Source organism: Streptomyces sp. M-16 (assembly GCF_052114405.1).
Lineage (GTDB): Bacteria > Actinomycetota > Actinomycetes > Streptomycetales > Streptomycetaceae > Streptomyces.
In genome coordinates, this window is record NZ_JBFRER010000028.1 from 55,601 (window position 1) to 110,780 (window position 55,180).

The 55,180-nt window shown below is 73.1% G+C and carries 55 protein-coding genes and 1 pseudogene (2 of these 56 cut by a window edge); 31 read left to right on the forward strand and 25 right to left on the reverse strand.

Annotation, left to right across the window (positions count from 1 at the left end; all coding sequences use genetic code 11):
- Positions 1 to 414 carry the 3' portion of a DUF2267 domain-containing protein gene (locus tag AB4039_RS15425; RefSeq protein WP_442270964.1) on the forward strand. 30 nt of this gene lie to the left of the window's left edge, so the window shows 414 of its 444 coding nt (coding positions 31-444); its start codon lies beyond the left edge, outside the window; the stop codon is at positions 412 to 414.
- A gap of 198 nt (positions 415 to 612) precedes the next feature.
- On the opposite strand, the gene AB4039_RS15430 is transcribed toward AB4039_RS15425, so the two are convergent.
- The 7 genes from AB4039_RS15430 to AB4039_RS15460 form a co-directional block, all read right to left on the reverse strand.
- Entirely contained in the window at positions 613 to 828 is a 216-nt protein-coding gene (locus AB4039_RS15430) for a DUF6243 family protein (RefSeq protein ID WP_266840114.1), read from the reverse strand.
- A gap of 236 nt (positions 829 to 1,064) precedes the next feature.
- Positions 1,065 to 1,682, reverse strand: a complete 618-nt coding sequence (locus AB4039_RS15435; RefSeq protein ID WP_442270965.1) for a histidine phosphatase family protein — start codon at positions 1,680 to 1,682, stop codon at positions 1,065 to 1,067.
- A 5-nt stretch (positions 1,683 to 1,687) separates the two neighbouring features.
- Positions 1,688 to 2,176 (reverse strand): SRPBCC family protein, encoded by a 489-nt coding sequence (locus tag AB4039_RS15440; protein ID WP_266840116.1) that lies wholly within the window; start codon positions 2,174 to 2,176, stop codon positions 1,688 to 1,690.
- A 14-nt stretch (positions 2,177 to 2,190) separates the two neighbouring features.
- A complete protein-coding gene (locus AB4039_RS15445) occupies positions 2,191 to 3,996 on the reverse strand; it encodes a carbamoyltransferase family protein (RefSeq protein WP_442270966.1) in 1,806 nt (601 codons plus the stop codon).
- Between the two features lie 27 nt (positions 3,997 to 4,023).
- Positions 4,024 to 5,070, reverse strand: a complete 1,047-nt coding sequence (locus AB4039_RS15450; RefSeq protein ID WP_442270967.1) for an NAD(P)/FAD-dependent oxidoreductase — start codon at positions 5,068 to 5,070, stop codon at positions 4,024 to 4,026.
- A 96-nt stretch (positions 5,071 to 5,166) separates the two neighbouring features.
- Complete coding sequence (locus AB4039_RS15455) at positions 5,167 to 6,117, reverse strand: hypothetical protein (protein ID WP_266840122.1); 951 nt, start codon at positions 6,115 to 6,117, stop codon at positions 5,167 to 5,169.
- Between the two features lie 164 nt (positions 6,118 to 6,281).
- The gene (locus AB4039_RS15460) at positions 6,282 to 6,935 is read right to left on the reverse strand and encodes a TetR/AcrR family transcriptional regulator (protein WP_266840123.1); all 654 of its coding nucleotides are present in this window, start codon (positions 6,933 to 6,935) and stop codon (positions 6,282 to 6,284) included.
- A gap of 131 nt (positions 6,936 to 7,066) precedes the next feature.
- Here AB4039_RS15460 and AB4039_RS15465 point away from each other — a divergent pair, with 131 nt between their 5' ends.
- Together AB4039_RS15465 and AB4039_RS15470 are read left to right on the forward strand one after the other, a co-directional pair.
- Positions 7,067 to 7,990, forward strand: coding sequence for an alpha/beta fold hydrolase (locus tag AB4039_RS15465; RefSeq protein ID WP_266840124.1), 924 nt, complete (start codon positions 7,067 to 7,069; stop codon positions 7,988 to 7,990).
- A gap of 209 nt (positions 7,991 to 8,199) precedes the next feature.
- Entirely contained in the window at positions 8,200 to 9,999 is a 1,800-nt protein-coding gene (locus tag AB4039_RS15470) for a GmrSD restriction endonuclease domain-containing protein (protein WP_266840125.1), read from the forward strand.
- A gap of 63 nt (positions 10,000 to 10,062) precedes the next feature.
- On the opposite strand, the gene helR is transcribed toward AB4039_RS15470, so the two are convergent.
- Positions 10,063 to 12,246: an RNA polymerase recycling motor ATPase HelR gene (helR, locus tag AB4039_RS15475; RefSeq protein WP_442270968.1), complete on the reverse strand. Its 2,184-nt coding sequence runs from the start codon at positions 12,244 to 12,246 to the stop codon at positions 10,063 to 10,065.
- A gap of 327 nt (positions 12,247 to 12,573) precedes the next feature.
- Here helR and AB4039_RS15480 point away from each other — a divergent pair, with 327 nt between their 5' ends.
- A complete protein-coding gene (locus AB4039_RS15480) occupies positions 12,574 to 13,995 on the forward strand; it encodes a serine hydrolase domain-containing protein (protein WP_442270969.1) in 1,422 nt (473 codons plus the stop codon).
- Here the strand turns inward: AB4039_RS15480 and AB4039_RS15485 are convergent.
- On the reverse strand, positions 13,980 to 14,348 hold the full coding sequence (locus tag AB4039_RS15485; RefSeq protein WP_442270970.1) for a hypothetical protein: 369 nt from the start codon (positions 14,346 to 14,348) through the stop codon (positions 13,980 to 13,982). The two genes, AB4039_RS15480 and AB4039_RS15485, sit on opposite strands and share 16 nt — an antisense overlap.
- Positions 14,349 to 14,617: 269 nt before the next feature.
- Here AB4039_RS15485 and AB4039_RS15490 point away from each other — a divergent pair, with 269 nt between their 5' ends.
- Positions 14,618 to 15,844, forward strand: a complete 1,227-nt coding sequence (locus tag AB4039_RS15490) for a hypothetical protein (protein ID WP_442270971.1) — start codon at positions 14,618 to 14,620, stop codon at positions 15,842 to 15,844.
- A gap of 10 nt (positions 15,845 to 15,854) precedes the next feature.
- On the opposite strand, the gene AB4039_RS15495 is transcribed toward AB4039_RS15490, so the two are convergent.
- The gene (locus AB4039_RS15495) at positions 15,855 to 16,754 is read right to left on the reverse strand and encodes a YhjD/YihY/BrkB family envelope integrity protein (RefSeq protein WP_442270972.1); all 900 of its coding nucleotides are present in this window, start codon (positions 16,752 to 16,754) and stop codon (positions 15,855 to 15,857) included.
- Positions 16,755 to 16,936: 182 nt separating this feature from the next.
- Positions 16,937 to 17,365, reverse strand: a complete 429-nt coding sequence (locus AB4039_RS15500; protein ID WP_266840133.1) for a hypothetical protein — start codon at positions 17,363 to 17,365, stop codon at positions 16,937 to 16,939.
- Between the two features lie 198 nt (positions 17,366 to 17,563).
- Here AB4039_RS15500 and AB4039_RS15505 point away from each other — a divergent pair, with 198 nt between their 5' ends.
- Positions 17,564 to 18,463, forward strand: coding sequence for a sigma-70 family RNA polymerase sigma factor (locus AB4039_RS15505; protein WP_266840135.1), 900 nt, complete (start codon positions 17,564 to 17,566; stop codon positions 18,461 to 18,463).
- A 68-nt stretch (positions 18,464 to 18,531) separates the two neighbouring features.
- Here the strand turns inward: AB4039_RS15505 and AB4039_RS15510 are convergent, their stop codons facing one another.
- Positions 18,532 to 19,575 (reverse strand): aldo/keto reductase, encoded by a 1,044-nt coding sequence (locus tag AB4039_RS15510; RefSeq protein WP_266840137.1) that lies wholly within the window; start codon positions 19,573 to 19,575, stop codon positions 18,532 to 18,534.
- A gap of 99 nt (positions 19,576 to 19,674) precedes the next feature.
- On the opposite strand from AB4039_RS15510, the gene AB4039_RS15515 reads away from it, so the two are divergent.
- A complete protein-coding gene (locus tag AB4039_RS15515; RefSeq protein ID WP_266840139.1) occupies positions 19,675 to 20,328 on the forward strand; it encodes a TetR/AcrR family transcriptional regulator in 654 nt (217 codons plus the stop codon).
- Positions 20,329 to 20,383: 55 nt separating this feature from the next.
- Here AB4039_RS15515 and AB4039_RS15520 read toward each other — a convergent pair whose 3' ends face one another.
- Positions 20,384 to 20,776: a TOBE domain-containing protein gene (locus tag AB4039_RS15520; RefSeq protein WP_266840141.1), complete on the reverse strand. Its 393-nt coding sequence runs from the start codon at positions 20,774 to 20,776 to the stop codon at positions 20,384 to 20,386.
- Positions 20,777 to 20,973: 197 nt separating this feature from the next.
- Here AB4039_RS15520 and AB4039_RS15525 point away from each other — a divergent pair, with 197 nt between their 5' ends.
- Positions 20,974 to 21,870 carry a SigB/SigF/SigG family RNA polymerase sigma factor gene (locus AB4039_RS15525; RefSeq protein WP_266840142.1) on the forward strand — a complete coding sequence of 299 codons (897 nt, stop codon included), beginning with the start codon at positions 20,974 to 20,976 and terminating at the stop codon, positions 21,868 to 21,870.
- Between the two features lie 17 nt (positions 21,871 to 21,887).
- Here the strand turns inward: AB4039_RS15525 and AB4039_RS15530 are convergent, their stop codons facing one another.
- Entirely contained in the window at positions 21,888 to 22,325 is a 438-nt protein-coding gene (locus tag AB4039_RS15530) for an ATP-binding protein (RefSeq protein ID WP_266840143.1), read from the reverse strand.
- A gap of 221 nt (positions 22,326 to 22,546) precedes the next feature.
- Here AB4039_RS15530 and AB4039_RS15535 point away from each other — a divergent pair, with 221 nt between their 5' ends.
- Together AB4039_RS15535 and pucL are read left to right on the forward strand one after the other, a co-directional pair.
- On the forward strand, positions 22,547 to 23,899 hold the full coding sequence (locus AB4039_RS15535) for an aspartate aminotransferase family protein (protein WP_442270973.1): 1,353 nt from the start codon (positions 22,547 to 22,549) through the stop codon (positions 23,897 to 23,899).
- Positions 23,900 to 24,162: 263 nt separating this feature from the next.
- Complete coding sequence (gene pucL, locus AB4039_RS15540; protein ID WP_442270974.1) at positions 24,163 to 25,080, forward strand: factor-independent urate hydroxylase; 918 nt, start codon at positions 24,163 to 24,165, stop codon at positions 25,078 to 25,080.
- Positions 25,081 to 25,143: 63 nt separating this feature from the next.
- On the opposite strand, the gene AB4039_RS15545 is transcribed toward pucL, so the two are convergent.
- The gene (locus AB4039_RS15545) at positions 25,144 to 25,623 is read right to left on the reverse strand and encodes a histidine phosphatase family protein (protein ID WP_266840146.1); all 480 of its coding nucleotides are present in this window, start codon (positions 25,621 to 25,623) and stop codon (positions 25,144 to 25,146) included.
- A gap of 243 nt (positions 25,624 to 25,866) precedes the next feature.
- Here AB4039_RS15545 and AB4039_RS15550 point away from each other — a divergent pair, with 243 nt between their 5' ends.
- The 7 genes from AB4039_RS15550 to AB4039_RS15580 all read left to right on the forward strand — a co-directional run bounded on the left by AB4039_RS15550 (position 25,867) and on the right by AB4039_RS15580 (position 30,117).
- The gene (locus AB4039_RS15550; RefSeq protein WP_266840147.1) at positions 25,867 to 26,082 is read left to right on the forward strand and encodes a CbtB domain-containing protein; all 216 of its coding nucleotides are present in this window, start codon (positions 25,867 to 25,869) and stop codon (positions 26,080 to 26,082) included.
- Between the two features lie 203 nt (positions 26,083 to 26,285).
- Positions 26,286 to 27,038 (forward strand): CbtA family protein, encoded by a 753-nt coding sequence (locus tag AB4039_RS15555; protein WP_442270975.1) that lies wholly within the window; start codon positions 26,286 to 26,288, stop codon positions 27,036 to 27,038.
- A gap of 43 nt (positions 27,039 to 27,081) precedes the next feature.
- Positions 27,082 to 27,327: a hypothetical protein gene (locus AB4039_RS15560; protein ID WP_266840149.1), complete on the forward strand. Its 246-nt coding sequence runs from the start codon at positions 27,082 to 27,084 to the stop codon at positions 27,325 to 27,327.
- Between the two features lie 77 nt (positions 27,328 to 27,404).
- Positions 27,405 to 28,508 carry a PucR family transcriptional regulator gene (locus AB4039_RS15565; protein ID WP_442270976.1) on the forward strand — a complete coding sequence of 368 codons (1,104 nt, stop codon included), beginning with the start codon at positions 27,405 to 27,407 and terminating at the stop codon, positions 28,506 to 28,508.
- Between the two features lie 256 nt (positions 28,509 to 28,764).
- Entirely contained in the window at positions 28,765 to 29,349 is a 585-nt protein-coding gene (locus tag AB4039_RS15570; protein WP_442270977.1) for a hypothetical protein, read from the forward strand.
- Positions 29,350 to 29,470: 121 nt separating this feature from the next.
- Positions 29,471 to 29,842, forward strand: a complete 372-nt coding sequence (locus tag AB4039_RS15575) for a hypothetical protein (RefSeq protein WP_266840152.1) — start codon at positions 29,471 to 29,473, stop codon at positions 29,840 to 29,842.
- Positions 29,843 to 29,898: 56 nt separating this feature from the next.
- Positions 29,899 to 30,117 (forward strand): hypothetical protein, encoded by a 219-nt coding sequence (locus AB4039_RS15580; protein ID WP_266840154.1) that lies wholly within the window; start codon positions 29,899 to 29,901, stop codon positions 30,115 to 30,117.
- 85 nt (positions 30,118 to 30,202) lie between these two features.
- On the opposite strand, the gene AB4039_RS15585 is transcribed toward AB4039_RS15580, so the two are convergent.
- The gene (locus AB4039_RS15585) at positions 30,203 to 30,556 is read right to left on the reverse strand and encodes a hypothetical protein (protein ID WP_266840155.1); all 354 of its coding nucleotides are present in this window, start codon (positions 30,554 to 30,556) and stop codon (positions 30,203 to 30,205) included.
- A 287-nt stretch (positions 30,557 to 30,843) separates the two neighbouring features.
- Here AB4039_RS15585 and AB4039_RS15590 point away from each other — a divergent pair, with 287 nt between their 5' ends.
- From AB4039_RS15590 to AB4039_RS15605, 4 genes are all read left to right on the forward strand, one after another.
- On the forward strand, positions 30,844 to 31,671 hold the full coding sequence (locus AB4039_RS15590) for a hypothetical protein (protein ID WP_266840156.1): 828 nt from the start codon (positions 30,844 to 30,846) through the stop codon (positions 31,669 to 31,671).
- A gap of 75 nt (positions 31,672 to 31,746) precedes the next feature.
- Positions 31,747 to 33,744 carry an FUSC family protein gene (locus tag AB4039_RS15595; protein ID WP_266840157.1) on the forward strand — a complete coding sequence of 666 codons (1,998 nt, stop codon included), beginning with the start codon at positions 31,747 to 31,749 and terminating at the stop codon, positions 33,742 to 33,744.
- A gap of 129 nt (positions 33,745 to 33,873) precedes the next feature.
- Positions 33,874 to 34,563, forward strand: coding sequence for a hypothetical protein (locus AB4039_RS15600; protein WP_442270987.1), 690 nt, complete (start codon positions 33,874 to 33,876; stop codon positions 34,561 to 34,563).
- Positions 34,551 to 35,852 (forward strand): sensor histidine kinase, encoded by a 1,302-nt coding sequence (locus tag AB4039_RS15605; RefSeq protein WP_266840159.1) that lies wholly within the window; start codon positions 34,551 to 34,553, stop codon positions 35,850 to 35,852. Before AB4039_RS15600 ends, AB4039_RS15605 begins: the two co-directional genes overlap by 13 nt.
- Positions 35,853 to 35,902: 50 nt before the next feature.
- On the opposite strand, the pseudogene AB4039_RS15610 reads toward AB4039_RS15605, so the two are convergent.
- Positions 35,903 to 36,267 (reverse strand): annotated as a pseudogene (locus AB4039_RS15610) (alkaline phosphatase PhoX); the annotation flags it as partial.
- A 293-nt stretch (positions 36,268 to 36,560) separates the two neighbouring features.
- Between AB4039_RS15610 and AB4039_RS15615 the strand changes: the two are divergent.
- Entirely contained in the window at positions 36,561 to 38,306 is a 1,746-nt protein-coding gene (locus tag AB4039_RS15615; protein ID WP_442270978.1) for a VWA domain-containing protein, read from the forward strand.
- Positions 38,307 to 38,412: 106 nt separating this feature from the next.
- On the opposite strand, the gene aspS is transcribed toward AB4039_RS15615, so the two are convergent.
- Positions 38,413 to 40,242, reverse strand: coding sequence for an aspartate--tRNA ligase (gene aspS / locus AB4039_RS15620; protein WP_266840161.1), 1,830 nt, complete (start codon positions 40,240 to 40,242; stop codon positions 38,413 to 38,415).
- A gap of 148 nt (positions 40,243 to 40,390) precedes the next feature.
- Here aspS and AB4039_RS15625 point away from each other — a divergent pair, with 148 nt between their 5' ends.
- Complete coding sequence (locus tag AB4039_RS15625; protein WP_442270988.1) at positions 40,391 to 42,610, forward strand: SpoIIE family protein phosphatase; 2,220 nt, start codon at positions 40,391 to 40,393, stop codon at positions 42,608 to 42,610.
- Between the two features lie 36 nt (positions 42,611 to 42,646).
- Positions 42,647 to 43,705, forward strand: a complete 1,059-nt coding sequence (locus AB4039_RS15630; RefSeq protein WP_266840162.1) for an AI-2E family transporter — start codon at positions 42,647 to 42,649, stop codon at positions 43,703 to 43,705.
- Positions 43,706 to 43,715: 10 nt separating this feature from the next.
- Here the strand turns inward: AB4039_RS15630 and AB4039_RS15635 are convergent, their stop codons facing one another.
- A complete protein-coding gene (locus tag AB4039_RS15635) occupies positions 43,716 to 44,675 on the reverse strand; it encodes a pirin family protein (RefSeq protein ID WP_442270979.1) in 960 nt (319 codons plus the stop codon).
- Positions 44,676 to 44,865: 190 nt separating this feature from the next.
- Between AB4039_RS15635 and AB4039_RS15640 the strand changes: the two genes are divergently transcribed.
- The gene (locus tag AB4039_RS15640; protein WP_266840165.1) at positions 44,866 to 45,306 is read left to right on the forward strand and encodes a hypothetical protein; all 441 of its coding nucleotides are present in this window, start codon (positions 44,866 to 44,868) and stop codon (positions 45,304 to 45,306) included.
- Positions 45,307 to 45,327: 21 nt separating this feature from the next.
- On the opposite strand, the gene AB4039_RS15645 is transcribed toward AB4039_RS15640, so the two are convergent.
- From AB4039_RS15645 to AB4039_RS15655, 3 genes are read right to left on the reverse strand one after another with little or no spacing between them, the layout of a single operon-like run.
- Positions 45,328 to 45,792 (reverse strand): hypothetical protein, encoded by a 465-nt coding sequence (locus tag AB4039_RS15645; protein WP_442270980.1) that lies wholly within the window; start codon positions 45,790 to 45,792, stop codon positions 45,328 to 45,330.
- Between the two features lie 10 nt (positions 45,793 to 45,802).
- A complete protein-coding gene (locus AB4039_RS15650; RefSeq protein ID WP_266840167.1) occupies positions 45,803 to 46,033 on the reverse strand; it encodes a DUF397 domain-containing protein in 231 nt (76 codons plus the stop codon).
- Entirely contained in the window at positions 45,984 to 46,871 is an 888-nt protein-coding gene (locus tag AB4039_RS15655; protein WP_442270989.1) for a helix-turn-helix domain-containing protein, read from the reverse strand. The genes AB4039_RS15650 and AB4039_RS15655 overlap by 50 nt, the downstream gene beginning before the upstream one ends.
- Before the next feature lie 115 nt (positions 46,872 to 46,986).
- Between AB4039_RS15655 and AB4039_RS15660 the strand changes: the two genes are divergently transcribed.
- On the forward strand, positions 46,987 to 47,193 hold the full coding sequence (locus AB4039_RS15660; RefSeq protein ID WP_442270981.1) for a hypothetical protein: 207 nt from the start codon (positions 46,987 to 46,989) through the stop codon (positions 47,191 to 47,193).
- Positions 47,190 to 47,567, forward strand: coding sequence for an ATP-binding protein (locus tag AB4039_RS15665; protein WP_442270982.1), 378 nt, complete (start codon positions 47,190 to 47,192; stop codon positions 47,565 to 47,567). The genes AB4039_RS15660 and AB4039_RS15665 overlap by 4 nt, the downstream gene beginning before the upstream one ends.
- Here AB4039_RS15665 and AB4039_RS15670 read toward each other — a convergent pair.
- Complete coding sequence (locus AB4039_RS15670; RefSeq protein WP_266840172.1) at positions 47,564 to 47,959, reverse strand: winged helix-turn-helix transcriptional regulator; 396 nt, start codon at positions 47,957 to 47,959, stop codon at positions 47,564 to 47,566. The two genes, AB4039_RS15665 and AB4039_RS15670, sit on opposite strands and share 4 nt — an antisense overlap.
- Before the next feature lie 87 nt (positions 47,960 to 48,046).
- On the opposite strand from AB4039_RS15670, the gene AB4039_RS15675 reads away from it, so the two are divergent.
- The 4 genes from AB4039_RS15675 (at position 48,047) to AB4039_RS15690 (ending at position 53,025) form a co-directional block, all read left to right on the forward strand.
- Positions 48,047 to 48,691: an NADPH-dependent F420 reductase gene (locus AB4039_RS15675; protein ID WP_442270983.1), complete on the forward strand. Its 645-nt coding sequence runs from the start codon at positions 48,047 to 48,049 to the stop codon at positions 48,689 to 48,691.
- 173 nt (positions 48,692 to 48,864) lie between these two features.
- On the forward strand, positions 48,865 to 50,691 hold the full coding sequence (locus AB4039_RS15680; protein WP_266840174.1) for an acyl-CoA dehydrogenase: 1,827 nt from the start codon (positions 48,865 to 48,867) through the stop codon (positions 50,689 to 50,691).
- Between the two features lie 206 nt (positions 50,692 to 50,897).
- Positions 50,898 to 51,632, forward strand: a complete 735-nt coding sequence (locus AB4039_RS15685) for a hypothetical protein (protein WP_266840175.1) — start codon at positions 50,898 to 50,900, stop codon at positions 51,630 to 51,632.
- 100 nt (positions 51,633 to 51,732) lie between these two features.
- Positions 51,733 to 53,025, forward strand: a complete 1,293-nt coding sequence (locus tag AB4039_RS15690) for a M18 family aminopeptidase (RefSeq protein ID WP_442270984.1) — start codon at positions 51,733 to 51,735, stop codon at positions 53,023 to 53,025.
- Between the two features lie 121 nt (positions 53,026 to 53,146).
- Here the strand turns inward: AB4039_RS15690 and AB4039_RS15695 are convergent, their stop codons facing one another.
- Complete coding sequence (locus AB4039_RS15695; RefSeq protein WP_442270985.1) at positions 53,147 to 54,988, reverse strand: NHL domain-containing thioredoxin family protein; 1,842 nt, start codon at positions 54,986 to 54,988, stop codon at positions 53,147 to 53,149.
- Positions 54,989 to 55,045: 57 nt separating this feature from the next.
- Positions 55,046 to 55,180, reverse strand: partial view of a response regulator transcription factor gene (locus AB4039_RS15700; RefSeq protein ID WP_266840178.1) — the final stretch only. Its footprint extends 540 nt past the window's final position; the window shows 135 of its 675 coding nt (coding positions 541-675); its start codon lies beyond the right edge, outside the window; it ends in the stop codon at positions 55,046 to 55,048.

The following is a 55,180-nucleotide window of genomic DNA, read 5'->3' on the forward strand; positions in this document are numbered from 1 at the left end:
CGGCCCGCGATGACGTTCGACCAGATGCTGGAACGCGTGCGCTACGAAGGCGCCTACCCCACCCGCGAACGCGCGTCGGAAGCCGTGCACGACGTCCTCGCCGCCCTCGGCCGGCAGGTCACCGGGGACGAACGCGTCGACCTCGCACAGTGCCTGCCGGTCGAAGCCGCCCTCACCCTGACCGCCCAGATCCCGGACACCGAGCCGCTCACCGGCTGGGGCTTCGTCAAGGACCTGGCCGCCCGAACCGGCGGCACACCGGCCACCGCCCGATGGGACACCGGCGCCGTGTTCGCCATGGTCGCGCGCCTCGCCGGGCCCGACCTGCTCGCCCGGATCCTCCACCGCCTTCCCGGCGGCTACGCGCTCCTCTTCGGCCAGGCGGAGCTGCGGCAGCCCCAGCTGGCCGCCTGACGGCAGACCCGTCGCCCTCCCCGCCACGCCGAAGGACCCCGCCGGAGGTCCACGAAGAACGGTGTCGCCGCCCTGACCAGGTGGTCTTCGCCCGGGAAGCACCGGGTGTTGCGGCCCCCGATACCGCGGCAGGGCCCGGACCGCGCGTCGCGGTCCGGGCCCTGCCCCCGTGCGCTGCCGCCCTGCGGCGGCGGCGCGTCAGCTCCGTGCGGTGTCGTCGCCCGTCTGCCCGGCGCCCTCGGCCGCGCCCGCCTTCTCGCGCATCTTGCGCACCAGCTCCGCCTTCTGGTCGGCGGCACCCTGGCGGTCGCGGTTGCGGTGCGGACCGTTGTTCTGCCGTTCGGCGCGGGACAGCTTCTTGCGCTGGCCGCCGCCCTGGCCCACGGGGTTGTTGATGTTCTTGCTCACGGTCATGGGTTCTCCCGGTAACGGTGTGAAGTGATCTACGGATGCGTCGGTGGGGGGACGGGCGCGGCGACGCCGAAGGGCGTCAGCAGGGGCCCGTCACGCCCTCACTCGTAAATCGGGGTCTGGAAGAACATGACAATGACGTTACCCGGTCCCGCCGGCCCCGCACACCAGGCTTTTCGCCGCCCAGTGGAGCGACGCGGACCGCGAGTCGTTCCGCAACGGGCACCTCGGTTCGCGGTTCAGTCCAGGTGATGGGTGTCGTTGAGGGCCCGCACCGTGGCGGTGCCGTCCTCCTCGTACGTCACCGTCGACAGCGAGGCTGCCGCGACCTCCATGCGGAACAGGCTGTGTGGCGGTGCCTGGAGGGCGAGGCGGAGCAGGGTCCTTACCGGTACGACGTGGGAGACGACCAGAACCGTCGCGCCGGCGTACCGGGCCCGGAGGCCGTCCCGTACGGCGGCGACCCGGCGGGTGACCTGTTGCACGGTCTCGCCCGCGCCCGAGGGTGGACTCTCGGGCGAGGCGAACCACGCGCTCAGGTCGTCCGGGTAGCGTTCGCGTACTTCGGCGAAGGTCAGGCCCTCCCAGGCACCGAAGTCCGCTTCCCGCAGGTCCCGGTCGACCTGGACGCTCAGGCCGAGGCGCGCGGCCGCGGACCGGGCGGTCTCCTGGCAGCGCCGCATCGGTGACGTGACGACCGCCTCGATGCCGCCGCGGCGGGCGAGGGCGTCCGCTGTCGCCCGGGCCTGGCGGCGTCCGGCCGGTGAGAGTCCCGGATCGGACCCTCCGCTGCCGGAGATCCGCCGTTGCGGGGTGAGCAGGGTCTCGCCGTGCCGCAGCAGTACGAGCGTCGTCACCTCGCTCACTTCGCGGTCTGCGCCGCGAAGTGGTCCCGGACGGCGTCGGTCTGCTTCTCCATGACGTCGATGATGGCCTCGACCACCTTCAGGTCGGCGTCCTCGGCGATCTCCAGGATCCGCGACCACTCGAAGAAGCTGCGGGCCGGGTCGTTGGTGATGGGGCGCACCCGGATGGTGGCCTCGTAGCTCTGGACCCCGCTGGTGGGGGCGATGGCCCGGTAGGACTGGGTCTTGTTGATCTCGTCGCGGGCGGCGATCTCCTGCTGGACGAGGCCGCCGTTGAGCGTGAGCTTGAAGTCGTAGCGGGCCGGGACCGTCTCGACCGAGCCGCCCTCCGTCCAGGTGACGTCGGTGTGGATGTCCAGGTCGCCCGGGGACACGATCGCCAGGATCTGCATGGCGTCGCGGACGGTGGCCCACACGGTGTCCGGGTCGGACTCCAGGATGGTGGAGTGGTACATGGTGTGCTTGCGCTGGATCTGGATCGGCACGGAGTGCTCCTTGGTCAGTTGGCGTCGTCGGTCTTGGCGACCAGGTGGTTGCCGAGGATCAGGTAGTCGATCTCGGTGCCCATGAAGCAGTTCAGGGCGTCGGCGGGGGTGCAGACGATGGGTTCGCCGGCGACGTTGAACGAGGTGTTGATCAGGCACGGGGTGCCGGTGAGTTCGATGAACCTCCGCAGCAGGGCCGTGAGCCGCGGGGTTCCCTCGTCCGTCAGGGTCTGGATGCGGGAGGTGCCGTCCACGTGCACGGCACCGGGGATGCGGTCCTTGTACGCGTCGCGGACGGGGAAGACGAACGTCATGTACGGGGAACTGGTCTTGCGCCCCATCTCGAAGATCTCCGGCGCCTGCTCCTCCAGGACGAGGGGAGCGAACGGGCGGAAGGGTTCGCGGTGCTTGACCCGGGTGTTGATGATGTCCTTGATGTCGTCGAAGCCGGGGTTGGCGAGGATGCTGCGGTGCCCCAGCGCGCGCGGCCCGTGTTCGACGCGCCCGTCGAACCAGCCGATGACGACCTTCTCCGTCAGCAGCTTCGCCACGTGCTCGACGACCTCGTCGTCGTCCAGGCGCGTGACGACGACGCGGCCGGCGAAGCCGGCGAGGGCCTCCTCGATCGCGCCTTCGCCGTAGGACGGACCCAGGTAGGGGCTGACGGGTGCCGAGGCGGCGAGGATGTCCGCGGGGCCGGTGCCGGGATGGCCGAGCCAGGCGTGGGCCGCGGCCCCGATGGTGATGCCGGTGTCGGAGGCGCCGAAGCTGACCTCCATGTCCCGGAAGCGCGAGCCCTCGAACATCGGGGTGTTGTTCAGGCAGTTCAGGGCGACGCCGCCTTCGAACAGCAGCCGGTCGAGATCCGTCCTCTTCTCCAGGTGGTGGACCTGGTGGGCGGTGGCGACGTTCAGCATCTGCTGCGCGGCGGCGGCGACGCGGGAGGTGTATTCGAGGGTGTCCTCGAAGGGTCCGAAGTACTCCTCGAACAGGGCGTCGTGGCTGTGGAGGTCGTCGGTCCGCAGGGGCTTGGTGAAGGTGTAGCGGCCGTCGTCGTGCAGCCTGAGGAGGTCGTCGACGAACGGGTTCGCAGAGGGGGGCTCGGCGTATCCGGCCAGGCCCATCACCTTGTACTCGTCGTTGTTGGGCACGAAGCCGAGGAAACGGGTGATGCAGGAGAACAGGGTGCCGATGGAGTACTGCGCGCCGGTGGCGGTGTCGTCGAAGACGGTGATCCGGCCCTCGCGGATCTCGCCCGTCAGGGTCGAGAAGCGTTCGGCGCGGCCGTCGCTGACGAGGAACGCGGAGTCCTTCATGCCGGCGAGGTAGTAGCCGGTCGTGGCGTGGGCCAGGTGGTGGGGAACGAAGCGGACCTTGGCGGGGTCGGGACGGTGTCCGGTGCGGGCCTCGAAGTCCGCGAGGATCGCGTCATGGCTGACGACCTCATCGAACAAGTCCGTTATGTCGGCGAGCAGTTGCTCCTTGGCGGCCTCGGGTGCCGACGAGCTGCGGATGCCGTCCAGGATCTCGTCCAGGACCTGCGCGGTCCAGTTCCATGGGAAGGCGAACAGGTCGACGTCGTCGAACGTGATCCCGGCCTCCTTCAGGCACCAGTCGATCGCGTTCACGGGGAAGTCGGTGGTCTTCTTCTCCCGGTTGAGGCGCTCTTCCTCCACCGCGGCGACCAGTCGGCCGTCCACCAGGACCGCCGCGGCGGCGTCGTGGCCCAAGAGGTAGTGCTTGTTGATGCCGGTCGCGCCGAGGCGTTCGGAGAAGAACTCCGACACCCGGCTGAAACCGTTGCATCCCAGAACGATCACGGCGTTCCTTCCTGTGACGGGACGGGACTACTTGACGATCAACAGGTCTCGGAGCATCTCCCCGGCCGCGGGCGCCTGGCAGAGGCCCGCGCCGGTGAATCCGGCCGCGTACAGGAAGCGGCGGGTGGGGTGTTCGCCGATGAGGGCGGTGTTGCCGGGGCCGGCGTCGAAGTCGCCGGACCACGCGCGGTGCAGGCCGGTGCCGGCCAGGGCGGGGAACAGGGTGGCGAGATGGCCGGCGACGCGGCCGAGCCAGGCCTCGCGCGTCTCGCCGGCCCCGGGCATTCCCATGGCCAGGAGGATGCGGTCCCTCCATGAGCGGATCCGCAGGCCGGACGTGGCGTGCATCGTCATGGGGATCTCATGGTGCGGGGCGTCCGGGACGTCGGTGAACAGCATCTCGATCGCGTGGGGGGTCACCGGCAGGTCGACCGATGCCATGGACGCCACCTCGCCGGACCAGGGCCCGGCCGTGCACACGACGCTGTCCGCCTTGATGCTGCCCCGCGGGGTGTGGACGGTGTTGTCGTCGTCGATGCGCGTGACGGGTGTGTGGGTGAACAGGCGGGCGCCGTGATTGCGGGCCGCGGCGGCGTAGCCGCGGACGATGTCGAGGCCGTCCACGTGGTAGGCCTCGGGAGACCAGGCGGCGGCCAGCACGGCGCGCTCGTCGATCAACGGATTGAGTGCGGACGCCTCGGGCGCACTGATCAGTGCGATGTCGACCCCGGCGGCCCGCTGGGCCTGGAGGCCCGCCTCGAAGTCGGCGATCTGCCGTTCGTCGGTGAACAGCACCATGAACCCGAGCCGCTTCAGGCCGAGGGGAGCTTCGGTGCGGCGGGCGAAGTCGCGATAGGCGCTCAGGCTGCGCACGGCCAACGCGCCGGTGCGGGGGTCGCCGGGGAAGTAGGTGCGGACCATGCCCGCGGTGTGCGCGGACGCCCCGCCGCCGAGGCTTCCGCGTTCCAGCAGGACGGTGTTCACGCCGGCTTCGGCGAGGTGGCAGGCGGCAGAGGTGCCGATCACTCCCCCGCCGATGACGACGGCATCAGCGCGGTCGGGTAAGGCGCTCAAGGTCTTCCTCCTCCTGTGGTGTGGGGCCCTGGCGGGGGACGGCCGGCACGGCCGCCGTCTCCCCGGCGGATTCCGCTCCGGACGGGGCCACGTGCCTCATCGGGCGCCCTGCTGGCGCAGGTGGTCTCCGGTCTCCCACGGGTACAGCTGGAGGTTCCAGCCGCCGAGGCAGTTGACGTAGAGGGCCATCTGGCTGGTGACGGCGTAGAAGTCGTCACGGTCGAGGCGGTCGAGGACCTCCAGGAAGCGCTGGGTGAACGCCCACAGCTTGTCCAGGCCGCAGTAGCCCAGGAACTCGGCGGGGACGCCGACCAGGAGGCGGGTCATGTGGACGAGGGAGTCCAGGGGCATGTCCTGGACGGCGGCGCGGACGAGTCCGCCGTAGGCCGCGTAACCCAGGGGCCGGGTCTCCCCGTTGACGAACAGGAGGGTGGGAAGGACGGTGCCGAAGTTGCCCGCCCGGGAGGGGATGACGCCCTGGTGGAGGTCCTCCAGCTCGACCGGCGGTGCGAGCCAGATCCTCTCGGTCTCGGCGTGGATGTCGGCGATCAGGCGGGCGGCGTCCGCGTCGGCGGCGTGGAGCACCGGGATGCGGTGGCCTCCCGGCTCGCCCGCGCGGCGGACCTCGGCGAGGATCTGCTTCTTCGTGGAGTAGACGGCGTCCCAGATCGCGGCCCCCGCTTCCAGCAGGGCGGGCATGTCCGCCTCACGGATCCGGCCGACGGGAGTGGCGGGCATCGGCTCGGTCAGGGTGCCGTACTTGATGCCCAGGTGCTGCAGACCCGAGCAGAACACGGTGCCGTCGGGGGCCTCGCGCCGGTCGGGGATCCGGGTGGCGTGGGGCGTGTGCAGCAGGGCGGGTATGGGCGCCACGTGGTAGAGGTGCTCTCCCGCGATGAGGGCGTGCCCCTGGAGGCTCCGGTAGGGCAGGGACTCCCACAGGACGTCGGCGAGTGCCGGGTTGCGGTCGTCGAGATCGGCGGTGACCGTGATGCCGAGGTCGGGCCAGGAGATCTCGATCTGACGGGCAGTTAACTTCTCGGACATGATTTGCTTCCCCCGTTTGTCGTTGCGGCTTGTCCGAGGAGTAGATCGCCAACAGGCCTGTCCTAGGCAGGCGTTGAACACATGAAACCTTGATCACCAGGAGATCCGGAGTTCGTGCGTTTCTGGGGAACTGCAGCTCAGACAGGCCGGCAGTTCACGTTCCGCTACTCCGTCTCCACCGGAGCGCGCCCGCCCCCGGCCGGCGCCGGCGCTTCGGCGGGCCAAAAGACGCGGTCCAGGTGGTGGCGGAGTACCGCGACGGCCGATTCCGGGGTCCGCTGGCCCACGAGGATGCTGGTGCCCATGGCCGCCGCCATCGCGAGCAGGCTGACCGCCTCCGTGCGCGCCGCGACGGCGGGATCGGCCAGGCCCGAGCCCTGGGCCCCTTCCAGCAGGCCCGTCAGGGCGTTCTCGGCCGCGTCGGGGTTGTCGATGAAGGGCTGCGCGGCCAGCGCCTCGTCGGTGACGGACAGGATCGCGTAGGAGCTGTAGAGGAGGTGGAAGGTGCGGCTCTCCTCGTCGGTGGGGAGGGAGGCCAGCAGCAGCGCCTCGATCGTCGCGCGCGGGCCCGGGTCCGGGCCGGCCGCGGCCAGGCGGGCACCCACCCGGGCGGTGAAGCGGGCCGTCAGGTGCTGGAGGCCGTAGAAGAGCAGCTTCTCCTTGGTCTCGAAGTAGTACTGCACGAGCCGGAGCGACACCCCGGCCTCCGCGGCCACGTCCCGCATGCCGACCGCGTGCAGTCCGCGCCGCCCCGCGACCCGGATGAGCGCCTCGGCGATCTGGGCACGCCGTTCCTCGTGGTCAACACGCTTGGGCATCTGTCGGATTCTCCGCTCGTGCGTTGAGGCCGTGGTCGGGGTCCGGTCCTCACCGGAACGCTTTATGGTACCGCCGTACCAACATCATGATACGGTCGTACCACGAAGAAGCGATCCTCCGGAGGTGCCCAGTGCCCGAGAACACGACCCGCGTGCGCCGCGACGTCGGCCGCTACGTCAGCGACACCCTGCGCGACCGCTACTTCGCCGCCTCCGACGTCCTCTACGCGATGGGGGCGCCCATCCGCTCCGAGACGGACGTCGAGACGAGCTTCGGCACCACGCACGTCTACCGCTACGGGCCGGCGGACCCCGCGGCCGAGTCCCGGACGCCGATCGTCCTGATCCACGGCGCCGGCTACAGCTCCGCCATGTGGTACCCCAACACCCCCGGGCTCAGCCTCGACCGCCCGGTCTACGCCCTCGACACCCCGGGTGACGCCAACCGCAGCGTCCACCGCGAGCCCATGTGGCAGCCCGAGCGGGCCGCCCAGTGGATGGACGAAGCCCTCGACGCGCTCGGCCTCGACAAGGTCCACCTCGTCGGCTCCTCCTACGGCGGCTGGCTCGTCCTCAACCAGGCCCACCGGCGGCCCGGACGGCTCGCCTCGGTCACCGCCCTCGACCCCGGGGGCCTGGAGAAGGTGGGCCTGCGCTTCTTCGCCTGGGTCTTCGTGAGCCTCTTCGCCACCTTTGCCCCCAAGGCCCTGCGCCCCCGGCTCGCCAAGTGGCTGGACCAGCCGGTGATCGCCGTTCCCGAGATGCGCAAGTGGATCCACCTCGGCGCCCGCGCATACCGAATCCGCCGCCCCGCACCACTGCCGCTCGCCGAGGACGCCTTGCGGTCCATCCGGACCCCGCTGTACCTGATCATGGGCAAGCACAGCCTCCTCGTACACCCGAAGCGGCAGCTGGAACGCGTACCCCGCCTGATCCCCGGGGCCCGCGCCGAGATCATCACCGCGACCGGCCACGGGCCCCAGATCGACCACCCCGACGTCGTCAACGCCCGGATGCTGGGCTTCATGGACGACGTCGACTCCCTCGGCCCGTGACGTCCCGGTCTCCTCGCCGGAGGAGGTGTACGCGCGCCGCCGCTGCCCGCGGCCGGTGCCATGGACGCACCGCGCCCGGACCCTGACGACCGCCCCGGGCCGCCCGTCACGCGTCCGGGCGACGGGCGGCCGGGGGCGGCGGATCGGACGCCCGGAGCGGTTTAGTCTCAGCGCGTCATGCCGTGAGACCCGTGTCCCGAGGAGCCGATGTGGCCGACGAAGCGTTCAGCATCGACAAGCGACCGCTGCGCGACCTGTTGCAGCAGGTCGAGGACGGCCGGGCACAGCTGCCCGAGTTCCAGCGCGGCTGGGTGTGGCCGCACCCCAACATCGCGAGTCTGCTGGCGTCCATATCCCTCGGCTACCCGCTCGGCACCCTCATGACCCTGCGCGCGGGCGGCGACGTCCGCTTCAAGTACCGCCCGATCGAAGGCGCCACCCCGCCGGCCGGGAAGGAGCCGGAGACCCTGGTCCTCGACGGCCAGCAGCGGCTCACGTCGCTCTTCCAGTCGCTCAAGCTCGACCGCGCGGTCGCCACCCAGGACACCCGCAAGCAGCCGGTGTCCGGCTGGTTCTACGTCGACATGCGCAAGGTCCTCGACGCGTACACCGACCGCGAGGACGCGATCCGCTTCCTGCCCGCCTCCCGCAAGGTGACCAACTTCCGCGGCGAGGTCCTCGAAGACCTCTCGACCCGTGCCAAGGAGTACGAGGCCCACCTCTTCCCCCTCAACGCGGTCCTCGACCCCGACGCCTGGGAGGACGGCTTCGAGGAGCACTGGGAGTACGACAAGACCAAGCGGCAGCTGTGGAAGGACTTCGACAAGGCGTTCATCAGGCCCTTCGTCCTCTACCACGTGCCCGTCATCGAGCTCGGCAAGGCGACCGAACGCCAGGCCGTCTGCCAGGTCTTCGAGAAGGTCAACACCGGCGGCGTCACCCTCACCGTGTTCGAGCTGCTGACCGCGACGTACGCGGCGGACGAGTTCGACCTGCGCCACCACTGGGAGCAGGTGTGCCGCACCTCCTGGCAGGCCCCCGAGTACCGCATCCTGCGCGAGGTCTCCAACACCGACTTCCTGCAGGCCGTCACCCTGCTGGCCACCTATCAGCGGCGCGTCGCCGAGGCCGCCCGCGGCACGGAGGAGGACCGTCTCCCCCGGGTCGGCTGCAAGCGCAAGGACATGCTCGCGCTCTCGTTGGAGGACTACGAGGAGTACGCGCCGGCGGTCGTCGAGGGCTTCAGGAAGGCGGCGAAGTTCCTGCACCAGCAGTACTTCTTCGACACCAGGTTCCTGCCGTACGGCACCCAGTTGATCCCGCTCGCCGCCATCCTGGCGGCGACCGGTGAGGCGGCCGAACCCGCCGGGGCCCGGCGCAAGCTGGCCCGCTGGTACTGGTGCGGTGTGTTCGGAGAGCTGTACGGGGGCGCCACCGAGACCCGCTTCAGCCAGGACCTCCAGGACGTCGTGGACTGGATCCGCGGCGCGGAGCAGGAGCCGCGGACCGTCACGGCCGCCCAGTTCGCGCCGGGCCGGCTGCTGACGCTGCGCACCCGCCAGAGCGCGGCGTACAAGGGCATCTACGCCCTGCTGCTCAAGGCCGGGGCCGCCGACTGGCGGACGGGCGAGCCGGTGAAGGTGACCGACTACTTCGACGAGGCCGTCGACATCCACCACATCTTCCCGAAGGCGTGGTGCGAGAAGGAGGGGCACCGGCCGGACGTCTACAACTCCGTCGTCAACAAGACCCCGTTGACCGCCCGGACCAACCGGATCATCGGGAGCCAGGCCCCCTCCTCGTACCTGGACCGGCTGGCCAAGAGCGCCGAGAGCACCCGTCCGGACGTGGAGGCGCACGTCGTGACGCACCTCGTACGGCCGGACCTGATGCGGGCCGATGACTTCGGCGCCTTCTTCGACGCGCGCAAGGCGGCGCTGCTGGCCAGGGTCGCGGAGGAGATGGGCAAGCCGATCCTGGCCGACGCCGGTGAGGCGGACTCCCCGTGACGGCCTTCCCGACAGGGCCGCCGGCACCCGTCGGCGGCCCCGGGCCCCGGGGCGGGGCCGCGATCAGGGAGAGGTGAGGACGACCAGGCGGTGGGTGGCGCGGGTCATGGCCACGTAGCGGTTCACGGCGCCTTCGACGCCCTCGCCGAAGGCGACCGGGTCGATGAGGACGACCAGGTCGAATTCGAGTCCCTTCGAGAGGTCCGGGGTGAGGGCGCGGACGCGGGGGGTCGCCGGGAGGGCGCCCTCGGCGAGTTCGCCGGCGGTGATGACGCAGGCGACCCCTTCGGCGTGTTCGGCGAGCCACGCGTCGAGGACCTCGCGCAGGGCGGTGACCGGGCCGTGGACGACCGGGACGCCGCTGCTGCGGATGGAGGACGGCACGTTGGCGTCCGGGAGCGCGGCGCGGATGACCGGCTCGGCTTCGGCCATGATCTCTTCCGGGGTGCGGTAGTTGACGCTCAGGGAGGTCAGCTCGATCCGGTCGAGGCCGACCCGCTCCAGGCGTTCCCGCCACGACTCCGTGAACCCGTGCCGGTCCTGGGCGCGGTCCCCGACGATCGTGAAGCTCCGGGACGGGCAGCGGAGCAGCAGCATCTGCCACTCGGCGTCGGTCAGCTCCTGGGCCTCGTCCACGACGATGTGCGCGAACGGACCGGCGAGGGGTTCGGGGCCGGCGGCGGGCAGGGCGCTGTCGTCGATGAGGCTGTCCTGGAGGTCCCGGCCGCGCAGCATCGTCACCGCGCCCTCGCCGTCCTCGTCGGCGGCGAGGACGTTGTCGATGACCCCGGCAAGGCGTTCGCGTTGGGCGGCGACGGAGGCGTCGTGCCGGCGCTTGCGCAGGGACGCCCCCGGGTCGCCGAGGCGTCGGCGCGCCGCGTCCAGCAGCGGCAGGTCGGACACCGTCCAGGCGCGGGCGTCGGCGCGGCGCAGCGAGCGGACGTCGTCCGGGCCGAGCCAGGGGGCGCACAGGCGCAGGTAGGCGGGGACCGACCAGAGGTCCCCGACGAGGTCGGCCGCGTCGAGCATCGGCCAGGCGCGGTCGAGGGTCCCGACCAGTTCCTCGTCCTGCAGGAGCGACCCGCGCAGCGCTTCGTGCGGGACCTCGCCGCCGAGCCTGTCGCCCAGGATCGTGACCAGTTCCTCCAGGATCAGCTCGCGGGCCTCGTTGTGCGGGGTGCCGCGTCCGGCGTCGAACGCGTCGGCCCAGTCGTCGGCGCTCAGCCGGAGGTCGGCCCAGTCGGTGGTGACCGTCATCCCCTCGGCGGGCGGCTCCTCGTAGAACGCGACGGCCGTCTCGATCGCCTTCACCATGTCCGCGGACGCCTTCAGGCGGGCCGTGTCCGGGTCCGTCTCGACCCCGGCGCCGGCCCCCTCCTCGACGAGGTCGCGCAGGGTGCAGGTCCGCACCCCCTCCTCGCCGAGGCTGGGCAGGACGTCTTCCACGTAGGCCAGGTAGGGACGGTGCGGGCCGACGAACAGCACGCCGCCGCGGCGGTGGCCGAGCCGCGGGTCGGAGTAGAGGAGGTGGGCCGTCCGGTGCAGCGCGACGACGGTCTTGCCCGTGCCCGGACCGCCGTCGACGACGAGGGCGCCGCGGGAGCCGGCCCGGATGATGGCGTCCTGGTCGGCCTGGATGGTGGTGAGGACGTCCCGCATCCGTGCGGACCGGTTGCCGCCGAGGCTGGCGATGAAGGCCGACTGGTCGTCGAGCGCGGCGCGCCCTTCGAGCCCGTCGGCGGTGAAGACCTCGTCCCAGTAGTCGCCGATCCGGCCGCGGGTCCAGCGGTACCTGCGCCGGCTGGCGAGGCCCATCGGGTTGGCGTGGGTCGCGGCGAAGAACGGCTCGGCCGCGGGCGAGCGCCAGTCGAGGAGCAGCCGGCGGCCGGTGCTGTCGGTGAGGCCGAGCCGCCCGATGTAGACGGGTTCGGAGCCGTCCGCGCCGACCACGTGTCCCAGGCACAGGTCCCGACCGAAGCGACGCAGGGTGCGCAGGCGGCCCGTGAGGCGGTGGATCTCCGTGTCCCGCTCCATCGCCTCCCGGCCGGCGCCTCCGGGCGCCTTGCGCAGGGTGGCGAGGCGGTCGGAGAGTTCGGCGATCGCCTCGTCGAGCGTCGCCGTGACGGCCGCGAAGTGCTGCTCGTCGCGGGCGGTCAACGCCGGGTCGGCCTTGGCGGCGAGGTGCTCGGGAAGGTCGAACGCACTGGTGGTCGCGCTGGTGGTCGCACTGAGGGTCAGGGGGTGCATGCTCTCCTGTTTCCGCTGTTCCGGCCGGTCGTGGCCTCGGTCCGCGATTCTGACCGACGACCGGGGCCTTGCCGCAAGCCCCCCGGTGCGCTATACGTTGAGAGTGGCGGGGAGTTGATGTCTTCTGCTCCCTACGCGTCGATGGCTCCCCGGTGTTCGGCCGGGTCGAGGGGATCGGCGGCTTTTCACGGATGTCGACCCATCGGTGCCGACCCACCGGTATCGCCTACGGGTATCTCCCACCGGTATCGACGGCGCCGGGATGATGGCGATGAAGAGGCGTTGGTAAAATGGGGTGGTTTTCCCCTTTTGGGATGTGAGGTCGGCATGAGGAACCTTCCCTCGCGGACCACCCGGACCCGCCGCGCCGCCCTGCTGGCGCCGTGCGCCGCCGGGCTGCTGGTCCTCGGGTGCGCCCTGCCGCCGGAGGCGGTCGCGGCCGCTGCCCCCGGGACGGCGGACGGCCCCGCCGCCACGGCCCGCACGGCCACGGCCCGCACCGCCGCCCCGCTGCCGCCGACACCGACGCCGGCACCGACGCCGATGCCGGCGCTCAGGACCATCGATCCGGCCGCGTTCCGCTCCGCCGTGGAGCGGGCGGCGAAGCAGCTCATGGTCCCCGGCGCGGTGGTCCTGCTCCGGACCCCGCAGGGCACCTTCCGGGCGCTCGTCGGCACGGCCGAACGGGGCACGGACCGGCCGCCCACYACGGGCGACCGCTTCCGGATCGCCTCCAACACCAAGACCATGACGGCGGCGCTGATCGCCCTCCTCGCCCAGGACGGGAAGCTCCGGCTGGACGACCCGGTGTCCGCCTGGGTCGACGGCGTCCCGAACGGCGACCACATCACCCTCGCCCACCTGCTGACGATGCGCAGCGGGCTCTACAACTACACCGCCGCTCCGGAGCTTTCGGCCTCCCTGGACGCCGAGCCGGCGAAGGCCCGGACCCCGCGACAGATGCTGGACATCGCCTTCCGCCACCCGCCGGACTTCGCGCCCGGCACCTCGTACGAGTACAGCAACACCAACTACGTGCTCCTGGGCCTGGTCGCCGAGAAGGCGGGCGGCCGGCCCCTGCAACGGCAGTTCCACGACCGGCTGTTCGCGCCTCTGGGGCTCCGGAGCACCTCACTGCCCGCCGCCGGCGACGTGTCCCTGCCCGCCCCCTCCGCGCACGGCTACATGTACGGCGGGACGGCGTACGCCCTGGTCGACCGGCCGTACCCCGCCGACCTGCGGGCGGCTGCCCGGTCCGGGAAGCTCCGGCCGACGGACTACACCCACCAGAACCCCTCGTACGCCACCGCCGCCGGGGGCGTCGTCTCCACCGCCGACGACCTGGCCACCTGGATCCGGGCCCTCGTGAGGAGAGGGGTCCTGGACGCCGCGTCGCAGCGGCAGTGGCGCGACAGCCTGCGGGCGGAGGACCCGGCCGCGCCCTGGGGGCAGAAGTACGGGTACGGCATCTCGTACCAGAGGTTCGGCCCGAAGGCCGCGATGTACTACCACGGCGGTGAACTCCCCGGCTTCAACTCCTTCATCGGCCACGACCCGGACAACGACGTCACCCTCGTGATCTGGACGAACCTGACCCTGTCGCCCGACGGCCGCACCACCGCCAACGCCCTGGTGCCCACCGTCCTCGACCAGGTCTACGCCGGCCTTTCCCTCTCCTCCGGCCCACCCGGACGGCCGGCTCCCGCCMCGTCCGTGCGCGGTGCGGGAGTGGCTCAGGAATCGGAGTAACTGAAGTCGCCGACGGTCCAGGCGCCGACGTCCTCGATCGCGACGCGGTACATGCCGCCCGTCTCGGGGATGCCCACGGTGCCCTGGAGGATGCGGGCGACGTGGAAGTGCAGATGGGTGGGTGGGCCGTCCGTGGCCGTGGGACCCGCGGGAGCCGTGAAGGCGGCGGAGAACTCGGTCAGGCGGGCCGAGTCCGTCAGGACCTCCGCCACGCGCTGCCTCCAGACGGCTTCGGGGGCCAGCCGGCCGGTGATGACGCCACCCCCGGTGACCACGGTCAGGGACATCTGATTGCTCTGCGCGGACTCCACCAAGGCGGCGATGTCCACGAGCAGCTGGTCGGGCTTCGACATGGAAGCCGATTCTATTCACCGACCCCGCGCCGTACGGTGCCGAATCCGGACGGAGCCACCACCCGGTGGGCGCAGCCCGGGGTGCGACCCCGGTCCGGAGGGCCGTCAATGGACGCGAGAGGCGTTGTGCCTCCCCCGTCCCCGGGAGGGCCATGAGTCTGCCGTCCGAGCCGCCCCCGCCTTCACCCCCGGCCCCGGCCCCGGCCCCGGCTCCCGCTCCTCCCCCGCCGTCGCGTGGACGGCGCATCGCCGCGAGCACCGCCTCCGCCGTGCTGATCACGCTCGCCTGCCTCCTCGTACCGGTGTCCCTCCTGACCGTCTGGGTGCACGACATCGTGCTGGACACCAACCGCTACGTGTCCACGGTCGCCCCGCTGGCCTCGAACCCGGCGGTCGAGGCCGCCGCCGTCCACCGCATCACGGAGGCGGCCGGCGTACGGATCAACGGCTCGCAGGTCACCGCGGACCTGGCGAAGTGGCTGGAGTCCCAGGGCCTGCCGCCGCGCGTCGGTACGGCGGTCAAGTCGCTGGGCCCCCAGCTGGACTCGGCCGCCGACCAGGCCGTCTCCAAGGTGGCGAGCCGCTTCGTGTCGAGCGAGGCGTTCGACAAGGTCTGGACCCAGGCCAACCGGGTCGCCCACCAGTCCGTCGTGCGCGCGCTGACGGGCAAGGGCCGCGGCGCGATCGGCGTCGACGGCGGCACCGTCACCCTCGACGTCGGCGAGGCCGTCGAGACGGTCAAGCAGGACCTCGTGAAGGCGGGGCTCTCCCCGGCCGAGAAGATCCCCGACGTCAAGAAGCAGATGGTCCTCTTCCACTCGGACAAGCTGCAGAAGATCCGGGGCGGTGTCCGGCTCCTCGACATCGCCGGCAACTGGCTTCCGGTGATCACCGTGGTCCTCGCGGCGGCCGGGGTGCTGCTCGCCCGGCGCCGCCGCCGGGCCCTGGTGGTCATGGCGCTGTGCGGGGCGGGCGCCTGCCTGCTCGTCGCCATCGGGCTGGTCATCGCCCGCCGCTACTACCTCGACCACCTCCCGGAGCAGGTCCAGTCCCGGGACGCCGCCGCGGCGATCTTCGACACGCTGGTGCGGTTCCTGCGGGTCAGCCTGCGGACCGCGCTCGTCCTCGGGATCGTCATCGCGCTCGGCGCCTACCTGTCCGGCGCCGGCCGGCTGCCGCGGGCCGTCCGCGGCGGCGCCGAGCGCGGGGCCGACTCCACCGTGCGCTGGGGCGCCGCCCACGGGGTGACGACGGGCGGCGCGGGCAGCTGGGTGGAGGCCCGGYGGCGCCCGCTCACCGTGGGCGTGCTGATCGTGCTGGCGCTGGTGTTCGCACTGTGGAACCACCCGACGGTGCTCACGGTCCTGCTGCTGGTGCTCATCCTGCTGGTCGCCCTCGCCGTCCTCGCGCTGCTCGCGGCGGGCGGCCGCGCCGGGAACGGAGCGGGGGCCGGGGCCGGAGGGCGGGAACCCGGTACCGGGCGCGGGGACCGGTAGCCCTGCGCCGTCACGCGCCGGCCGGCCCCGACGTCGTCGGCGGGGCCGGCCGCGGCGTCGTCGGCGGGGCCGACTGCGGCGGGGTGCGCAGCCAGCGGGTGAGCGGGGGCTCGTGCGCGGCCACGTAGCCGACGGCGATCGCGAGGGTGATCACGACGAACAGCGTGATCAGCCAGGACAGCACGACGAAGACCGAGCCCAGGGCGCCGAACTCCTGCATGCTGCGGTTCAGGGTGTGGGGCATGTAGACCCGCGACGCCAGGGTCAGCAGCTGTTCCCCCACCCCCGCCAGCAGGGCCCCCGGGAGGAGCGGCAGCCACGGGATCCGGGCTCCGAGCAGCAGGTGCTGGGTCCACCACCACAGCAGCGTGCCGGTCACCACCGCCAGGACGAAACCGGTGACCGCGCCGGTGCCGAAGGCGTTCTGCAGCGGTCCCTGGAACAGCAGCGCGGCGAGCCAGACGGTGAGCCAGGCGATCCAGCGCCAGGCCGCCACGGCGGCCTTGGCCTTGGGCAGGTGCCAGCAGCGCTCGCAGGTCCTCTGGAGGGCGCGGCTGCAGGCGGTGGCCGATACCAGCGTCACGATGATGCCCACCGCGCCGGTGGTCGTGGCGGTCGTGGAGTCCTTGGCGGAGTACACCGAGAGGACCTGGTCCAGGGCGGCGTCCTGGAGGCCCATGGCCGCGCGGAGGGAGTGCGTCAGCTGGTCCTGCATCCAGTCGGGGCCGAGGGTGCCGATGACGAAGAGGGCGGGCAGCCCGCCGAGGAAGGCCTGTGCGGCCAGCCGGGTGGCGCAGTCCAGCACCCTGACGGCGGCGAGCTGCTCGATCAGCCTGGTCAGCACCGGGGTGTGCTTGCGCATCCAGCCGGGGATGGCGAACAGCCGGGGCCCGGCTTCCGGTTCGGGCACGGAGGACTCCTCATGGGGCACGGGACCACCACCATGCCCGAGAACGGCGGAGAAATCGGAGATGTCACGCTTTTCGCCGCCACGCCGTCGACCGCCGCACCGCCTGCCGCTCCGGCGGCACACGACACCGCCCGGCGGGTCCCCCTTCCGGGGAGCCCACCGGGCGGCCGGGTGTCACCCGGTCAGCACTTGTGACCGCTCGACGCGGCCGACGTCGCCTGGTCGAGGTTCTGGATCTGCGGCTGGAGCTGGGTGAGCGCGTCCTTGCCGGTGGTGTCGCCCGGCAGGTCCTCGTAGCCCTTCTTGAGGCTCTCGGCGGCGGACTTCACCGCGTCCTGCTCCGACTGCTTCATCTTCTTCATGTTGCTCTTGACGTTCTCCCAGTCCTTCTGGACCGCGTCGACGGCGCTCTGGACCTGGTCCTTGGTCGCCACAGCGGGGTTCAGGGCCTTCAGCTTGGCGTTGTCGGCCTTGAGGGCGTTCAGGTCGGTGCAGAGGTCCGCGGCCGCCTGGCTGGCCTCCTCGGCCGGCGAGCTGCTGTTGTCGGAACAGGCCGCGAGACCGAACGCCGCGGTGACGCAGAGCGCGCCGATCACGGGGAAACGCTTCATGGGTGAGGCCTTCCTCAAAGGGGGCAGATCCATGCAGTCACGACCTATGACCACAAATGCAAAAATAGACACACCCGCCACCTTCTGCATCCGGACCCTCACCCCCCACGTCCACCCCCGGACCCCTTGCGCCGCCCGCCCGCCGTGCCGGTTACGGTCCTTCAGGCAGTGGAGGAACGCGGCACGGGGATGGGGCAGATGAACGAGAAGGACCTTCTGGCCGAGCGGTTCGACGCGCACCGGACGCACCTGAGGGCGGTGGCCTACCGGATGCTGGGCTCCCTGGGCGACGCCGAGGACGCCGTGCAGGAGACCTGGCTCAGGCTGAACCGCTCCGACACCGGTGCCGTGGCCAACCTGGGCGGCTGGCTCACCACGGTGACCGGGCGGGTCTGCCTGGACATGCTGCGGGCCCGCGCCACCCGCCGCGAGCAGCCGCTGGAGGACGGGAACGGACCCGTCCGGCTGCCCGACCCGGTGGTCAGCGGCCCCGACCGGGTCGATCCCGAGCAGGAGGTGCTCCTCGCGGACTCGGTCGGCCTCGCCCTGATGGTCGTACTGGAGACCCTCGCGCCCGCCGAACGGCTGGCCTTCGTCCTCCACGACCTGTTCGGGGTGCCCTTCGAGGAGATCGCGCCCGTCCTCGGCCGGACCGCGGCCGGCACGCGCCAGCTCGCCAGCCGGGCCCGGCGCCGTGTCCAGGGCGCGGCCCCGGCCCCCGACACGGACCTCGCCCGCCGCCGGGAGGTCGTCGACGCCTTCCTGGCCGCCGCGCGCGGCGGGGACCTCGACGCCCTGGTGGCCCTGCTCGACCCGGACGTCGTGGCCCGGTCCGACGGCGGCGCGCTGCGGCCCGGAGTGCTGCGCCGGGGTGCGGTGGACGTGGCCTCGCAGGCCATCGTGTTCGCCCGGTTCGCCGAAGCCGCGCACCCCGCACTGGTCAACGGAACGCCGGGCGTGGTGGCGGTGGCCTCGGACGGCACCCCGCTCTCGGTCATGTCGTTCACCATCCGGGGCGGCGTGATCACCGCGCTGGACATCCTCACCGACCCCGAGCGCCTCGCGCGGATCGACCTGGGGCCGGTCCTGGGCGGCTGAGCCGACCGCCCGGCGCGGGGTGGGGCCGGGCCTGGCGGGGCGGGCGGGGCGGGGCCGGGCCGGGCGGGTCAGTTCCCCTTGATCAGCGAGGGGTTGAGGCGGGCGAAGCCCTCCTGGCGCTCGTAGGGGTAGTACGGGTACGGGGCCGGACGGTGGCTCGCGGCGTCGAGCCGCGCCACCTGGTCCGGCGTCAGCTCCCACCCGACGGCGCCGATGTTCTGGCGGAGCTGCTCCTCGTTGCGGGCGCCCACGATGACGGAGGAGACGGTGGGCCGGCGCAGCAGCCAGTTGATGGCCACCTGCGGGATCGTCCGGCCGGTCTCCTGCGCGATGCCGTCGAGGGCGTCGACCACGTCGTAGAGGTGCTCGTCCTCCACCGGCGGGCCGTAGTCGGCGGTCCGGTGCAGGCGGCTGCCTTCCGGCAGGGGGAGGCCGCGGCGCAGCCTGCCGGTGAGCCGGCCCCAGCCGAGGGGGCTCCACACCATCGCGCCGACGCCCTGGTCGTGGCCGAGGGGCATCAGCTCCCACTCGTAGTCACGGCCGACGAGGGAGTAGTAGACCTGGTGGGCGGCGTAGCGGGGGAATCCGTGCCGTTCGGCGGCCGCGAGGGACTTCATCAGCTGCCAGCCCGCGAAGTTGGAGACGCCGACGTGGCCGATCTTCCCGGCCCGCACGAGGGCGTCGAGGGCGCGGAGCACCTCCTCGACGGGGGTGGCGGCGTCGAAGGCGTGCAGCTGGAAGAGGTCGATGTGGTCGGTGTCGAGGCGGCGCAGGGCGTCCTCGGTCGCGCGGATGAGGCGGGCGCCGGAGGTGCCGGCGTCGCCGGGGCCGTCGCCCATGGGCAGTCCGGCCTTGGTGGACAGCAGCACCCGGTCCCGGCGGCCCTTGACCGCCCGGCCGAGCACCTCCTCGGAGGCGCCGGCGGAGTAGACGTCGGCCGTGTCGAACAGGGTGATGCCCGCCTCCAGGCAGATGTCCACGAGGCGGCGGGCCTCCCGCGCGTCCGTGGTGCCCCACGCGCCGAAGAGCGGCCCCCGGCCTCCGAAGGTCCCCGCTCCGAAGCTCAGGGCGGGGACCTTGAGACCGGACGTGCCCAGCTGCCTGTATTCCATGACGCATCCCCCGACTCGAAAGCGGTAATGGCACCGCAGACCCTTTAAGGTGGTCCCAACGTAACAGGAGAGCGCCACTAATGGAACGGGAGCCCCGTTATGGAGTTTTCTGACGAAGCCGCCCCCACGACGGGGGACCCGGCGGAGCCGGGGACCGTACGTCCCGGCGGGCGTACGGCGCGGGTGCGCGCGGCGGTGCTCCGGGCGGCCGGCGACACCCTCGCCGAACAGGGCTTCCACCGGCTGGACCTGGCCGAGATCGCCCGTCGCGCCGACGTGGGCAAGACCACCGTGTACCGGCGCTGGGGCACGGTGGCCGGGCTGGTCGCGGACCTGCTGACGGACATGGCCGAGCAGTCGACGCCGCGCACCGAGACGGGATCGCTGACCGAGGACCTGCTCGCCAACGCGGAGCTCGTCCGGCGCACCCTGACCGACCCGCGCCAGGGGGCCCTGTTCAAGGCCGTGATCGCCGCCGCCACCGGCGACGCGCGCACGGCCGAGGCCCTGCACCGCTTCTACGAGGTCCGGGTCGCGCAATGGGCGCCCTGCGTGCGGCAGGCCGTCGAGCGGGGGGAGGTCCCGGAGGGGACCGACGCCGCCGAGGTGGTCCGCGCCGTCTCCGCACCGCTGTACTACCGCTTCCTCACCACCGGGGAGCCCCTGGACGGGGCCGCGGCCGGACGCGCGGCGCGGGCCGCCGTCGCCGCGGCCCGCGCGGGGGCCTTCGTACGGGAACCGGAGCACGGCTGACCCGTGCCCGGGGCCCCGCCCGGGCCGGCGGGGGCGGGCCCGGGGCCCCGGCGCCTCAGGTGCGGTCGATGAACACGCTGGTGGACTTCACCCGGGCGGTGGCCCGCATGCCGACCTCCAGGCCCAGCTCCTCGACCGCCTCCCGGGTCAGCAGGGACACCACCCGGTGCGGGCCCGCCTGGACCTCCACCTGCGCCCCGACCGAGCCCAGCTTGATGGCGGTCACGATGCCGGGGAAGGCGTTGCGCGCCGAGGTGTACGGGGTGTCCTCGCCCTCCCCGGCCTCCTGGGCGACCTCGACGCAGAACGCCGCCAGGTCGGGCCCGTCGACGATCCTGCGGCTCCCCTCGCGCCGGGTGGGGAACCGGTCGGCGTCCGCCCAGCGGCGGGCGGTGTCACTGCTGACGCCGAGCAGCCGCGCTGCCTGGCCGATCGTGTACGACTCCATGCACGCAGCCTAGGTCCTGCCGCCGAGGTGGCGCCGGTCAGGCCGTGAACAGGGCGTGGGCGACGGCGGCGCGGGCCGCGCCCGGGGAGACGTGTGGGTATCACCCGGTTCGGGCGGGTATACCCCTCAGGACGGGGGCGGCCGCGCACGACCACGGTCTCCGGCCCGGGAAGCCTCCGTCGGAGGAGCGCAGAGCGATGAATCCCACGGACCTCACCGACCTCGGCCTGACCGAGTACACGGATCACAGCGACGTCGCGACCAGCGAGGCCAAGGCGCTCTCGGTGGCCCTGTTCCACAGGCTGGCCGAGCTCGAAGAGGGCACGGCGGAGTATTCGTACGTCCGCAACACCCTCGTCGAGCTGAACCTGAGCCTGGTGAAGTTCGCCGCCCGCCGGTTCCGCGGGCGCAGCGAGCCGATGGACGACATCGTCCAGGTCGGCACGATCGGGCTGATCAAGGCCATCAACCGGTTCGACCCGGAGCGTGGGGTGGAGTTCACCACCTTCGCGATGCCCACGATCAGCGGGGAGATCAAGCGGTTCTTCCGGGACACCAGCTGGGCGGTGAAGGTCCCCCGCAGGCTCCAGGAGCTGCGGATCGACACGGCGAAGGCCCACGACGCCCTCGAACAGGGCCTCGGCCGCGAGCCCACCGACGCCGAGCTCGCACGGAAGCTGAACGTCACGCCGGAGGAGTTCGGCGAGGGCCGCAAGGCCGCCTGCGCCTACTCCGCGCGCTCGCTGGACGCCCCGGCCCAGGACGACCCGGAGCGCGACCCGCAGACCGATCGGTCCTCGCTGGGCGCGGAGGAGTCCGCGTACGACCTGATCGAGTGCCTGGAGTCCCTCAAGCCGATGCTGGCCGGGCTGCCGGAGCGGGAGCGGACGCTGCTGGCGCTGCGGTTCGGGCAGGAGCTGACCCAGTCCGAGATCGGGGAGCGGCTGGGACTGTCCCAGATGCACGTGTCCCGGCTGCTGCACCGCACCCTGACGCGGCTGCGCGGCGGTCTCCTCGCCGACGGGGCACCCGAGGCCGCATCCGGGGCGCCCGGGGCACCCCGGGCCGGGTCCGAGGCTCCCGGCTCCGCCTGACCCGGGCCGCCCGGCGCCTACGCGTCCGGCCCCGACGGGGGTGGGGCCGGGGGCGCGGCCGGGGCCCCGGGGCCCGGAACCTCCAGCCACACCGTCTTGCCCGGCGGCGCCGGTTCGCAGCCCCACCCCCGGGCGAGCCGTTGCAGCAGGATCAGGCCGTGGCCGCCCGGCCGGGCCCGGTCCGGCGGCCGCGGGGCCGGCGGTTCGGGGCTGTCGTCGGTGACCTCCACGCGCAGCAGGCCGGGGGCGTGCCGCAGGACCAGCTCGCGGGGGCCGCCCGCGTGCAGGCAGGCGTTGGTCACCACCTCGGAGACCAGCAGGAGCACGTCCTCCTCGGCCTCGGTGCCGGCGGGCCAGTGCCAGTCGGCGAGGGCACGCCGGGTGAAGTCCCGGCAGCGGGTCACGACACCCGTCGTGCCACCGCCCAGGACCAGCTTCCGCGTCTGCTCGGCCACAGGCTCTCCCGTCTCCGCCGCCCGTCCCCCGGCGCCGCACCTACCCCCGAGGGCGACGGACAAATCCCACCACGCGGTGGCCGGATCCTCCATGCACGACGGGGCCCCGTTCGGTGGCCCCCGCGACAGCGGGGGCCACCCCCCGTCCGTCAAGTCACCCCTCGGCCACGCCCCCGCGGAGGCACCCCCGAGTCCACATCCTGGACAACTACCCTCGATATATGAACGCAGAAGCCGCCGACGCCCTCGCCGCCGTGAAAGACGCCGACCGGAAGCACGTTTTCCATTCCTGGTCGGCGCAGGAGCTCATCGACCCGCTGGCCGTCGCCGGCGCCGAGGGCTCGTACTTCTGGGATTACGAGGGCAACCGTTTCCTCGATTTTTCGAGTGCGCTCGTCTACACGAACATCGGGTACCAGCACCCCAAGGTCGCGGCCGCGATCGCCGAGCAGTCCGCCCGGCTGTGCACGGTCGCGCCCGGTTTCGCCGTCGACGTCCGCTCCGAGGCCGCCCGGCTGATCGCCGAGCGCACCCCCGGGGACCTGGACAAGATCTTCTTCACGAACGCGGGCGCCGAGGCGGTCGAGAACGCCGTCCGGATGGCCCGGCTGCACACCGGCCGGCCCAAGGTGATGTCCGCGTACCGCTCGTACCACGGCGCGACCTCCACCGCGATCAACCTCACCGGTGACGCCCGCCGCTTCGGCAACGACACCGCCACCGCCGGCGTCGTGCACTTCTGGGGCCCGTTCCTCTACCGCTCGCCCTTCCACGCCACCACCGAGGCCGAGGAGTGCGAGCGCGCCCTGCGCCACCTGGAGGACACGATCGTCTTCGAGGGCCCGCAGTCCATCGCCGCGATCATCCTGGAGACCGTCGGCGGCGCCCCGGGCGTGCTCGTGCCCCCGGCCGGCTACCTGGCGGGCGTGCGCGCGCTCTGCGACCGCTACGGCATCGTCTTCATCCTCGACGAGGTCATGGTCGGCTTCGGGCGCACCGGCACCTGGTTCGCCGCCGACCACTGGGACGTCACCCCCGACCTGATCTGCTTCGCCAAGGGCATCACCAGCGGATACGTACCGCTCGGCGGGGTCGCCATCTCCGCCGCGATCGCCGAGACCTTCGCCCGACGCCCCTACCCGGGCGGGCTGACGTACTCCGGGCACGTGCTGGCCTGCGCAGCCGCCGTCGCGACGATCAACACGATGGAGGAGGAGGACATCGTCGGGCAGTCCGCCCGCACCGGCGCCGAACTGCTGGGACCGGGCCTGCGCGAGATCGCCGCGCGCCACCCCTCGGTCGGCGAGGTCCGCGGCCTGGGCACCTTCTGGGCGCTGGAACTCGTACGGGACGCGGACACCCGCGAGCCGCTCGTCCCGTACAACGCCTCCGGCGCCGACAACGCGCCCATGGCGGCCTTCGGGGCGGCCCTGAAGAAGGGCGGGCTGTGGCCGCTCCTCGCCGGGAACCGGATGCACGTCGCCCCGCCCTGCAACGTCTCCGCCGAGGACGTGGCCAAGGGTCTGGCCGTCCTCGACGAGGCCCTCTCGGTCGCCGACGCGCACATGGCCTGACCTGCGGGTCTGTACGGTCGCCCAATCCGTGGGTGCGGGTGTTCGGAGGATCCGTGCGGTGGTGGACGCCCCGTACACATGCTGCAATCCGTGCAGTACTACTCAGCACCTACGGACCGGGATGCACGTCAGTCCCGGGGCGGCCCCGAGGGGCCGAACGGCGGGGAGCGGCACGTCTTCACCCGGGACGCGCGCTGGACGCCGGGCGTACGGGATCCAGACCGATCGGACTCCGTGTTCCCGAGTACCCGAAGGAAGACAGCATGAGCAAGCACGTCCTGGCCCAGAACCAGTACGGCAAGGCCGAGAACCGCATCGTGAAGGTGACCCGCAAGGGCAAAGACGGCTCCTGGCACGAGATCCGCGACCTCAACGTCTCGGTCGCGCTCCGCGGTGAGTTCCGCGACGTCCACCTGACCGGCGACAACGCCAACTGCCTGCCGACGGACACCACCAAGAACACGGTGTACGCCTTCGGCAAGGAGCACGGCATCGCCTCGCCCGAGGCCTTCGGCATCCTCCTCGCCAAGCACTTCGTCTCCTCCCAGCAGCCGATCCGCGAGGCGCAGATCCGGATCGAGGAGTACGCCTGGGAGCGGATCCCGGTCCCGACGCGCAAGGAGCAGCACTCCTTCGTCCGCAAGGGCCAGGAGGTGCGCACCGCGCAGATCACCTACAGCGAGACCACCGGTCTCCAGGTCATCTCCGGCCTGAAGGACCTGACGGTGATGAACTCGACCAACTCCGAGTTCCACGGGTACATCAAGGACAAGTACACGACCCTCAAGGAAGCGTACGACCGCATCCTCGCGACCAAGGTCACCTCACGCTGGGCGCACTCGGCGCTGGCCGCCGACGACGCGGACTTCGACTGGGACCAGTCGTACAAGAAGGTCCGCAAGCACATGCTCGAAGCCTTCGCGGAGACCTACTCCTACTCGCTCCAGCAGACCCTGAACCAGATGGCCGAGCGCGTCCTCGACCACTGCCCCAAGGTCAACGAGGTGCGCCTCAACCTCCCCAACAAGCACCACTTCCTCGTCGACCTGGAGCCCTTCGGGCTGAAGAACGACAACGAGGTGTACTTCGCGGCGGACCGGATGTACGGCCTGATCGAGGGCACCATCCACCGCGACGGCGTGCAGCCGGTGATCGCCACCTCCGACTGGATCGTCGCGTAACACCGCTGCCCCGCAGCACCGTTCGGCCCGGACCGCGTCGCGGGGTCCGGGCCGTCGTGCTGTTCACTCCCCGGCCGGGCGGCCCACCAGGAGGTTCCAGCGGCCGGCCCGGCCGCTGAGGGTGGTCACGGTCTCCGGCCGCACGTCGAGCCGCCAGAAGGCCGGCGCCGGCAGCTCCAGGGCCCACACCACCGCGGCCCGTACGACGGCCTGCGCGACCACCGCGTGGTGCGGACCGGGCGGCAGCGCGGCCAGGTGCGCCCCGGTCCGGGCGATCAGCGCGGCCACGGACTCCCCGCCGCCCGGGGGCGCGTACTGCGGATCGGTGAGCCAGCCGCGGATCCCCCGCGGGTCCTCGGCCGCGACCTCCTCCAGGGTCCGGCCCGCCCAGTCCCCGGTCGCCGGGCCGGCCAGACCCGCGTGGCCGGGGCACGGGTCCCCGTACCCGAACCGGCCCTGACGGGCGGCGGCGTCGAGCGGGGGCGTGGTCAGGTGCAGCCGTACGGGTGGACGCGGCGGGGCCTGGGGTGTCGTCTCGGGCATGGGAGGGAGCGTAGAGCGCGCGCCCAGGGCGTGAGACGGCGGACATGCGCCGTGGTGTTCAGGCTGCGGGCGCGGTACGGTCTCGGACGACATGACGAAGGTATGACGGAAGTACCGGTGAGAATCCGGCACGGTCGCGCCACTGTGAATCCTCCCGCAGCAGTGTGGGCAGGGAAGTCAGACCCGCCACCTTCGTCGAGAGCACCACTGACCGGGACGCGTGTTCCCCCTGGAGGTCCTGCCATGGCCCACTCCGCCGTGCCCACGTCGGCGCCCGTAGCCGTCACCCCCCTGTCCCTGAAGGAACTGGCCCCCTGGGCGCTGTTCGTCGGCGTCCTCATGCTGGTCCTGCTGTACCTCGTCGGCGCCGAACAGGGTGCCACCGCGGTCTTCCAGGGCGACACCATCCACGAGTGGATGCACGACGGCCGTCACCTGCTCGGTTTCCCCTGCCACTGACCGGCTGATCCCCGGTCCACGCGCCGCCGGGAACTCCCCCCGCGCGCGGCGCCGGTACGGCTCTGCGCAGGGCCCGTCCCCTGCGTGACTCCGCGGGGCACGCACCCGCGGAGCGCCGTATGGCCCGCGTGCGGCTTCCGCCTGCCCTGTGGACCCCGGAGACCCCCGCTCCCCCTCTCCGCCCCAGCAAGGGAAACCGACGCATGAACCCCATCTCCCCACGTGTCCTGCTGATCCGGGGCATGCTGGCCGGCCTGCTCGCCGGTGTGGCCGCCTTCCTCGTCGCGTACGTCCTCGGCGAGTCCAAGGTGGACGCGGCCATCGCCATCGAGGAAGCCGCCTCCGCCGGGCACGACCACGCCGAGGACGCCCCGGTCAGCCGGGCCCTGCAGGCCACGGCCGGCCTCGGCACCGGCACCCTCCTGTACGGCGTCGCGCTCGGCGGCATCGCCGCGCTCGTCTTCTGCTACGCCCTGGGCCGGCTCGGCCGCTTCGGCCCGCGGGCCACCGCCGCGCTGGTCTCCGGGGGCCTGTTCCTCACCGTGAACCTGGTCCCGTTCCTCAAGTACCCGGCCAACCCGCCGGCCGTGGGCGACCCCGACACCGTCGTCCGGCGGACCACGCTGTTCGTCCTGATGATCGCCCTGAGCCTGCTGCTCGCGGCGGGTGCCCTGATCCTGGGGCGGCGCCTGGCCCCCTCCCTGGGCAACTGGAACGCCTCGACCGTCGCCTCGCTGTCCTTCGTCGTGGCGGTGGGCATCGCCTACGCCCTGCTCCCCGGCATCAACGAGGTGCCGGCCGACTTCCCGGCCGTGCTGATCTGGCAGTTCCGCCTCGCCTCGCTGGGCATCCAGGCGGCGCTGTGGACGACTTTCGGCCTGGCCTTCGGATTTCTAGCCGAACGCGCTATTGCCCCGGCCGCCGCACCCCAGGAGGCTGTACAGCCGATGAGTTGAGCACGACACGCCTGTTGCGGGTGTGGAAGGTGGGAGCCGGGACATGCCGACCGCGATCTGGCATTGGCGGGGCTGGACCGGCGCCGCACCCTTCTGGCTGAACTCCTTACTCCTGCTCGTGGCCCCGTTCACGGCCGCGACCCTGCTCGCGCAGATCGGGGTCATCACCGCCCTGGCCGCCCTGGGCGGACTGGCCCGCCAGCTCTGGTTCGGGGACTACGGCCACCCCGCGATCCACCTCGCCGCCGCCCTCATGGGGGCGGCGGCGGTCGCGTTCGTGGTGATCTGAGCGTCTTGCCCGCCCCGGCCAGGGGCCCCGCGAACCCCCTGGCGACAATGGGAGTTCGAACGGAGCGGGGAGCTGGTGTGGCGTCAGGGCGGGACGTACCCGAGGAATATCTGACCGGGTACGCGGGGATCCTCGCGGACGTCCGGACCACCGGACGCCGCCCCGGCCCCGAGGCACTCGCCACCCGGCGGGCCCTGGGCGCGCGGGCCGCCGCCGCCGGGTACGGGCTGCGGAACCTCGTCGGCGCCCATCTCGCCGCCACCCGCGCCGCACTCGAAGGGCACGGCGCCCCGGACCTCGTGCTGGCGGCGGCGGAGCAGGCCGTGGACGCCTTCGCCGAGGGCTACGAGCGGGCCCGGCACCTGGTGGTGCGCCGCGAGGAGGCCGCCCGCCGGGAGTACGTCGACGACCTGCTGCTCGGCCGGGGAGACCCCTGCCGCCTCGCCGAACGGGCGTCGCGCTTCGGACCGGCCCCGGCGCCCGCGTACACGGTGGCCGTCGCGCGCGGCCCGCAGCCCTGCGAGGACGCGGGCCCGGCCGCCCGCCGCGTGGAGGCGGCCCTGACCGCGCGGTTCGGGGACGGCGCCGCCCTCCTCGCCACCAAGGACGGCCTGCTGGTCTGCGTGGCCCCGGGCGACCGGGACGAGGTGGCGGTCCACTTCGCGCGGCAGGCCTGCGCGGCGCTCCCGGGCGCGGGGCTCGTCGCGGTCGGGCGCCCGCGTCCGGGCACGGGCGGGATCGCGGCCTCGTACGAGGAGGCCCGCGACGCCCTCGACCTCGCGGACCGGCTCGGCTTCGAGGGACCCGTACTGCGCGCCGCCGACCTGCTGGTGTTCCCGCTGCTGACCCGGGACCGGGCCGCCCTGGCCGACCTGGTGCTGAGCGTGCTCGGGCCGCTGCGGGCCGGCCGGGGCGGGGCCGGGCCGCTGCTGGAGACCCTGACGGCGTACTTCGACTCCGGGTGCGTGGCAGCGGAGTCGGCCCGGCGGCTGCGCCTGAGCGTGCGGGCACTGACCTACCGGCTGGAGCGGATCCACCGGATGACCGGCCACGACCCCGGGGATCCCGTGCAGCGGTACACCCTGCAGACGGCGGCGATCGGGGCCCGGCTGCTGGACTGGCCCGCGCACCCTCTGCCGTCGGCCGCGGTTGCGGACCCGGACGCCGCGTCAGGGGCGTGAACGTGCCGCCCGGCAGGGCGCGCGGGGCGGGGGCCGTCGCACCGCCGGATCCGCCCTCACCCGTTCGGGCGCACGGCGTCGACCCACCGGGAGCGCGCCCGGCGCACCGCCCCCGAGCTGCGAAGACACCGGCGCACGGCCACGACACACCGATGACGAACCGTCATTTCCCGGCGTGCCCGTACGGTGCCGGGCGCCCGGGAGCGGTCCACTGCTCACAGGAACCGGCCGCCCGAGCCGGCCCGGGAGGAACGCCATGGCCCGCGCCCAGTGGATCGTCGCCGCACTGACGGTCACTCTGATCTGCACCGGAGTGGGCCTGTTGCGCGGCAGTCAGGGCGCGGAGCCCGCCACCACCGGCACCGCCGACGCGCTGCCCTCCCGGGCGCTGGGCCTGTCCGGACACCGACGACTCGTCCGCGGGCTCGAACACTCCGGGGCGCACGGTCCGGGCACCGGGCCCCGGGGCGTGTCCGCCGCACCGCTGCGCGCCTCGCGCCCGCTGCGGCTGCGCATCCCCAGCCTGGGGGTGGACCTCCCGCTGGCGCGGGGTCCGCAGAACGCCGAGGGCGTGGCCGGCTGGGACCCCGAAGGCCCGGTGCCCGGCAGCGCGGGCACCGCCGTGGTCAGCGGGGACGGGCTGCCGCTCGCCGGACTGCGGCGGGGGCGCACCATCGAGATCCCGCGCGCGGACCACCGTACGGCCGTGTTCACCGTCGAGCGGATCTCGCCCGGCGCGGTCAGCGGCTCCGCCGACCGGCCCGGGCGGGCCCGGCTGCGGCTGATCAGCGGGGAGACCACCGTCCTGGCGCGGCTGACCGGGCCGCTGCGCACCCGCTGAGCGCGGGGTCCCGGTGGGGCGGTGGCGGCTGTCAGCCGAGGGGGGTGTCTTCGTCCCCCGGTCGGGGGCTTCTCGGGCCCGGCGGGGGAGCCCCCCGGTGCGCCGGGGCATGGAGGGCGTCATGAGCGGTGCGCGGTACGCGCGGACGGTGCTGGCGCGGGCCCTGACGGTGGCCTGCGTCGCGCTGCTGTGCCTGTTCGGCGCCGGTCCGGCGGCGAGTACGGCCTCCGCCCTGGCCGCGGATTCCCGTTCGGCCTCCTCCGCCCCCGCCGAGCCCACCGAAGGACAGTCGGACGGAGCAGCGGACTGCGACGCCCGCGCGGCCGTACGGACGGCGGTGCGCACGGCGCCCACCGTCCGGCGGCTGCCGGGAATGTTTCACGTGAAACACGTGTGCGATGCGGCTCGGCGGCCGCACGCGGCCCGGGACGGGGAGGCCGCCGCACCGGCAGGATCCCTGCGGGCGGTACGGAGTGTGGTCCTGCGCTGCTGAGCGGGCCGAGCAGCAGCGTGTCCCCCCACACTCCCGAACCACCGTGAGGTTCCGCCATGCCCATCGACCCGTACGCCGCCCTGAACGCCATGCTCCGCGCCGAGGCCGCCCGCCACTCCCCGCCGGTCCGCCCGGCCCCGGAACGGCCCGCGCCCGCGCCGCGGCCGGCCGGCTCCGAGGCGGTGCTCGCGACCGCGACCGCGACCACGACCGCGGGCCGGGAGAAGGAGCAGGAAGCGGGAGCACGGCCGGACCCGGCCTCTCCCGCCGCCTAGCCACCCGCCGGGCGCTCCGCGCCGGTGGCCGCCTCGTGCCGGCGCCGCCGCGGGCCCCCCGCCCCAGGCGGCGCCCGGCCCCCCGTCAGTCCTCCCGCGTGTAGTAGCGGTAGAAGGCGGCGAGTCCGACGCCCGCGCCGACGGCGAGACCGACGGTGGTGGAGCGGAGCACGGAGGAGCCGGTGAGGCTGTGCAGGTAGCCCATGGCCACGCCCGCGAAGACGCCGTAGGCGGTGGCGTGCAGCTCCCGCATCAGGCGCGGACCGAACTCGTGGAGGGCGAACATGATGGCGGCGAACACCACGCCGCACAGGATCCCGTAGAAGACGTTGCCCACGGTCACCGGGCCCGTGGCGCGCTCGATCTGGGCCGCCCAGACCCCGTACACGAGGCCGAGCAGCAGCGCACGGATCAGGGCGTTCCTGCTGCTGTGGTCCACGTTCACCGATGTCGTGGGGCGATGCCTCCGGGACACGGTGGGTGCCGCATGTGCCATGGCGGGGCTCCTCTCTTCCATCATCCAGGGCACACCCGGCGTCCCGGGGCGGCAAGTGGATCACTCGTCCGGGTGGCCCGGTCCCGCCCCGCCGGACGCCCGTCGCACCGCCCGGACGCCCGCACCGCACGGGAACCGCCGCGGACCCGGCCGCCGCCGGCGCCGCCGGGTCCACCCGGACGCAGCAACAGGGGTGGCGCCGCCCGCCGCCCGGGGCATTCCCTGGTGGCGTGCGCACCTACCTGTCGGCGGCCCTCGTCGTGCTCGTGGCCCTCCTCGTGCCCGCGAGCGCGGTCGCCTACTGGGCCGACCGGGAGCTGGGGAACGCCGACCGCTACACCGCCGCCATGGCCCCGCTCGCCGAAGACCCGGCCGTCCGGGGCGTGGTCGTCACCCAGGCCACCCGCGCCCTCTCCGGGCAGATCGACGCGGGCCCCTTCCAGGGCGGCGTCGACGCCCTGATCGGCGAGGCCCTGCGCTCCTTCGCCGGGACCCCGGCCTACCGCACGGCCTGGGACGCCGCCAACCGCGCCGCGCACACCGCCTTCCTCGCCGCCCTCGACTCCGGCCGCGGGGACGCGGTCACCATCGACCTCGCGCCGGTGATCGCCCAGGTCAGAGGGGAACTGATCGCCGACGGCGTGCCCTTCGCCGACCGCATCCCGGAAACCCACCTGACCGTGAAGGTCATGGAGTACGACAACCTCGGCGCGCTCCGGAAGGGGTTCCGCATGCTCCAGATCGCCGGTGTCTGGCTCCCCCTGCTGACCCTGTGCCTGGCCGTCCTGGCCGTCGCGGTCGCCGTCCACCGCCGGCGCGCCGTCCTGGCCACCGGTCTCGGGCTGGCCGCGGGCGCCGTACTGCTGTGGACCGCGGTGGTCCTGTGCCGCCGCCTCACCCTCGACGACCTGCCCGCCGACGTCGACCGGGCCGCCGCCGGAGCGGTGTACGACGCGCTCACCGCGTTCCTGCGGACCACCGCCTGGGTGGTCCTCACCGTCGGGCTGGCGGCGGCCCTGGCCGCCTGGCTGGCCGGACGGCTGCGCCGCACCCCATAAGCTCGGTACGTACACACCCATACTCCGCAGAACTCCCCAGAAGAACCGATTCGCGAGTGGCGACACGGAAGCGGAATGACCACCGAACGACGCACCGAGCACATACCGTCCGGGCGGCTGCGGCCGAATCCGCTGGCACCCCCCGCCTGGCTGCTCGCCGGACTGCGGCCGAGCCGCGCGCCCGTCCCCTGGGCGGCGGCCGTCCGCGCCGGGATCGCGCTGGCCACCCCGCTCGCCGTCGGCTTCGCCCTGGACGAGCCCGAGTACGGCGCCCTCGTCTCCATGGGCGCCCTCTCCGGGGTCATCGGCGACACCGCCGACGCGTACCGGATGCGGATCCTGAACATCGCCGTCCCGCAGTTCTTCGGAGCCGTCGGAGTCGCCGCCGGCACCCTCGTCTACGGGCACGGCTGGCTCGCCGTCGGCGTCCTGACCCTGATCGCCCTCGTCTCCGGGATGATCTCCTCGATCGGCACCGTCGCCTCCGTGTCCGGACTGCTGCTCCTGCTCAACGCGGTCGTCGGGGCCGGCCTGCCGATGCCCGAACCCTGGTGGACCGCCCCGCTGCTGCTCAGCGCCGGCGGCCTGTTCGTGCTCGCCCTGAGCCTGCTGGGCTGGCCACTGCGCGGCCGGCTGCCCGAACGGACCGCCGTCGCGTCCGCCTACCGGGCCCTCGCCGACAGCCTGGAGGCCGCGGGCGGACCCGCGTACGAGGAACGCCGCCACCGGCTCACCCAGGCCCTGAACCACGCCTACGACCTCGTCCTGGGCCGCCGGGCCCGGGTGCACGGCCGCAGCCCCTCGCTGGTGCGGCTGCTCGCCCAGCTGAACGCGCTGATCCCGCTGGTCGAGGCCGCGCCCGCCGCCCACCTGCGCGGCCGGCCCCTGCCGCCCGTGATCCCGGCGGCCGTACGGGAACTGGCGCGGGCCGTCGAGGAGGGCCGCCCCGGCGCCCCCGTACCCGACCTGCCCGCACCGCGGAGCCCCTCCGAGCGGGCCCTCGACTCCGCGCTGACGTACGCCGCGGCCACCGTGCGATCCCCCGGACCGGACCCGTACGCCATCGACGACCGGCTCGGCCGGCCCGCCCCCCTGCGGGTCAGGGCCCGGCGGGCGGTGCGCGACACGATGCTGTCCGGGGCCTCCTGGCGGTACGGGCTGCGCCTCGCCCTGTGCATCGGGCTCGCGCAGTCCCTCGTCTCCCTGATCGAGGTGGAACGGTCCTACTGGGTCGCCCTGACCGTCACCTTCGTCCTCAAACCGGACTTCGGCTCCGTCTTCTCCCGCGCCGTGCTGCGCGCCCTGGGCACCGCCGGCGGGCTGGTCCTGTCGGCCGCCGTCCTCGCCGAGGTACCGCGCGGCTGGTGGGACGTACCGGTCATGGCGCTGCTGGCCATGCTGATCCCGGTGTTCTCCACCAAGGGGTACGCCTTCCAGACCGCGGCCATCACCCCCGTGATCCTGCTGCTCTCGGACCTCCTCAACCACCAGGGCTTCGACCTGATCCGGCCGCGCCTGATCGACAGCCTCATCGGCTGCGCCATCGCCCTCGTCGCCGGCTACCTCCTGTGGCCCGAGAGCTGGCACACCCGGATCGGGGACCGGCTCGCCGACGCCGTGGACGACGCGGCCGGCTACGTGGAGCGGGCCTTCGCCCCCTCCGCGGACGACGCCGCACTCCGGGCCGCCCGGCTGACCCGGCAGAAGGCCCGCCGCCGTATCTACCGGGACCTCTCCGACGTGCGCAGCGAGTTCCAGCGGGCCCTGACCGAACCCCCGCCCACCGGCCCGCGGGCCGCCGCGTGGTGGCCGCTGGTGGTGGCGGTGGAGCGGATCGTGGACGCGACGACCGCGGCCCGGGTCCGGGTCAACCACGGAGCCGCTCCCCCCGGCGCCGAGGAGGTGGCGGCCCTCAGGGACGAGCTGCACGGCCTGGCGCGGGGGGTGCGCAGCAGCGCGACCCTGAAGGAGGTCCGCGTCCGGCCCCTCCCGCCGGAGGCCCGGGACTCCGTCCTCGCCCCGGTCCACCAGGAGGTCGCGGCGGCCCGGGCGATCGCCCAGCCGGACCGTTGACCCGGCCGCCGGCGCCCGCGGCGGCCGGACGCCGCCCGTCGGGTGCCGGGGTCCCCCGAACGGCGCACGGGCCGGGCCGGGCCGACCGCGGCGGGGCAGCAYCGGAGCRTGCACCGGGTCCCGGCCGTGATGGTCCTCGCCGCCGTTCTGGCGGGCGGGGCGGGGTGCGCCGACGTGGAGGGGCTCAAGAGCGGGGGCGACCTCGGCACCGCGCACGCCCCCAAGGCCCTGTGGAAGGACATCCACCCCGACCCGGCCCCCACGGGACAGCAGCCGGGCGCGGCCGCCACGGTGCCGGGACTCCCCAGGGCGCCGGCGCGGACGATGCGCGGGGTCGACGCGCTGGCCGTCGTACGGGCCGACATCACCTCCGCCGCCGCCGAGGACGGCGGGACGGGCCGCCTCGTCGACCCGCGCGCGGTACAGCGGCTCGCGCTCTGCACGCGGACCGCGGACGGCGGGCCCGACTGCCCGGTGCGCCCCGGCGTCCTGCACGACCTGACGGGTGACGGCCGCGAGGAGCTGATCACGGCCCTGGACGTGGACGGCCGGCTCAGCGAACTGCGCGTCTACACCGTCCGGGACGACGGCCGGATCGCCCGGATCCTGGCCCGGCGCGGGGTACTGGAGGGCGTCGAGGTGGCCGCCGGGCACCTGGCCGTCCGCGAACCGACCTCGAACCCGCAGTACACCTCGGTCTCCGACTACGTCTGGGACGACACGACGCACAGCATGAGCCTGTCGCAGCTCACCCTCGACGAGTGCGCGGCCCTCACGGACGTCCCGCTGCCCGGGACCCGGTCGCGATGCGCGCGCTGAGCAGCCTGCGCTGGAAGATCGCCCTCACCACCACCACGGTGTGCTGCCTGGTCGCCGCCGCGCTGGGGATCCTGGTGCACAACGTGGTCGCCCGGCAGGTCGTCGGCGAGGTCCGCAAGGAGGCGGCCCGGGACCTCGACCACGCCCTCGGCCACTACGAGTACGGGACGGCGCACGGCGACGTGAACGCCGCCCTGGACCCTCCCGGCCTGCCCGCCCCGCTGCGCGCGCTCGTCGCGCGCGGCCGGACCGGCAGCATGGTCGGCACCCACGGGGGCGAACCCGTCATGTGGGCGGCCGGACCCGCCGACCGCGCGGCCCTCGCGGTCTGGATCCCGTACGGGAACACGCGCGCGCGGCTGCGGGACATCGATGCCGCGATCCTGGCCTCCGCGGCGCTCGCGGCCGGGGTCGTGGCACTGGCCGGCCTCTTCCTCGCCGACCGGATCAGCAGACGGCTCGCCACCACGGCCGCCGTGGCCCGCCGGATCAGCTCCGGGGACCTGGACGCCCGGGTGGACTTCCCGGCCGACGCGGGCCGGGACACCGGCGCGGACGCCGCCCCGGACGCGGACCCGGACGGACGGCGGCCGCGCCGCTACCGCGACGAGGTACGGGACGTCGCGCACGCCCTGGACACCATGGCGGCCTCGCTCCAGGAACGGCTGGAGGCGGAGAAGCGGTTCACGGCGGACGTGGCGCACGAGCTGCGCACCCCGCTGACGGGATCGCTGGCGGCGGCCGGGCTGCTGCCCGAAGGCCGCCCGAAGGAGATGATCAACGACCGGCTCAAGGCCCTGCACCTGCTCACCGAGGACCTGTTGGAGATCTCCCGGCTCGATTCGGGCGTGGAGCGGGCCGACCTGTCCCAGGTGGAGCTGGGCCGGGCCGTGGAGCGGGCCGTCGCCGGGTCCCGGCTGCCCGCCGAGGTCCGGGTGGTCCGCGACGCGGTGGTGCTCACCGACCGGCGGCGCCTGGACCGGATCCTGGCCAACCTGCTGGTCAACGCCCACAAGCACGGCCGGCCGCCGGTCGAGGTGACGGTGGAGGGACCGGTCGTGGCGATCCGCGACCACGGTCCGGGCTACCCGGCCGAACTGATCGCGCAGGGCCCCAAGCGCTTCCGCACCGGGGATCCGGGGCGCGGCCGGGGCCACGGCCTGGGCCTGACCATCGTGGTGGGCCAGGCCGCGGTCCTGGAGATCGTCCTGGGGTTCGCCAACGCCCCGGACGGGGGCGCGCTGACGACCCTGCGCCTGCCGGTGGGGCAGCTGCCGGAGGCCGGTTGACCGCGGCCCGGTCAACCGGCCTCGCCCACCGGGCGGATCAGACACCGATGGAGCCGGAGCAGGCTCAGGAAGTCGTTGTTGTAACCGAATTGACCGGCCTGGGCGGCTGCGGTCCGCTTGTCCGGATTGAACCCCGGGGCGCCCTCGACGATCGGGTCGCTCAGCGGATGACCACGTTCTGGTCGTGGCCCTCGGGGACGGTCACCCGCTCGTCGGTGCTCGGCGCGACGGCCGTCGCCGCGGAGCGCAGCATCGAGCGGCGGGAGTGGGCACGGGCGGTGGCGTCGCCGACGTACTCGTCGCCACTGGCGTGGGGCACCTCGCGGAAGCAGGCGTCGCCGCAGCGGTAGCGGCAAGTGAGAGCGGAACGACCGCTGCCGTGCGGATTGCCGATGAGCGGCAGGAGCTTGCGCACGAKGTGCCCTCCGGGGGTGCACGGCGCCGACGACGCGTCGGGACGCATCAGCGGCGACGCTAGGCGCGGGTTGCGCCGATGCGGCGGCGCAGGAGTGAACGCTGAATGAACCCGGCACGGCGGAGGGGCAGTTCGGGCGGAGGCCGCTGTTCCCTGGTTGGCTGGGCGCCACGAAAGGCGCCCCTGCCGAAGTTCCAGCCAGGGGGCCGATAACCTTACGTGTCCACTCTGGGCAGGGATCAACCGCGCAGCACGGACAAATGACGCACGCACTCATGCGAAAGGCCTGGCCCATGGGTATTCGGAGCTTGTTGCGCAAGGTGTTCGGACGGTCGGCCGAGCCGGTTCCGGAGACGTCGGATTCGTCTGCCTCGGCGGCGGTACCCAACCAGGCGGAACGCAACCCCCTGGACGCGGCCGCCGAACTGGTGGCGGCCTCCTTCGACAACCCCACCGTCCCGCCGCAGTCCGCACCGCGCGACCGCGAGCCGGGCACGTTGCTGACCGCCCCGGCGCAGACGACGGACCCCACGGTCCCGGAGGCCCGGCGCCCTTCGCCTCCGGCGCTTCCCGAAACCCCCTCCCCGGCCCCCGCCCCTCCGGCGGAGCCGGCCCCGGCCGAGGCCGCCGCCGGTACGGGCACCCCCGCACCGGAGGCCGCCGCCACCGAGCCGGAGGCCACCCCGGCGGAAGCCGCCCCTGCCGAGCCGGAGGCGGTCACCGCCGAGGCCACGGAGCCCGAGGCCGCCGAGCCGGAGGCCACCACCGCCCCGGCACAGCCGGAGCCCGAGGCCACCGAAGCGGAAGCCACCACGGCCGAGCCCGCCGCCGCTGAGGCCACGGAGCCCGAGGCCGAAGCGGTGGCCGCGCAGGCCGAGCCCGAGGCCGTCACCCCCGACGCCGAGGCCGGGGCCGTCACCGCCGAGGCCCCGGAGCCCGAGGCCGCCCCTGCCGAGCACGCCGAGGCCATCGCCGCGGCGCAGCCGGAGCCCGAGGCCACCGAGGCGGAAGCCGCCACGGCCCAGCCCGAGCCGGCCGCCACCGCTGAGGCGCTGCCCGAGGCCGAAGCCGAAGCTCCCGAGCCGGAGGCCGTCACCGCCGAGACCGAGGCCGTCACCGCCGAGGCCGCGGAGCCCGAGGCCGAAGCGGTGGCCGCGCAGGCCGAGCCGGAAGCCGTCGCCGCCGAGACCCCCGCCCCGGAGCCCGAGGCGGAGGCCGTTGCCGCCGCCGTCGCGGAGACCGAGGCCACCGAGCCCGAGGCTGAGCCGCAGGAGCCCGCCGCCCCGGAGCCCGAGGTCCAGCCGGAGCCCGTCGCCGCGCAGGCGGAGGCCGAGCCCGAGCCCGAGACCGACGAACCGGAGGCGGAGGCGGAGCCGCAGGGGCCCGCCATCGCCGCGGCAGCCGTACGGCGGCGGGCGCCCGAGGTGGCGGCCGCGTACAAGGCCGCCGGCCAGGCGCTGCGCACGAAGGGCAGGACCGGAGCCCGCGCCAAGGTCTACCTGGTCCTCGACCGCTCCGGTTCCATGCGCGGCTTCTACAAGGACGGCAGCGCCCAGCACCTCGCCGACCACGCCCTGGCCCTGGCCGCGCACCTCGACGAGGAGGCCACCGTCCACACGGTGTTCTTCTCCACCGAGCTGGACGGCACCGCCGAGCTGACCCTCGACGCCCACGACGCGGCCTGGGTCGAGGCCCGCCACGCCGAACTCGGGCGGATGGGCCGCACCAGCTACCACGTGGCCGTGGAAGCCGTCCTGGAGCGCTACCGGAAGGACGGCGGCACCGGCCCGGCCCTGGTCGTCTTCCAGACGGACGGCGCGCCGGACAGCCGTCAGCCCGCCCGGCAGGCGATCGTCGACGCCGCCGCCACCGCCCCCGAGGTCCACTGGCAGTTCGTCGCGTTCGGCGACCACGACAACAAGGCCTTCGACTTCCTGCGCAAGCTGGACGCCGACAACGCCGGCTTCTTCCACGCCGGCCCGGCCCCCGCCGAGCTCGCCCCGGCCGCCCTCCTCAAGGGCCTGCTCCAGCAGTTCTGATCACCGCGGTACACGTACAACGTAGGCGGGCGAAAAAGGCGGCGCCCCCTCCCGGTCCGGGAGGGGGCGCCGCCTTCGTACGAGCGGGCCCGAGGGCCCACGGGCCTCAGCCGCGCGGCGAACCGGCGTCCGGGGCGACCGCGTCGGAGACGGGGCGCTCCGAGGCCGCGGCCTTGGTCTCGACCGGCTTGCGCAGCGCGATGTTCAGCTCGCGCAGGCGGGCCTCCTCCAGCACCGTCGGCGCGCCCATCATCAGGTCCTGGGCGTTGCCGTTCAGCGGGAAGGCGATGGTCTCGCGGATGTTCGGCTCGTCGGCCAGCAGCATCACGATGCGGTCCACGCCCGGGGCGATGCCACCGTGCGGCGGGGCGCCGAGGCGGAACGCGCGCAGCATGCCGGCGAACTCGCGCTCGACGGTCTCGGCCTCGTAACCGGCGATCTCGAAGGCCTTCAGCATGACCTCGGGCTCGTGGTTGCGGATGGCGCCCGACGACAGCTCGATGCCGTTGCAGACGATGTCGTACTGCCAGGCCAGGATGTCGAGCGGGTCCTTCTCCTCCAGGTCCTTCATGCCGCCCTGCGGCATGGAGAACGGGTTGTGGGAGAAGTCGATCTTGCCGGTCTCCTCGTCCTTCTCGTACATCGGGAAGTCGACGATCCAGCAGAAGCGGAAGACGTTCTCCTCGAACTGGCCCGCGCGCTTGGCCGCCTCGACGCGGACGCCGGACATGATCTTGGAGACCTCGTCGAACTCGCCCGCGCCGAAGAACACCGCGTGCCCGGCCGCCAGGCCCAGACGCTCGGTGAGGACCTTGACGTTCTCCTCGGTGAGGAACTTGGCGATCGGGCCGGTCAGCGCGCCGTCCTCGCCCACGCGGACCCAGGCCAGGCCCTTGGCGCCCAGCGAGATCGCGTACTCGCCGAGGCCGTCGAAGAACTTGCGCGGCTGCGCGGCGGTGTCCGGGACGGCCAGCGCGCGCACGTGCTTGCCGGCGAACGCCTTGAACTCCGAGCCCTCGAAGACGTCGGTGATGTCGACGAGCTCCAGCTTGGCGCGCAGGTCGGGCTTGTCGTTGCCGTACTTCAGCATCGACTCGCGGAACGGGATCCGCGGGAACGGCGAGGTGACCTCGCGGCCCTTGCCGAACTCCGTGAAGATCTCCGTCATCAGGCGCTCGATCGGCTGGAAGACGTCCTCCTGCTCGACGAACGACATCTCGACGTCGAGCTGGTAGAACTCGCCCGGCGAACGGTCGGCGCGGGCGTCCTCGTCGCGGAAGCAGGGCGCGATCTGGAAGTACCGGTCGAAGCCGGAGATCATCAGCAGCTGCTTGAACTGCTGCGGCGCCTGCGGCAGCGCGTAGAACTTGCCCGGGTTCAGACGGGACGGGACGACGAAGTCACGGGCGCCCTCGGGGGAGGTCGCGGTGAGGATCGGGGTCGCCATCTCGTTGAAGCCGAGGGCCACCATCTTCGAGCGGATCGACGCGATGACGGCCGAGCGCAGCATGATGTTGCGGTGCATGCGCTCGCGACGCAGGTCGAGGAAGCGGTACTCCAGGCGCCGCTCCTCGTTCACCCCGTCGTCGGTGTTGATCGTGAAGGGCAGCGGGGCGGCGGCGCCGAGCACCTCGACCTCGACGGCCTCGATCTCGATCTCGCCGGTCGGCAGCTCGGGGTTGACGTTGTCGGCGCCACGGGAGACGACCTTGCCGTCGACCCGCACGACCGTCTCCTTGGACAGCTTGTCCAGGACGGCGGCGGCCGCGGTGCCGGGGCGGGCCACGAGCTGCGTGATGCCGTAGTGGTCACGCAGATCGATGAAGAGGATGCCGCCCAGGTCTCGACGATTGTGCAGCCAGCCGCTCAGCCGGACGTCGGAGGCGACGTCGGAGGCACGGAGCTCGCCGCACGTGTGGGACCTGTACCGATGCATCAGTCATCCAGTTCTACGCGATACCAGGGTGGATTCAACCGTCCCAAGGTTACCGTCCGGGCGGGGCGTCGCGCGGGCGCGCCCGTACAGGCGCCCGTACAGGGGGATGAACAGGCAGCCCGACCGGATGACCTGTAAAGATGACCAGGTGCGCACCGAGGACGTCCTGGCCGCCATCGCGACCGGTCTGTGGCGATGGGACAACGCCTCCGGGACGGTCACCCTCGACGGCGAGGCCGCCCGGCTGCTCGGGCTGCCCGCGGAGCCCGTCGTCCTGCCGGAGGCCGCCGCCCGCTCCCGCTTCCACCCGGTGGACTGGAACGAGATCAACGGCATCGTGAACCTCGCCGTCGCCGAGGGCACCCTCGCCGAGGCCCGGCTGCGGATCATGGACGAGGACGGGCGCGTGCTGCGCACCGTGCGCAGCCGCTCCAAGCCCGTGCAGAACCTGACGGCCGAGGGCCGCGTCGACTACGAGCTGATCGGCACCATCCAGGAGATCGCCGAACCGCAGCCCGGCACCACCGCGGCGCACACCCCGATCACCGGCGACTGGCGGCGCTCCCGCGAGGCCTTCCTGCTGGACGCCGGCCGGGCACTGGCCGAGGCCCGCTCCACCGCGGAGGTGCTGCGGGTCGCGGCCTCGCTGTCCATGCCGGGCTTCAACCCGGACGGGCTGGCCGTCTTCGGAGTGGCGGGCGACCGGCTGTCCGTCATCGGGCACCACGGGCACGGCCCCGGGGACGAGAGCCCCTTCACCGACATGCCGCTGGACACCGACTACCCGGCCGCGGAGGTCGTCCGGGGCGGCCGGGCGATCTACCTGCCCAGCCCTGAGGACTACCTGCGGCGCTTCCCGGTCACCTGGCCGCTCGCCCAGCGCTTCGGGCGCGCCTCCTGGGCCTTCCTGCCGCTGATCGTGGCCGGACGGACCATGGGGGCCTGGATGGCCGCCTTCAAGCACCCGGTGTCCTTCTCGCCCGACGAGCGGTCCGTGCTGACGACGGTGGCCCGGATGCTGGCCCAGGCCCTCCAGCGGGCCGGAGTGGCCGAATCCGAGCGGGAACTCACCACCGGGCTCCAACGGTCGATGATGCCGCAGCTGGGGCCCGAGATCCCCGGCATGACCCTCGCGGCCCGCTACGTCCCCACCGGGGGCGGTCTCCAGGTCGGTGGCGACTGGTACGACGTGATCCCGCTGCCCTCGGGACGGTTCGCGCTGGTCATCGGCGACGTCCAGGGGCACGACGTACGGGCGGCCGGCCTGATGGGCCAGCTGCGGATCGCCGTGCGGGCCTACGCCTCCGAGGGCCACCGCCCCGACGCCGTGCTCTCGCGGGCCTCCCGCTTCCTGTCCGGGCTCTGCTCCTCCCAGGAGTCGGATCCGGCCGAGGGGCCCGACTACCAGAGCCCGCGCTTCGCGACCTGCCTCTACGCGGAGTGCGACCCGGAGACGGGCCTGCTGGAGGTGGCCCGCGCCGGACACCCCGACCCGGCGATCCGGATGGCGGACGGCACCGTCCTGATGCGGCCCACCGCGGGCGGCCTGCCGCTCGGCATCATCCCGGACACCGACTACCCCACCACCCGGTTCACCCTGGAACCCGGCGAGACGATGATGCTCTGCACCGACGGGCTCATCGAGACCGGCGGCCACGACCTGGACACCGGCTGGGCGCGGCTGCGGGCCATCCTGGAGTCCGGGACGCACGACACGGAGGGCCTGGAGCCCCGGCACCTCGAAAGACTGGCCGACCTGCTGGTGCAGGCCGTGCACGGGCCTTCCTCGCACCACACCACCGGGCCGCTGGCCGACCGCCGCGAGGACGACATAGCGGTGGTGCTGCTGTGCCGCGAGAGCCCGGACTGCGGCTGCGGAACCCCGCTGTCGCACCCGGCACGGCCCGCCCGGCGCACGGTGCTGACCGTGGCGCAGGCGGAGCCGGAGCGGATCGCGGGGGCCCGGCGCCAGGTCCGGGAGCTGCTGCACGACTGGACGGACACCGAGCAGGTCGACGCGGCCGAGCTGATGGTCTCCGAGATGGTGACCAACGTGCTGGTGCACACCGACGGCGACGCGCTGCTGGTCGCGGAGGCGGTGGGCGAGCTGGGCGCGCGCCGGCTGCGCGTGGAGGTGGCGGACGCGAGCGACGAGCTGCCGCACATGCGCCACCCCGGGGAGATGGCGTCCAGCGGGCGCGGCGTGCTGCTGATGGAGATGCTCGCCGACACCTGGGGCGTCGACCCGCGCGGCGCGGGCAAGTCGATCTGGTTCGAGCTGTACGAACGCTCCAAACCGGACGAGGAACAGGACCCGGGCCCGGAAGAGGACCCGGGCCCGCAACGGGACCCGGTAGCGGACCGGTAACTCCCCCGGAGGTCCCCCCGAAAGGCGGACGCGGCGATGGCGACCCCCCTGCTCCCCGGCCCGGTGCGACGGTTCGCCGCCTGGTGCGCCGTGGTCCTGCTCGCCGTCGGCGTCCTCGCCGTCGCCATCTGGCTGTGCGTCGTCCTCAAGACCGTCGTCACGCCCGTACTGCTGGCCGTGCTCGGGACCGCCCTGCTCGGGCCGCTGCACCGTCGGCTGGTCCGGATGGGGGTGCACCGCTCGCTCGCCGCGGCCCTCACCTGCCTCGCCGTCGTCGCGGTCGTCGGCGGAGCCGCGTACGTCGTCGTCCTCGCGCTCGTCGAGACCGGCGACCAGATCGTCGACGCCCTCCGGCGGGCCGGGCAGGCCCTCGCCGAACACTTCGGGGCCGTCGGCACCTCGGTGGAGGACCTCGCCAAGAACTCCGAGGGCCTGCTCGCGAAGTTCGGCGGGACCGCCGCCTCCGGGCTGCTCGCCGGGCTCAGCGCGGTCGGCACGACGATCGCGATGGCGGTCCTGGCGCTGGTGCTGATCTTCTTCTTCCTGCGGGACTCCGACCGGGCGGCGCACACGCTGCGCGCCCTCGTCCCGACCCGGTCGGGCGACCTGATGGAGGCCATGGGACGGCGCGCCTTCGAGGCGGTCGAGGGCTTCATGCGCGGGACCACCCTGGTGGCCCTCGTCGACGCCGTGCTGATCGGCGCGGGGCTGCTGGTGTTCGGGGTGCCGGGCGCGGTGGGTCTGGCGGCGCTGGTGTTCGTCACCGCTTACGTCCCCTACCTCGGCGCCTTCCTCTCCGGCGCCGTGGCGGTCCTCGTGGCCCTCGCCGACCGGGGCTGGGTCATCGCCCTGTGGGTCCTGGGCGTCGTGCTGGCGGTCCAGATGATCGAGGGGTACGTGCTCCAGCCCCTGGTCCAGAGCCGGACCGTGCAGATGCACCCGGCGCTGGTGATGCTCGCGATCACGGCCGGGGCGAGCGTCGCCGGCATCCTCGGCATGCTGCTCGCCGTACCGCTGACGGCGGCCGCGTTCGGAGTGGTCTCGGAACTGCGCGGCCGCTTCGCGGAGCGGGACCCCGAGGTCCCGCTCCCCTGATCTCCGTGGGCTACTTCGTGCGCTCCGTGGTCGGGATCCGGCCGAGCCGGCCCGCCTGGAAGTCGTCGAAGGCCTGCTGGAGCTCGTGCCGGCTGTTCATCACGAACGGCCCGTAGTGCGCCATCGGCTCCCGGATGGGCCGCCCGCCGAGCAGGACGACCTCCAGGGCCGGGGCGTTGGAGTCCTGGGACCCGTCCGCCCGCAGGGTGAGCGAGCCGCCCTCGCCGAAGACGGCCGTCTGCCCGGTGTGCAGGGGCCTGCGCTCCTCGCCGGCCGACCCTCGCCCGGCCAGGACGTAGGCGAGGGCGTTGAAGTCCTCGCGCCACGGCAGGGTGATCTCCGCGCCCGGGGTGACGGTCGCGTGGATCATCGTGATCGGGGTGTGGGTGATGCCCGGCCCCTCGTGCCCGTCCAGCTCACCGGCGATCACGCGGAGCAGCGCGCCGCCGTCCGGGGTGGTCAGCAGCTGCACCTGGCCGCCGCCGATGTCCTGGTAGCGCGGGGGCATCATCTTGTCGGAGGCCGGGAGGTTCACCCACAGCTGGAGGCCGTGGAAGAGACCGCCGCTGACGACCAGCGACTCCGGCGGGGCCTCGATGTGCAGGAGGCCCGAACCGGCGGTCATCCACTGGGTGTCGCCGCCGTTGATGACGCCGCCGCCGCCGTTGCTGTCCTGGTGGACGAAGGTTCCGTCGATCAGGTAGGTGACGGTCTCGAAGCCGCGGTGGGGGTGCCAAGGGGTCCCCTTGGGCTCGCCCGGCGCGTACTCCACCTCGCCCATCTGGTCCATCATGATGAACGGGTCGAGGTGGCGGTAGTCGATCCCGGCGAACGCGCGGCGCACCGGGAAGCCCTCGCCCTCGAAGCCGCCCGGGGCCGTGGACACGGCCAGCACCTTGCGCGGCGCGGCCGTCTGCGGCGCGGCCACGCGCGGGAGGGTCAACGGGTTCTCAACAGTCACTGCGGGCATGGTCAGGACCTCCTTCTGTTCCGACTTTAGTTGAAAGTCGAACTTTCTGCCACACCGCACAGAACAGCGCGCCCGCCCGGGTCATTCCCGGACGGGCGCGCGGTGGGGCGAAGAGCCCCCTGATCAGGAAAATCCCGCCAAATGTCCTACACATGACAACCCAGGGGCCCGCCGTCGAGTCTTCCCGGACATGGAGACCCGTCCGACGACCGAACCCGAACCCGCCCCCGGAGCGGAGGCCGATCCCCGGCGGCGCGTGCCCGCCCCCCTGGCCGCCCTCGGCCGGGCCGCCGGCATCGCCGCCCTGGTCACGGCCATCGGCTACGCCACCCACCGCTGGGCCTCGACCGGCATGCCGCTGACACCGCTGCCCGGGTCCCCGTGGCCGTACCTCACCGCCTGGGCGGTCCTGACGTTCCTGGCCGGCCTGCTGCTCCAGTGGGCCACCGCGAGGGTCGAATACGACGGCCGCTGGCAGCTCGTCGTCCTCCCGGTCTACGCGGGCATCCGCATCACCCTGGCCCACCACCCGGACCCGGCCCTGCTGTACGCGTACGGGGCGGCGGCCCTGGCGGCGGGCACGGCGGCCACGGCCCTGTGGCGGCGCAGGCTGCGGCGGGCCGGCGCCTAGCCGCCTGCGCAGCAATGGCGTCTAGGGGGTGTCTGACGGATGTCCGTGGGGAAGGAGCGGCGCCCGGTGCGTGCTCTCGGCGTGCCGACCGGAAGCCCGCGTACTGGACGTACTTGAGCTTTCGGTCGGTGCGGCGAGAGTGCGTGCCGGGCGTCGCGACGCCGCGGAGACGAAGTACTTGGACTCCTTGCCGGCGTACCGGCGGAGCTCCTTGAGCGTGGTGAACATCGGGATGACGGGCTGCTGCGTGTTGTGCAGCGCCAGGAACCCCGGGGTGTCGCCGCGCGGGCAGTAGACCTTCGAGGTGGCGAAGATCTGCTGGAAGTCCTCGGCGGACAGCGAACCGGTGGTGAAGGCCCGCACGGCGTCCGCGAGCGAGGGCGGGGACGGCTCGGGGTACAGCGGCGGCGCCTGCTGCGCGTACCCCTGCGGGGGCTGCTGCGCGTAGCCCTGCTGGGCACCCGGGTTCTGGTCGTAGCCGTACATGGGCCGAAGCCTATCGAGGCCGCGGGCCTTCCGGGGCGGGACCGCCCTTCAGGGCGGCGACGAAGGGCCCCCAGGCCGCCGCCGTGACGATGACGACGTCCCCGCCGGGCCTTTTGGAGTCCCGGACCGGCACGATCCCTGCGTACCCGTCGGCCACCTCGACGCAGGTCCCACCATCACTGTTGGTATAGCTACTCGTGCGCCAGGCTGCGGCGCTCAAGTCCATCCGCGCGATTGCCATTTCGGTAGTCCTCTGCTGCCGCCTCCATCATGGCGAGGGACGCCTTCGGCGGTAGCGCGACGGCCCTGAGCAGATCGTACGACCTCCGGTACTTCATCACGAGCGCCGGATCGTCGATGGTCACACCGCTGTGCAGCGACTCCGTGTAGACCAACGGCGGAGCGTCCGCGAAGGTCATCACGATGGTGGTTCCGGCCGACATGAAAGGGTGCGCACCAGCGTTCCACGGAATGACCTGTGGAACGATCCGATTCCTCCGCACCAAAGCGACGATGCGGTCGAGTTGATCTGCCATCTGGACCGGTGAAACGACTGGCAGCCGCAGTAGCGACTCGTGCAGAACGACCCAGTACTCCGGCCGCCCGTGGGACTCCTCGAACAGACACGCCCGCGCCAGCCGGGCCCGGATCTTCACGTCCGTCTCCTCCACAGGCTCAAGAGGACGTTCGGCCCGCGCCAGAGCGCGCGCGTACTCAGCCGTCTGCAACAAGCCCGGAAACGCTGCCGGACACCACTCCTCGATCGTCTGGGCGACCTTCTCCGCGTCCAGGACTTTCTCGGCGTAATTTGCGTGGCCCGTGTTGCGGGCCTTGCGCGCGTCCTCGCAGCACCGCTCGAAGAATCCGTCCGTGCCCAGCACACGGTCCACGTGCCGAGCAAGGTCCAACGGCATTCGACGCTGGGCCCGTTCGATCTCGCTGAGGTAGCTCACTCCGTAGAAACTGCCCTCAACGGTCTCCTCCAGCGTGAGGCCGAGCCGCTCCCGCTTCCAGCGGAGCTCCTTGCCGTAGAAGGCCGGAACGCTCGCCGAGCCGTCGATCTCCTTGCGTCGGGCCACCATCGCCTGCCTTCCACACTTCGCCCCGTGGAGCCGAAACCCTTCCCACGGTACGCGGCGCCGCGTCAGCCTGTGAGGGCTTCGTCACACTCCGCACAGGAACGGAAGTCCCCCCATGAGCGACCCCGACGGCGACCGCGTCGCGATCACCGCCCTCACCGAACTCCGCGCCGCGCTGGCCTCGCACGGGATCACGCTGCCCTCACTCGACCTCCACCTGCCCTCGTACGCGGCGAGCCACCGCGGCCCGCCGCTGATCAGCCTCGGCAACTGCAACGCCGCCACCGCTCAGCGGCTCGCGGACGCGCTGGCCGCGCGGTGAGCCTCACCGTCCGGCTGCTCGCCGTCCCCCARGCGGCCCCCCTGCTGCGCCGTGCCGTCCGCGAGCACCTCGGGGACGGGGCCTGTCCCGACGCCGAGCTCTGCGTCAGCGAGCTGCTGGCCAACGTGATCACCCACCTCGGCGAGGGCACCCCCGTCACCCTGCGCGTCACCGGAAGCGGCAGCGGAAGGGCAGCCCGTACGCGGGTCGAGCTCACCGACCCCGATCCGGACGGCCACCCCGTGCGGCGGCACGCGACCGGCACCGACGAGTCCGGCCGGGGCCTGGCCCTGCTGGCCGCCGTGTCGCTGCGGTGGGGGGTGCGCCGGGAGGCGGTCGGCAAGACCGTCTGGGCCGAACTCCCCCGCCCCTAGCGGGCTTCGTACCGGTCCTGCGCGTCGAGCACGGCGTCCGCGTACTCCGCGGCCCAGGTGCCCATCGCCCGCATCGGGGTCAGCAGCGCCGTGCCGGCCTCCGTCAGGGCGTAGTCCACGCGCGGCGGGGCCTCGGCGTACGCGCGGCGCTCGACCAGGCCGTTGTACTCCAGCCTCCGCAGCGCCTCGTTCAGCACCTTCGGGCTGATCCCGCCGATCCGCGCCACCAGCGCGCGCGGCCGCATCGGGCCGGTCGCGCCGAGGGTGAAGACCACGACGCTGTCCCAGCGCTTGGCCAGCACCTCGAAGGCGACCCGCGCCCGGCAGTCCGCCGTGTACGCGAGGTCGGGCAGGCCGGCGGCCGGGTCGGTCGGTTCGGTCGGCTTCTCCATCCCGCCATCCTGCCCCCGCCGATGGACACCGGGCGGTGTGCGTCGGGCTCCATAGCGTCGGCCACCCGAGAAAGAGAGAGGTGGACCATGCGGATCGGTGTCATGGGTACGGGAGCGATGGCGGCGGCCCTGGGCGGCGCCTGGGCGCGGGCCGGGCACGAGGTGTTCGTGGGCGGCCGGGACACGGCGGCCGCCGCGGCCCTCGCCGGGCGGATCGGGGCGGCCGGGCACGGGACGGTGGCCGCGGCGGCGGCGTACGGGGAGGTGGCGCTGCTCGCCGTACCGGCCGGGCGGGCCCCGGAGCTGGCCCGGGAGCACGCGGCGGCGCTGGCGGGGCGGACGGTCGTGGACTGCACGAACCCGCTGGAGCCGGGTCCGGCCGGGGTGATGCTGGCCACCGCCCCCGGCGCGAGCGTGGCCGCGCTGATCGGGGCCGCGGCGCCCGGCGCGCACGTGGTGAAGGCCTTCAACCTGGCCCACTCCAGCGCGTGGGAGCAGCCTCCGGGCGCCTTCGGCGGGGAGCGGCCGGCGGTGCCGTTCTGCGCGGACGACCCGGTGGCGGCGGGGCGGGTCGAGGAGCTGATCACGGGGATGGGGTGGAGCCCGATGCCGGCGGGCGGGCTGGACCGGGCGGCGTACGTGGAGGCCACGGCCGCCTTCGTGATCGGCGTCTGGTGGGCGGGCGGATCGCCCCGCCTGGCCTTCCCGGAGGTCCCGGGGGCCGCGGCCTGACACGCCGGGGCCGGGCCGCCGGGGTTCCGGCGGCCCTCCAGCGGTTCCGGCTTGATGCTGGTCACAGTCGACGGCGCAGGGGTTGCTTCTTATTACCGGTGGGTAGCATCATGACGTTACCGATTGGTATGTACGAGGAACCTGTCTCCCCGAGCCTTAACGGAGCCGTCGCCATGGGGCACTACAAGTCGAATCTCCGCGACATCGAGTTCAACCTCTTCGAGGTGCTCGGCCGCGACAACGTGTACGGCACCGGCCCGTTCGGTGAGATGGACACCGAGACCGCCAGGACCATCCTCAGCGAGATGACCAAGCTCTCCGAGAACGAGCTGGCCGCCTCCTTCGAGGACGCCGACCGCACCCCGCCGGTCTTCGACCCGGCCACCAACACCGCGCCCGTCCCGGCGTCGTTCAAGAAGAGCTACAAGGCCTTCATGGACTCCGAGTACTGGCGCCTGGGCCTGCCCGAGGAGATCGGCGGCACCACCTCGCCCCGCTCCCTCATCTGGGCGTTCGCCGAGACGATCCTGGGCGCGAACCCGGCCGTGTGGATGTACTCCTCCGGCCCGGCGTTCGCCGGCATCCTCTTCGAAGAGGGCAACGAGGCGCAGAAGAAGGTCGCCGAGATCGCCGTCGAGAAGCGCTGGGGCTCCACCATGGTCCTCACCGAGCCGGACGCCGGCTCGGACGTCGGCGCCGGCCGCACCAAGGCGGTCCAGCAGGCCGACGGCTCCTGGCACATCGAGGGCGTCAAGCGCTTCATCACGTCCGGTGAGCACGACATGGAGGAGAACATCCTCCACTACGTCCTCGCCCGCCCCGAGGGCCACGGCCCGGGCACCAAGGGCCTGTCCCTCTTCCTCGTCCCGAAGTTCCACTTCGACTGGGAGACCGGCGAGCTGGGCGAGCGCAACGGCGTCTACGCGACGAACGTCGAGCACAAGATGGGCCTCAAGGCCTCCAACACGTGCGAGATGACCTTCGGCGACCAGCACCCCGCCAAGGGCTGGCTGATCGGCGACAAGCACGACGGCATCCGCCAGATGTTCATGATCATCGAGTTCGCCCGGATGATGGTCGGCACGAAGGCCATCGCCACCCTCTCCACCGGCTACCTCAACGCGCTGGAGTACGCCAAGGAGCGCGTGCAGGGCCCGGACCTGGCCAACTTCATGGACAAGACCGCGCCCAAGGTCACCATCACGCACCACCCCGACGTGCGCCGCTCGCTCATGACGCAGAAGGCCTACGCCGAGGGCATGCGCGCCCTCGTGCTGTACACCGCCTCCGTCCAGGACGCGATCCAGCTCAAGCAGGCCGCGGGCGAGGACGCCTCCGCCGAGATCGGCCTGAACGACCTGCTCCTGCCGATCGTCAAGGGCTACGGCTCCGAGAAGTCCTACGAGCAGCTCGCCCAGTCGCTGCAGACCTTCGGCGGTTCCGGTTACCTCCAGGAATACCCGATCGAGCAGTACATCCGCGACGCCAAGATCGACACCCTGTACGAGGGCACCACGGCGATCCAGGGCCAGGACTTCTTCTTCCGGAAGATCGTCCGCGACCAGGGCGCCTCCCTGAACATCCTCTCCGAGACGATCAAGAAGTTCCTCGCCGAGGGCCCCGGCGGCGACGACCTGGCCCCCGCCCGCGACGCCCTCGCCAAGGCCGCCGTGGACCTGGAGGCCATCGTCGGCCAGATGATCGTCGACCTCACCGCCACCGGCGAGGACGTCAAGAACATCTACAAGGTCGGCCAGAACACCACCCGCCTGCTCATGGCCTCCGGTGACGTGGTCGTCGGCTACCTGCTCCTCAAGGGCGCGGCCGTGGCCGCCGAGAAGCTGGCCGGCGCCTCCGCCAAGGACGTGGCCTTCTACACCGGCAAGATCGCCGCCGCGAAGTTCTTCGCCGCCCAGGTCCTGCCGGGCGTCTCCGTCCAGCGCGCCCTGGCCGAGACCGTCGACAACTCCCTCATGGAGCTCGACGAGGCCGCCTTCTAGACCACGACCGGCGCCGCCCCGGCGGTCGGCGCACACGGTGGACGCACAGCGGCCGGGCCTTCCCGCACGGGGGCCCGGCCGCTGGCGTGCCCGGCCCCGTACCCGGCCCCCGGGCCCGGCCCCGTACCCCGCCCCCGTATCCCGCCCACCACCGCCGCCACCGGCGGCTTTCCGCGTTGTCGGTCGTTCATGGGACGCTCGTAGACATGAGTCCGCAGGAGCAGCACAGCAGCAGGGGGTATTCCGTCCCCACCGGGCGGCCGTACGCCCTCAAGGAGCTCCAGGCCAACGTGGGCGCCCTCGGCGACCGGATCACCGAGCTCTACGACGGCGCGCACCCCGCCGAGTACGACCCCGTCGCCGACGCCCTCTACATCGCCTTCCAGACGGCCGCCGGGCTCGCCCCCGCCAAGAGCTACACCGGCTGCCCCGAGCACCCCAACGGCGCCCTCGACCCCGAGGCCCCCGAGGGCTGGGGCCGCTGCCTGATCTGCAACGACCGCCGCCGCCTCGGCCGGCGCCTCCAGGGCGGCCGCCAGGCCGGTCCCGCCCCCGCGGGCGAGCAGCGCCGCCTCGGCTACCCCGTGCCCGATCCCCCGTACACCCTCGACGTGCTCCGCCGGTACCTGCGCACCATCGACGAGCAGCGCTTCCACCTCACCCTCGGCTCCCCCGACCAGGACTTCGTCCGGATCGCCGACGACCTGCACCGCGCCTTCATCGTCGCCCGCGAACTGTCCCGGCCGCGCAACGCCTCCGGATGCTCCGAACACCCCGGCGCGCCGATCGACCCCGATGCCCCTCCCGGCGAGGCCTGTATCTTCTGCGCCGGGCGCAAGAGACGCGCGCAGCGCCCGCCGCAGACCCCCGAGATGCTCCCGCGCATCCGCCGGGGCGAGCGTCGGCAATTGCAGCGCAGATTCGAGCGCCCACCGGGCTGAGAGCGCCGGGACGGCGGGGCGACCTGCCCCGACCCCTGACCCTCCGGCTATCCGCCGCAGTCCGGCCATGGCGAACACGACCGTCGTTAAGGTGAACCACATGAGCTCTCCCGCCCGCTTCGACCGCGGCCACACCGACGACCTGATGACCTTTCTGACGGCCAGTCCGTCGCCGTACCACGCCGTCGCCAACGCGGCCGAGCGGCTGGAGAAGGCAGGCTTCAGGCAGTTGTCGGAGCAGGACGCCTGGGACTCGGGCACGGGAGGCCGGTTCGTCCTCCGCGGCGGCGCGCTCATCGCCTGGTACGTGCCCGAGGGCGCGGCCGCACACACCCCCTTCCGGATCATCGGCGCGCACACCGACTCCCCCAACCTGCGGGTCAAGCCGGTACCGGACACCGGCTCGCAGGGCTGGCGGCAGGTCGCCGTGGAGATCTACGGGGGCACCCTGCTCAACACCTGGCTGGACCGGGACCTGGGCCTGGCCGGGCGCCTCTCCCTGCGGGACGGCACCGAGCGGCTCGTCAACGTGGACCGCGCGCTGCTGCGCGTCCCCCAACTCGCCGTGCACCTGGACCGGTCGGTGAACACCGACGGCCTCAAGCTCGACAAGCAGCGGCACATGCAGCCGATCTGGGGCCTCGGCGACGCCCGCGAGGGCGACCTGATCGCCTTCCTGGAAGAGGAAGAGGGCCTGCCGCAGGGCTCCGTGGCCGGCTGGGACCTGATGGTCCACTCCATCGAGCCGCCCGCCTACCTGGGCCGCGACCGCGAACTGCTCGCCGGGCCCCGCATGGACAACCTGCTGTCGGTGCACGCGGGCATCGCCGCGCTGGCCGCCGTCTCGACCAACACCGCGCTCGACCACATCCCGGTCCTGGCCGCCTTCGACCACGAGGAGAACGGCTCGCAGTCCGACACCGGCGCCGACGGCCCCCTGCTGGGCAACGTGCTGGAACGTTCTGTCTTCGCCCGTGGCGGCTCCTACGAGGACCGGGCCCGCGCCTTCGCCGGCACCATCTGCCTCTCCTCCGACACCGGGCACGCCGTGCACCCCAACTACTCCGAGCGCCACGACCCTTCGCACCACCCGCGCGCCAACGGCGGCCCGATCCTGAAGGTCAACGTCAACCAGCGGTACGCGACGGACGGCAGCGGCCGGGCCGTGTTCGCGGGTGCCTGCGAGCGCGCCRGCGTGCCGTGGCAGACGTTCGTCTCCAACAACTCCATGCCGTGCGGCACCACCATCGGCCCGATCACGGCCGCCCGCCACGGCATCCAGACGGTCGACATCGGCGTCGCGATCCTCTCGATGCACTCCGCCCGTGAACTGTGCGGCGCGGACGACCCGTTCCTCCTCGCCAACGCCCTGCTCGCCTTCCTGGAAGGCTGACCGGAGCGAGCGGCGGCCCCGGCTCCCCGCGGCACGACCGGCCGGTCGGCCGACCGGTGACCGGTGACCGGCGCTCACGGCGCGGGTCACCGGTCAACGGTCACCGGTCCCGGGTCCGCGGTCAGGCGTCCATGCCGGCGAGGACGAGCGGGAGGCGGGCGGCGCCGTCCGCGGCCACGCGGACGGGGACTCCCCAGTCCTGCTGGTGGACGTGGCAGGCCGGGTACTCGTTGGCGGGGTCGTCGTCACAGGAGGCCGCCATCGCCGACACGTGCAGGACGCCCTCTTTGACCTCCGGGTTCAGTACGAGGTCACGGAACAGGTCCGTGCCGGGTCCCTCGCCCTCCGCGAGGAGTTCCGGCGGGGTCGAGGAGACCAGCAGCCGGGTGGAGGGACCGTAACGGGTGTCCAGCTTCTGCCCGGCCGGGGCCTGGAAGACCACGTCGAGGCGGAGCGTGCCCGGGGCGACCTCGGTGGCGGCGCGCTGCGTCCGGTGGGCGACCGCGTCGACCCGTACGGCCTCCTCGGGCAGCCGCAGCCGGGTCAGCCGGTGCCGGGCGGACTCCACGACCACGATGTCCTCGCCGACGAGGACCGCGTCGCTGGGCTCGCGCAGGTCGGTGGCGAGGGTCGTCACCTGCCCGGTGGCCGGGTCGAACCGCCTCAGCGCGTGGTTGTACGTGTCGCAGACCGCGACCGAGCCGTCCGGCAGGGCGGTCACCCCGAGGGGGTGCTGGAGCAGGGCCTGGCCGGCGTCGCCGTCGCGGTGGCCGAAGTCGAACAGGCCGGTGCCGACGGCGGAACGGATCGCGTACCCGCCCTCCCCGTCGGGCTCCGCGTAGCGCAGGGCGCTGGTCTCGGAGTCGGCGATCCACAGCCGGTCCCCGGCGGCCGACAGCCCGGACGGCTGCGCGAACCAGGCCTCGGCGGCGGGGCCGTCGACGAGCCCCTCGTTGGTGGTACCGGCGGCCACCTGGACCGTGCCCGCCCCGGGGTCCCAGGTCCACAGCTGGTGCACCCCGGCCATGGCGATCCACACCCGGCCCTGCCACCAGGCCACGTCCCAGGGGGAGGACAGGTCGACCTCCAGGGCCGGCCCGGAGGTCGGGGACCCCTGCCACCACTGCCGTCCGGTGCCGGCGACGGTCTCGACGGCGCCGGTGGCGGGGTCGAAGGTGCGCAGCGCGTGGTTGACGGTGTCGGCGACCACGACCCGGCCGTCGGGCAGCAGGGCGAGCCCCTGCGGCTCGCTGAAGGCCTCCGGCCCGAAGCCCCGCTCCCCACTGCCGATCCGGCGCACGACGCTCTCCCCGTCCGGGGCCAGCTCCACCAGCTGGTGCCGCGTCGAGTCCGACACCAGCAGGTTCCCGTTCTCCAGCAGCAGCGCCTTGCCGGGGAACCGCAGGTCGGTCGCGACGGGCTCGGGCGCCACGTAGGGCCCGTCACCGCGCCGCAGGGTCCCCTTGGCCTCGTGCTCGGCCTCCAGCTCCTCGACGAGCCGCTCGATGGCGTGCGCGTGCCCCTCACCGGCGTGCTGCGCGACGACGTACCCCTCGGGGTCGATCACCACCAGCGTCGGCCAGGCCCGCACGGCGTACTGCTTCCAGGTGGCGAGCTCGGGGTCGTCGAGCACGGGGTGGTGCACCTGGTACCGCTCGACGGCGTCGACGACGGCCGCATGGTCGGCCTCGTGCACGAACTTCGGCGAGTGCACCCCGACGATCACGACGGTGTCGCGGTGCTTCTCCTCCAGCTCGCGCAGCTCGTCGAGGACGTGCAGGCAGTTGATGCAGCAGAAGGTCCAAAAATCCAAGATCAATACGCGACCTCGGAAGTCGGCGAGGGTGAGCTCCTTGCCTCCGGTATTGAGCCAGCCCCCCTTGCCGACCAGCTCAGGGGCACGGACACGGGCACGCTTGCGGGGCGCGGGCGCAGGGGTGGGCGCCGGGGCAGCATCGTTCATCCTTCAAGCTTGCCATCCGCCCGTGAACACGGGATCACGTCGCTGCGAAGCGGCTGCTCAGGCCTTCCCCGCCAGGCCGGTCTCCCAGGCCCATGCGGCGATGCCCACCCGGTTGCGCACCGCCAGCTTCGCCTGGATGTTGGCGACGTGGGTCTTGGCGGTGCCCGGCGAGATGAACAGCTCGGCGCCGAC

Excerpts from the sequence above, each read along its gene's own strand:
- AB4039_RS15605 (WP_266840159.1), top strand. The coding sequence starts at position 34,551 with ATGCGCGCGCTGAGCAGCCTGCGCTGGAAGATCGCCCTCACCACCACC.
- AB4039_RS15460 (WP_266840123.1), bottom strand. The coding sequence starts at position 6,935 with ATGCCCAAGCGTGTTGACCACGAGGAACGGCGTGCCCAGATCGCCGAG.
- AB4039_RS15595 (WP_266840157.1), top strand. The coding sequence starts at position 31,747 with ATGACCACCGAACGACGCACCGAGCACATACCGTCCGGGCGGCTGCGG.
- AB4039_RS15525 (WP_266840142.1), top strand. The coding sequence starts at position 20,974 with ATGAATCCCACGGACCTCACCGACCTCGGCCTGACCGAGTACACGGAT.
- AB4039_RS15455 (WP_266840122.1), bottom strand. The coding sequence starts at position 6,117 with ATGTCCGAGAAGTTAACTGCCCGTCAGATCGAGATCTCCTGGCCCGAC.
- AB4039_RS15515 (WP_266840139.1), top strand. The coding sequence starts at position 19,675 with ATGGAGTTTTCTGACGAAGCCGCCCCCACGACGGGGGACCCGGCGGAG.
- AB4039_RS15630 (WP_266840162.1), top strand. The coding sequence starts at position 42,647 with ATGGCGACCCCCCTGCTCCCCGGCCCGGTGCGACGGTTCGCCGCCTGG.
- AB4039_RS15635 (WP_442270979.1), bottom strand. The coding sequence starts at position 44,675 with ATGCCCGCAGTGACTGTTGAGAACCCGTTGACCCTCCCGCGCGTGGCC.
- AB4039_RS15500 (WP_266840133.1), bottom strand. The coding sequence starts at position 17,365 with ATGAAGCGTTTCCCCGTGATCGGCGCGCTCTGCGTCACCGCGGCGTTC.
- AB4039_RS15575 (WP_266840152.1), top strand. The coding sequence starts at position 29,471 with ATGAGCGGTGCGCGGTACGCGCGGACGGTGCTGGCGCGGGCCCTGACG.
- AB4039_RS15505 (WP_266840135.1), top strand. The coding sequence starts at position 17,564 with ATGAACGAGAAGGACCTTCTGGCCGAGCGGTTCGACGCGCACCGGACG.
- AB4039_RS15670 (WP_266840172.1), bottom strand. The coding sequence starts at position 47,959 with ATGGAGAAGCCGACCGAACCGACCGACCCGGCCGCCGGCCTGCCCGAC.
- AB4039_RS15695 (WP_442270985.1), bottom strand. The coding sequence starts at position 54,988 with ATGAACGATGCTGCCCCGGCGCCCACCCCTGCGCCCGCGCCCCGCAAG.
- AB4039_RS15555 (WP_442270975.1), top strand. The coding sequence starts at position 26,286 with ATGAACCCCATCTCCCCACGTGTCCTGCTGATCCGGGGCATGCTGGCC.
- AB4039_RS15520 (WP_266840141.1), bottom strand. The coding sequence starts at position 20,776 with ATGGAGTCGTACACGATCGGCCAGGCAGCGCGGCTGCTCGGCGTCAGC.
- pucL (WP_442270974.1), top strand. The coding sequence starts at position 24,163 with ATGAGCAAGCACGTCCTGGCCCAGAACCAGTACGGCAAGGCCGAGAAC.
- aspS (WP_266840161.1), bottom strand. The coding sequence starts at position 40,242 with ATGCATCGGTACAGGTCCCACACGTGCGGCGAGCTCCGTGCCTCCGAC.
- AB4039_RS15645 (WP_442270980.1), bottom strand. The coding sequence starts at position 45,792 with ATGTACGGCTACGACCAGAACCCGGGTGCCCAGCAGGGCTACGCGCAG.
- AB4039_RS15600 (WP_442270987.1), top strand. The coding sequence starts at position 33,874 with ATGGTCCTCGCCGCCGTTCTGGCGGGCGGGGCGGGGTGCGCCGACGTG.
- AB4039_RS15615 (WP_442270978.1), top strand. The coding sequence starts at position 36,561 with ATGGGTATTCGGAGCTTGTTGCGCAAGGTGTTCGGACGGTCGGCCGAG.
- AB4039_RS15560 (WP_266840149.1), top strand. The coding sequence starts at position 27,082 with ATGCCGACCGCGATCTGGCATTGGCGGGGCTGGACCGGCGCCGCACCC.
- AB4039_RS15580 (WP_266840154.1), top strand. The coding sequence starts at position 29,899 with ATGCCCATCGACCCGTACGCCGCCCTGAACGCCATGCTCCGCGCCGAG.
- AB4039_RS15675 (WP_442270983.1), top strand. The coding sequence starts at position 48,047 with ATGCGGATCGGTGTCATGGGTACGGGAGCGATGGCGGCGGCCCTGGGC.
- AB4039_RS15430 (WP_266840114.1), bottom strand. The coding sequence starts at position 828 with ATGACCGTGAGCAAGAACATCAACAACCCCGTGGGCCAGGGCGGCGGC.
- AB4039_RS15685 (WP_266840175.1), top strand. The coding sequence starts at position 50,898 with ATGAGTCCGCAGGAGCAGCACAGCAGCAGGGGGTATTCCGTCCCCACC.
- AB4039_RS15680 (WP_266840174.1), top strand. The coding sequence starts at position 48,865 with ATGGGGCACTACAAGTCGAATCTCCGCGACATCGAGTTCAACCTCTTC.
- AB4039_RS15535 (WP_442270973.1), top strand. The coding sequence starts at position 22,547 with ATGAACGCAGAAGCCGCCGACGCCCTCGCCGCCGTGAAAGACGCCGAC.
- AB4039_RS15650 (WP_266840167.1), bottom strand. The coding sequence starts at position 46,033 with ATGGCAATCGCGCGGATGGACTTGAGCGCCGCAGCCTGGCGCACGAGT.
- AB4039_RS15510 (WP_266840137.1), bottom strand. The coding sequence starts at position 19,575 with ATGGAATACAGGCAGCTGGGCACGTCCGGTCTCAAGGTCCCCGCCCTG.
- AB4039_RS15570 (WP_442270977.1), top strand. The coding sequence starts at position 28,765 with ATGGCCCGCGCCCAGTGGATCGTCGCCGCACTGACGGTCACTCTGATC.
- AB4039_RS15640 (WP_266840165.1), top strand. The coding sequence starts at position 44,866 with ATGGAGACCCGTCCGACGACCGAACCCGAACCCGCCCCCGGAGCGGAG.
- helR (WP_442270968.1), bottom strand. The coding sequence starts at position 12,246 with ATGCACCCCCTGACCCTCAGTGCGACCACCAGCGCGACCACCAGTGCG.
- AB4039_RS15660 (WP_442270981.1), top strand. The coding sequence starts at position 46,987 with ATGAGCGACCCCGACGGCGACCGCGTCGCGATCACCGCCCTCACCGAA.
- AB4039_RS15485 (WP_442270970.1), bottom strand. The coding sequence starts at position 14,348 with ATGTCGAAGCCCGACCAGCTGCTCGTGGACATCGCCGCCTTGGTGGAG.
- AB4039_RS15545 (WP_266840146.1), bottom strand. The coding sequence starts at position 25,623 with ATGCCCGAGACGACACCCCAGGCCCCGCCGCGTCCACCCGTACGGCTG.
- AB4039_RS15550 (WP_266840147.1), top strand. The coding sequence starts at position 25,867 with ATGGCCCACTCCGCCGTGCCCACGTCGGCGCCCGTAGCCGTCACCCCC.